The sequence below is a fragment of the Streptomyces sp. NPDC034103 genome (assembly GCF_055575395.1).
Map to the genome: position 1 here is coordinate 1 of NZ_JBVISS010000005.1, position 57,671 is coordinate 57,671.

The following is a 57,671-nucleotide window of genomic DNA, read 5'->3' on the forward strand; positions in this document are numbered from 1 at the left end:
GCGATGGCCATGTCCATGATCTTGTGGATCTTCGTGGCGTGGGCCTCGCCCAGGGCGCCGCCGAAGATCCGGAAGTCGTGCGCGTACACGAAGACCGTGCGGCCCTCGACCGTGCCCCAGCCGGTGATGACACCGTCGGTGTACGGCTTCTTGGACTCCAGACCGAATCCGGACGCCCGGTGCCGGCGCAGCTGCTCGACCTCCCGGAAGGAACCCGCGTCCAGCAGCAGCTCGATGCGCTCCCGGGCCGTCAGCTTGCCCTTGGCGTGCTGTGCCTCGGTCGCCTTCTCACTGGGGCCGGCCAGCGCCTGCGCACGGATCTCGTGCAGCTCGGCCACTCGCCCGCGTGCGTCCGTCGGCTCACCCGGCGCGTCATCCAAAACGGTCATGTAGTGACCTTACGAAGCGCGGCAAGGAAAGCGAGCCGTCGACTCCGTACAGTCTCCGGCCCGTTTTCCTGGTACCCCTGAACAGAACCTCGGCGGCATGCAGGCGTTCTGACTGCTCAGGGGCCATCCGGCTTGTAGAGATCGCACAAAGCCCTCAGCTGAGAGTCACCTCACATTCCCGTGTCTCACATGCCCTCGACGGAGTGACACGCAGACGCAGACGGCGGCCCGTGGCGAGGATCTCGACCGAGTCGTCGGCCCGGACCACCGTGCCGACCGGGTGGTCCCAGGTGATCTCCAGCGGCTCCCCGGTGCGCGGCGGCTCGCTCACGCAGAGGGTAGCGGTGCGGCCCCGTCGGCGGAGCAGCACACTCGCGCCCGCGGAGGCGGTGAGCCTGCCCGCCGTACCGGCCTGCCAGAAGGTGGCGGCGGTGAGGCCGAGCGAGGGGACACGGACCGCCTGGCACGCGGCGTCGTTGGCGAGGACGGACAGCCACCGCCGGTCGGCGGCGCGGGCGGCCACGTCCCGGCGGGAGGCTCCCGGCAGCAGGACGTAGACGTACGAGGCGTCGGTCGGGTCCGTGCCGTGGTCCAGCCAGAGGGTCTGCCAGCGGCGGGTGGCCCGCTCCGTCGTGCTGGTGGTGTTGATGTCCGACCAGGCGCCGGTGCGGTCCTCGCGCAGGGTGCGCAGTTCGCCGTACGGCACCACCCAGCCGCCGTGTCCCTCCAGATGCGCCCACCCGTGGCCCCGCACGAAGGTCTGGGTGCCGCCCTCCCCGAGGTTCCGGTTGTCGACGACGGTCTCGACGGGGACGCCGTCGGCGCAGCTGATCCCGGCGCCCAGGCAGATCACCGCGTCGGCGACGCAGAACCACGACTTGCGGGCCTGGAGCGTGGAGCCGAGGCCCTTGAGGTGCTGCCCGATCGCCGCGTACTCGCCGTCGGTCGTGCCCCCGACCCAGCGCACGTCGGGCCTGGGCTCACCCCACTCGCCGCCGGCCCTGTCGGGGAGACGTCTGGTGGAGACGGTCGTGCCGGGCAGGCGGTACCAGTCGACCGTCGGCCAGTACCAGTCCGTGTACTGGTCACCCAGGCCCTCGGCCCACCAGGAGAGCATTCCGGATCCGGTGTGCCAGCCGCGCGGGTTCTCGCCGTTGCCGCACTCGTAGTGGGCGATCCGGTCACTGGCCATGGCGATGGTGGCGACGAAGCCCGGGCGGCGGTGGACGGCCCGGTCCATGGCGGCGAAGAGGTGGTGGCCGACCGGGTCGGGCGCGGCGGGGACAGGGGAGGCGGCGACGGCGTGCAGACGGGCAAGATCGCCCGTGCCGAACTGACGTGCCGTCAGGATCGGTGCCACAGTGTCCCGTTCGATCCATCCCTTGATCCGGCCGTACCAGCGCTCCCGTTCCTCCTCGCTCGCCCCCTCGGCGAGCAGGGCGATGGCGGCGATGACCCCCTGGCCGTGGAAGTGGTCGCCGCGCAGCACATGGCGGTCGTCGCTCTTGAGGTAACCGCGGCTGATGGCACGGCCGTTGACGCTGTCCATCATCAGGCCGTCGTGGATCAGGGGCGCGTAGGCGTGCTCGACGCTGTCCAGGACGATCTGGCGGTCGGGGTCGGTCACCTCCCACTCGGATCCGGCGAGCAGGGCGAAGAGGCGGCCGAGGCCGTCGAGGAGGACCTGGCCGTAGGTGCCGGAGTAGGCGACCCAGGTGTGCTGAACGAAGGAGCCGTCGGCGTAGAGACCGTCGCCCCGGGTCACGTACGGGAAGACCGGGGAGAGGGCGTCGCGGGCGAGGGCGATCCGGTCGGGGGCGCGGCCGAGGATGCCGCGCAGGGCGACGGAACGGCACAGGTCGACGCGGTTGGCCCCGGTGGAGGTGCCGGAGTAGTCGGTGAGCATGACATCCGGGATGAAGTGGTCGACGGCGGCGCAGGCCGCTTGCCGCCGCTCGTCGGTGAGGTGGTCGTACAGGGCGACCGCGAGGTCCATGAGGAGGCGGGGGCTGCCGATCTGCCACTCCCACCAGTTGCCGTAGCGGGTGGTGGCGGGGTGGTAGATCGTGGCGGAGAGGTGGTCGAGGCCGCGCAGGACGGCCGCGAGGAGGGTCTCGTCGCCGGTGGAGCCGGTGCCGGGCTGGAGGTGGGCCTGGGCCATGGTCCACAGGCGGCTGTAGCTCTGGGTGATGCCGGACGGCGGGTCGTAGGGGCGGTCGGGCCAGAGGGAGCGCGCGCCGGGGGCCATGGTCGCGCAGAAGCCGCGGGCCAGTTCGCCGGTCCCGGCGAGACGGGAGGCGTAGGGCTCGGCGGTCGGGTCGTAGCCGGTGCCGAGGGCGATGTCGAGCCAGCGCCGCCGCAGGGTGGCGTAGGGATCGGGGTCGGGTTCGGCGTGGGCCGGGGTGGCGAGCGAGGCCGGAGCGGCCGTGGCGAGGAGCGCCGCGGCGAGGAGGACGGCTCGGCGGGCGGGGCGGACGAGGGCTCTGCGGTCCGGGTTCATGTCCTGGGCATCTACCACCTCAGCGTCACCGCGCCAACACAGAGCGGATGATGTTGAAAGTCGAACGGAATAGGTCTACCGTCGTTCCCGTTGAATAGTTCAAGCTTCAACAACCACTCCCAAGGAGCACACCATGACGAACCTCGACCTGACCGCGCTGACCGGCGACTACGCGATCGACACCGCCCACTCCACGATCGGCTTCACCGTCCGCCACGCCATGGTGACCAACGTCAAGGGGAAGTTCCTCGACTTCAGCGGCTCGCTGCACCTGGACGGCGGCGACCCGTCCGCGTCCACGGCGTCGATCGACGTCAAGATGGACAGCATCGACACCGGGTCGGCCGAGCGGGACGGGCACCTCAAGAGCGCGGACTTCTTCAAGATCGAGGAGTTCCCGACGATGACCTTCCGCTCCACGTCCGCGGAGTCGCTCGGCGGCGAGGACTACCGCATCACCGGTGACCTGACCATTCTCGGCACCACCAAGCCGCTCACCATCGACCTGGAGTTCAACGGCGCCGCCAAGGACCCCTTCGGCAACGAGCGCGTGGGCTTCGAGGGCAAGTCCGAGATCAAGCGCTCCGAGTGGGGCCTGACCTGGAACGCCGCGCTGGAGACCGGCGGCGTTCTGATCTCCGACAAGATCAAGCTGAGCTTCGACATCTCCGCGATCAAGAACGCGTGAACCCACCGCGTCGGCGCCGGTGAGTCCTCCCCCGACTCACCGGCGCTTTCGCATTCCGCCGAGGACGCGGGCGACCTGGCCGGTGCGACCGCGCGGGGTGCGGGCGCGCAGGAGTTCGATGGCCGAATCGCACCCCTTGTGCGGTGTCTCACAGCGTTCTCATAATCCAGCAACAGATTTGACCTGCCCATGCCATCGAAGGGGCGTTTCTCTGCTGCCTTGATTGGCATGCGCACGACATTCTCGGTCTTCGAGCACTTCCACCCCCACGGAAGGCATCACGTTGAAGAGACTCCTCACGGCCCTCAAGAGATGCGCGGCCGTCGGCGCCGCCGCGCTCGCGATCGCCAGTCTTCAGCCCGTCTCGGCCGCGCAGGCCGCCCCCGCGCCCGTCGTCGGCGGAACCCGGGCCGCGCAGGGCGAGTTCCCGTTCATGGTGCGGCTCTCCATGGGCTGCGGCGGCGCGCTGTACACGCAGCAGATCGTGCTGACGGCCGCGCACTGCGTGAGCGGTACCGGCCCGAACACCAGCATCACCGCGACCGCGGGCGTCGTGGACCTCCAGTCCACCAGCGGGCGGGTCCAGGTCAGGTCGACGTATGTGTACCGGGCCCCCGGCTACAACGGGGACGGCAAGGACTGGGCGCTCATCAAGCTCGCCTCGCCGATCAATCTGCCGACGTTGAAGATCGCCACGACGACGCAGTACAACACCGGGACGTTCACCATCGCCGGGTGGGGGGCCGCCCGGGAGGGCGGTGCCCAGCAGCGGTATCTGCTGAAGGCGACCGTGCCGTTCGTGAGTGACGCGACCTGCCGTTCGTACAGCGGCTACAGCGGGCTGATCGCCAACGAGGAGATCTGCGCGGGGTACACGGCCGGCGGGGTCGACACCTGCCAGGGCGACTCCGGCGGGCCGATGTTCCGGCGGGACGCGAACAACGCGTGGATCCAGGTCGGCATCGTCAGCTGGGGCATCGGGTGCGCGCGGGCCAACGCGCCCGGTGTGTACACCGAGGTGTCCACGTTCGCCTCGGCGATCGCGTCGGCTGCCGCGTCGCTCTGACGGGCGGTCGCTCCCGTACGAGGCTCACGGGTCCGGCGTGTGGTGCGCGCCGGGCCCGTCGCCCGTCATCGGGAGCCGCCCTCGCCCAGCAGAGGCGCGCCCTGGTCCTCGGACACCGGCGGTCGCCGTACGCCGTCCTCAGAAGCCGCCGCCCCCGAAGTCGCCTCCTCCGCCGAAGTCCCCTCCCCCGCCGACGTCCCCGCCGCCGAAGTCGCCGCTGAAGTCGCCGGAGTCGAAGTCCGCGCCCGAGACGTCGCCGCCCTCGTGTCCCCCGCCGAAGTCGCCGTAACCGCCGCCGTAGTCGGCCCCGTAGGCCGGGGTGGCCATCATGCTGCCCAGCATCGTGCCGACCAGGAGGCCGGGGAGGAGGCCGCCGCCGAAGTAGCCGCCGGCCCAGGGGCCGTAGGCGGGGCCCGCGTCCCAGTAGGGGCGGCGGCCCTGATCGGTGTCGACCTCGCGCATCACGGGGTCGCGGCCGTCGGCCAGGCGGGTCGCGTCGGCCGCGCAGACCGGGACCTCGCGGGGCGCGCCGGACGGGGGTGTCCAGGCCGCGTCCGCCACCGAGGGGCCGTGGCGGGGGTCGAAGAAGCAGGGCGGACGGCGTTCCGGGAGAGGGCGGCCCTCCCGGCGCGCGGCCAGGCGGGCGAGGGAGAAGCGGCCGTCCTCCAGGGCCTGGGTGACCGCGCGCACCTCCTCCGGGTGCCCGGCGGCCGCCATGAAGGACTTCGCCTTCTCGTAGGCGTCCAGCGCGCGCTCGTAGTCCTCGCGCATCGCGTCGTCCGCGCCGGGCTCGCCGGGATGGAAGTCCAGGCGGTCCAGTTCCTCGCCGAACGCCGTGATGTCCTCGTCCACCACCACCCGCAGCTTCTCCAGCGCGGCCCGCTGCTCCTCCGCGTGGCGGCGGCGGTTGCGGCGGACCAGGGCGTACGCGCCCGCGCCGCCCGCCGCCAGCACGACGCCGGTGGTGACCAGCGCGCCCGTGGAGACGCCCGCGTCGTCGCCGGAGGACCCCCAGCTCGCCGGCGCCGAGCCGCCCATGTTGGCCAGCGCCCGGTCCGCGAAGTCGTCCAGCTGGGTCTGCGCGTCGCGCTCGCCCTGGACGCTCGTCACCAGGTTGCGCACGGCCGCGCGGGGCAGCACGGAGGAGTCCGCGCCGGCGTCGAAGCGGTCACCGACGCGGGCCGCGTACAGCCCTGTCACGCCGGTCGCGGTGCGCAGGTCGCGCAGGAGGTTCTCGGTCGGCTGGTCCGCGGGCAGGACCGCCACGAAGAGGGCCTTGTCCGCGTGCTCGATCTGCTCGGCGAGCGCGGTGGCCTCCCCTGCGGACATCTGCGCGGAGGCGGCCGGGTCGACGTAGACCGGGCTCTCGCGGAGCGCCTCGGCGATCGTGGAGACGTCGGTGGCGGCGGAGGCGGGCGCGGGGGCCGGCCCCAGGACGGTCAGGGCCGCGAGCGCCAGGGCTGCCAGCAGCCCTGGGAGGCTTCGGGTCCGCAGGACGGACTTCATACTTCGAAGCTACCCGAAGCCTCCCGGAACAGCCTCAGTCCGTCGTCGCCCGGTACGCCTGCGTCAGCCGCTGGACCGCCGCCGCGTACCGTCCGGTCAGCAGCAGGTGATCGGCCTCGGCGAAGGGCTTGGCTAGGGCCGCCGTGATCGGCCGCTGCTGGACGATCAGCCGCGCCTTCGTCACGAGCGCGCGGCCCGCCTCGTCGGCCCCGGCCCTCTCGGCCACCGCCGCCGCGACGCCGAGCGCCTTGAGGGTGCCGGCGCCGCCCCCGGGCACCTTGGTCAGGGTCGCGAGGCCCCAGCCGTACGGGAACTGCGGGTCGTACGCCGGGTCGCCGACGTTGATCGGCAGCTGGGACTCCGACCTGGGCCAGGTGACGGGGAGTTGGCCGGTGAAGGCGCGCTTGCCGTAGAGGACGTCGGCCACGCCGTCGCCCTCGGTCCCCGGCAGCCAGGAGGCGACCAGGGCGTCGATCGCGTCCAGTCGGTCGCCGACGAGCTGCGGCCGGCCGGAGACGATGAGCACCGCGCACCTCATGGCCGCGCACACCTTGTCGACGGCGGCCTGGTCGGCGGCGGACAGCCGCAGGTCGTGTCCGTTGCCGACATCGCCGACGCCCTCGGCGTAGGGGGTCTCGCCGACGACGACCACTCCGACGTCGTGACCGCCGAGCGGCGCGGAGGCGTCCTTGGAGTACGTCAGGTCCGCGGAGTTCTCGCGCATGGCCTCCAGGATCGTCGTGCCGGGGGTGATGGCGCCGGACGAGCCCTGCCAGGTGACGGTCCAGCCGCCGCTCTGGTTGCCGATGTCGTCGGCGTTGGAGCCGGCGACGTACACCTTCTGGGACTTCTTCAGGGGGAGCAGCCCGCCGCTGTTCTTCAGCAGCACCTGCGACTCGGCGGCCGCCCGGCGGGCGACGGCCCGGTGTCCGGCGGAACCGATCGCCGCGGCGCCGCTCGTGTCGGCGTACGGCTTCTCGAAGAGGCCGAGGCGGAACTTCTGCGTGAGGATGCGGGAGACCGCGTCGTCGATGCGCTGCTCGCTGATCCGCCCGGCCCGTGCCTCGGCGACGAGGGTGGCGTGGAAGTCCCGGTAGGCGTACGGGACCATGACCATGTCGAGGCCCGCGTTGATCGAGGTGCGGACGTCGGAGGCGCGGTCGCCCGGGATCTGGTCGATGCCGTCCCAGTCGCTGATCACGAAGCCGTCGAAGTCCATACGGCCCTTCAGCACTCCGTTGATCATGTCGGCGCGGGCGTGCATCTTGACGGGGCCCTGGCCGTCGCCGACGAGGTCGAGCGAGGAGTACGAGGGCATGACGGTGCCGACACCGCGGTCGACGGCGCTCTGGTACGGGGCGAGGTGGACGGCCTCCAGCTGCTGCCGGGTGACCTTGGTGACGCCCTGGTCGATGGTGTACGTGCCGGTGGTGGAGGAGCCGTACGCGGTGCCGCCGTCGCCGACGAAGTGCTTGGCGGTGGCGAGGACCTTGTCGTCGTCCTTCAGGTCCTTGCCGTTCGGGGCGCCCTGGAGACCCTGGATGACCGTCTCCATGGACTCGACGAGCGCGGGGTCCTCGCCGAAGGACTCGTAGGAGCGGCCCCAGCGTTCGTCGCGGGTGACGCAGAGGCAGGGCGCGAAGTCCCACGGGATGCCGGTGGCCCGGACCTCGGCGGCGGTCACCGCGCCGGTGCGCTCGACGAGTTGCGGGTTCCGGGAGGCGCCGAGCCCGATGTTGTGGGGCATGACGGTGGCGCCGACGAGGTTGTTGTGGCCGTGCACGGCGTCGACGCCGTAGACGAGGGGGATCTGGAACCGGGTGGCCTGGGCGCGGAGTTGGAATCCGTCGATCATCTTCGCCCAGGCCTCGGGGGTGTTGGGCGTGGGCGTCGATCCGCCGCCGGACAGGAGCGAGCCGAGGGCGTAGGCGGCGACGTCTCCCCCGGCGCCCACCGCCCCGCGCTCGGCCTGGGTCATCTGACCGGCCTTCTCGGCGAGGGACATACGGGACAGGAGGTCGGCGACCCTGCGTTTCACGGGCAGTTCGGCGTCGAGGTACGGCAGTCCGTGGGTGTCGACGACGATCTGCGGGGTCTCCGCCGGGGGCTTGGCGCCGGTGACGGTGAGCTTGAGCGGGATGGTCTCGGCGTTCTCGGCGGCCTTGTCCCTGAGGGTGGGGACGCGCAGGGTGCGGGTGGCACCGGAGGCGGTGCCCGCCGGGAAGGTCAACTCGCCCTTCACCGGGGTGTAGTCGCCGTCCGACGCGGTGCCGCCGGTCGTCTCGTAGGCGACGGTGACCGGTTCGTCGATCGGGGCCGAGCCGGTGGTGGCGACGGCGATCTCGACGGTGGCGGTGGCGCCTTCCTTCACCGGGTACACGGCGGCGTCGGTGAGGACGCTCGCCCGCAGCGACTGGTCGGCCCTGCCGTACAGCTCGACGCCGTCCATGGCGAACCGGCCCGGGGCGCCGGCGGGCAGGGTGACGGCGTACCCCCAGGTCTCGGTCAGTCCGAGGATGTGGTCGATGCCGCCGACGGGTTGGTAGTCGGTGCGGTAGACGAAGTCGGTGAAGGGGATCTCGATCTGTTTCCAGCCGCTGAAGTCGTCGGTGAAGGTCGTCGTCCACAGCTCCGAGGCCTCGCCGTCGGCGCCGCCGTCCTTGAGCTCGAAGGCGATCTTCCGGCCGTTGTCCTGGCCCTCCCACCACAACCGCACGCCCTTGTGGGCGGACCAGTCGTGGGCGGGCTCGGCGAAGGCGAAGTCGTGGGTGAAACCGCCGTAGCCGCTGATGTCGTAGGTGCCGGAGAGGACGCGGTCGCCCTCGGGGGCGTCGTCGCGCGCGGTCAACCGGAGGGCGGGCGGGTCGTCGTTGTCGCTGCCCCAGGTGAAGAGGCCCCCGGCGGGCGGGTTCGCGAAGGGCACCTCGCCCTCGAAGCGGTCGACCGGGGTCGGGACGGGGTCGTCGGCGGCGGCTTGTGCCGACACCATCGGCAGCAGTGTCGCCAGAAGCGCGGCTGAGGCGAGCAGGGCGGTTCTTCGCATGGAGCTTCCCCCTTGGCTCTCTTGGTCCACTCACGACTTACCTCACGCCGTGAGTTAACTGGCGCCCCGCAGGCCCGTCAAGACACCGCACCGGCCATTCCGGCTCCCCGGTCCGACCTGACCCGGGCGCGGGTGCGGGGCCTCGGCGAACTCGGGGAGCTCGCCGAGGCATCCTGCCGGGCGTGGGTCACTCGGCGGGCTCGACGCCGGCCCGCAGCAGACCGTAGGTGTACGCGTCCTCCAGGGCCTGCCAGGACGCCGCGATCACGTTCTCCGCCACGCCCACCGTCGACCACTCCCCCGTGCCGTCGGACGTGGAGATGAGGACGCGGGTCGTGGACTGGGTGCCGTGGACGCCCTCCAGGATGCGGACCTTGTAGTCGACGAGCTCCAGCTTGGCGAGCTGGGGGTAGATCTTCTCCAGGGCGACCCGCAGCGCGCGGTCCAGGGCGTTGACCGGGCCGTTGCCCTCCGCCGTGGCGACGATGCGCTCGCCCTTGGCGAAGAGCTTGACCGTGGCCTCGTTGGCGTGGCTGCCGTCGGGGCGGTCCTCGACGATCGCGCGCCAGGACTCGACCTGGAAGTACGTGAGCGGCCTGCCCTCCACCTCGGTCCGCAGCAGCAGCTCGAAGCTCGCGTCGGCCGCCTCGTACGTGTAGCCCTCCAGCTCGCGCTCCTTCACGCGCTCCACGACCCGGCCGACCAGCTCGCGGTCGCCGCCGAGGTCCACGCCCAGCTCCTTGCCCTTGAGCTCGACGGAGGCGCGGCCGGCCATGTCGGAGACCAGCATGCGCATGGTGTTGCCGACCTGCTCGGGGTCGATGTGCTGGTAGAGGTCCGGGTCGACCTTGATCGCCGAGGCGTGCAGGCCCGCCTTGTGGGCGAAGGCCGAGACGCCCACGTACGGCTGGTGCGTCGACGGGGTCAGGTTGACCACCTCGGCGATCGCGTGGGAGATGCGGGTCATCTCGCGGAGGCGGCCCTCGGGCAGGACCTTCTTGCCGTACTTCAGCTCCAGGGCCGCGACCACCGGGAACAGGTTGGCGTTGCCGACCCGTTCGCCGTAACCGTTCGCGGTGCACTGCACGTGGGTCGCGCCGGCGTCGACCGCGGCCAGGGTGTTCGCGACCGCGCAGCCGGTGTCGTCCTGGGCGTGGATGCCGAGGCGGGCGCCGGTGTCGGCCAGGACCGTGGAGACGACCGCCTGCACCTGGGCGGGGAGCATGCCGCCGTTGGTGTCGCAGAGGATGACGACGGAGGCACCGGCGTCCGCCGCCGCCCGGACGACCGCCTTGGCGTACTCCGGGTTGGCGCGGTAGCCGTCGAAGAAGTGCTCGCAGTCGACGAACACCCGGCGGCCCTGCCCGACGAGGTACGAGACGGTGTCGCGGACCATCTCCAGGTTCTCGTCCAGCGTGGTGCGCAGGGCGAGTTCGACGTGCCGGTCGTGGGACTTGGCCACCAGGGTGATCACCGGGGCACCGGACGCCAACAGCGCGTTGACCTGCGGGTCCTGGGCCGCCTTGGCGCCGGCCCGGCGGGTCGCGCCGAAGGCGACCAGCTGGGCGTGCCGGAACTCGATCTCCGCCTGGGCGCGGGCGAAGAACTCGGTGTCCCGCGGGTTCGCGCCGGGCCAGCCGCCCTCGATGAAGCCCACGCCGAAGTCGTCCAGGTGCCGTGCGATGGCCAGCTTGTCCGCGACGGTGAGGTTGATGCCCTCCCGCTGGGCGCCGTCGCGCAGGGTGGTGTCGAAGACGTGGAACGAATCGTCGAGCTCGCTGGTTGCGGTCATGGTCTCAAGGCTCCTGAGGATTGGATCTCGGTCGTACCGGAATGACCGGCTCCACCGCCCCCACATACTCCCTCGCGCTCTCGTCTCCGGCTGCGGGTGGGCCAGAAATGCGAAAAACCCCTCGCGGGTGCGAGAGGTCTGCGCGCGGGTCGAGGACGACGGTGTCCACCCGTACCTGGTCGTACGTGGCGGTCACTGCGGACCGGCGCGCCTGCTGCCAATAATCATGGCGAACGAGAGCACGGGGGCAGTCTGGCACACCCCCCGCACCCCGCTCACGCCTGTCTCAGGATGCGGTCGCTCATTCAAGATGGCGCACGTAGACGTCGGTGGTGGTGTCGGTGTCGCCGGGCACCAGGTCCGTGGCCCAGGAGACCGCGGCCCCACGCACGGCTGCGGACATGCCCCCGTGGTCCCCCTCGACGCTCGGCCCCGCGCCCGGGGCTCCTCACGAGGCAAACGCACCGGGGACCATGGGGTCAATCGGCCTTATTGCGTACAACCCGGGCTCGGGGTCACGTGTCCGCGAGGAGGTTGTCGTCCAGGAACTCCCGTACGTGGCCGAGAATCTGCGCTCGGTCGGTGCCGCGCAGACCGAGCGCCACATGGATGGAGAAGCCGTCGAGGAGGGCGCGCAGCCGGGTGGCGAAGCGGTCCGGGTCGACCGGGCGGAACTCACCCCTCGACACCCCCTCCGCGAGGAGCGCCACCAGGTCGCGGTGCCAGGCGCCCTCGATGGCGACCTGCCGGTCGCGGGCGGTCTCGTCGGCGTTCTGCGAGCGGTTCCAGACCTCCAGCCAGAGGATCCAGTGCGGGTCCCGGTGGCCGTCGGGGACGTACAGGTCGACGTACGCGTCCAGCCGTTCCCGGGCCGTGCCGGTGCGCGCCAGCAGCCGGCCGCGCTCGCTGCCGAGGCGGCCCTCGCTCCACTCCAGGGTCTGCAGCAGCAGCTCGTCCTTGGAGTGGAAGTAGTAGAGGAGGTGGCCGCTGCTCATGCCGACCTCACGGCCGAGCGCGGCCATGGTGAGCTTCTCCAGGCCGAGTTCGGCGATCATCTCCATGGCGGCGGCGAGAACGTCCCCGCGCGGCGGCGCGTTCCGGCGCGCACCGGCCATCGGTCGGCTCCTAGCTCTTCGGCTGCTGTTGTGTGACGCAGTGGATGCCTCCACCACCCGCGAAAATGGTACGGGCGTCCACCAGCGTCACCGTCCGCTCGGGGAACAGCCGGCGGAAGATGCCGGCCGCGATCTCGTCGCGAGGGTCGTCGAAGGCGCAGAGCACGACCCCGCCGTTGCACAGGTAGTGGTTGATGTAGGAGTAGTCGACCCAGTCGCCGTCCGCGTCCTTGAGGACGGTCGGCGCGGGGACCTCGACGACCTTCAGGCGGCGGCCCCGGGCGTCGGTCTCGCCGCGCAGGATCTCCAGGTACGCCCGGGAGCGGGCGTGGTCGGGGTGGCCCGGGTTCTGCTGGCTGTGCACGACGACGGTGCCCGGCCCGGCGAAGGCCGCGACGATGTCGACGTGGCCCTGGGTGCCGTAGGTCCCGTAGTCGCCCGCGAGGCCGTGCGGGAGCCAGATCGCCTTGGTGGTGCCGAGCCTGGCGTGGATCTCCGCCTCGACCTGCGCACGGGTCCAGCCGGGGTTGCGGCCGGCGCCGAGCTGGACGGTGTCGGTCAGCAGGACCGTGCCCTCGCCGTCGACATGGATCGCGCCGCCCTCGTTGACCAGCGGCGAGGAGAGCACGGGGACGCCCGCGAGGTCCGCGACATGGCGGGCGATCTTGGAGTCGTGCTCCCAGCGGGCCCAGTCCTGGCCGCCCCAGCCGTTGAACACCCAGTCCACGGCGGCCAGTCGGCCCTCCCTGTCCTTGACGAACGTCGGGCCGATGTCACGCATCCACGCGTCGTCCAGGTCGCGCTCGACCAACTCGACGTCCGGACCGAGCAGTTCACGGGCCGAGCCGCCCTGGCCGGGACCGTGCACCATGGTCACCGGCTCGAACCGGCGCACCGCGCGGGCCACGTTCGCCCAGGCGGTGCGGGCCTCGGCCAGTTCCGTGGCGTCGGTGAACGTCGGGTTGGGGCCGGGCCAGGCCATCCAGGTGCGTTCGTGCGGGGCCCACTCGGGGGGCATGCGGAAGGTCACGCGAAGTCCTAGAGGAAGTAGAGGCGGTTGAGGGAGACCGAGTCGGCGGGTTCCGAGCGCAGTGGCTCGCCGTCCAACGTCACCAGTCCCGTGCGCTGGTCCACGTCGACCGCGCCGGTACGGGAGTTCAGGCGCAGGTCCGCGGGTCCGATGCCGCGGGTGCCGCGGACGGCGACCCTGCGGCGGCGGGTCGGCATCGAGTCGCCGCCCTGGTCGAGCGCGGCCTGCGCGACGAAGGCGACGGAGATATCGGCGGGGGTGGCGCCGTACGCGCCGAACTGCGGTCCGAGGACCAGCGGTTCGCAGGTGTCGGTGGCCGCGCCCGGGTCGCCGGTCACGCCGTACGCCGGGAAGCCGGACTTCAGCACCAGCTGCGGCTTCGCCCCGAAGTACTCCGGGCGCCACAGCACGATGTCGGCCAGCTTGCCGACCTCCAGGGAGCCGACCTCGTGGGAAAGGCCGTGGGCGAGGGCGGGGTTGATGGTCAGCTTGGCCATGTAGCGCAGGACGCGTTCGTTGTCGTGGCCGACGCCGGGGTCGCCGAGTTCCGCCTTCATCTTGCCGGCCATCGCGAAGGTACGGCGGACCGTCTCACCGGCCCGCCCCATGCCCTGCGCGTCCGAGGAGGTGATGCCGATCGCGCCCAGGTCGTGCAGGACGTCCTCGGCGCCCATGGTCCCGGCGCGGATGCGGTCGCGGGCCATGGCGGCGTCGCCGGGCAGGTCGGTCTTCAGGTCGTGGACGGAGACGATCATGCCGTAGTGCTCGGCGACCGCGTCCCGCCCGAAAGGCAGGGTGGGGTTGGTGGAGGAGCCGATGACGTTCGGGACCCCGGCCATCTTCAGCACGTTCGGGACGTGTCCGCCGCCGCAGCCCTCGATGTGGAAGGCGTGGATCGTGCGGCCGTCCAGGACACGGAGGGTGTCCTCCACGGAGAGGCTCTCGTTCAGCCCGTCGCTGTGCAGGGCGACCTGGACGTCGTGCTCCTCGGCCACCCTGAGGGCGGTGTCCAGCGCCCGGGCGTGGGCGCCCATGTCCTCGTGCACCTTGAACCCGCACGCGCCGCCCTCGGCGAGGGCCTCCACCAGAGGCGCCTCGTGGGACGACGAACCCCGGCCCAGGAAGCCGATGTTGACCGGCCAGGCGTCGAAGGCGTTGAAGGCGTGCCGCAGCGCCCAGGGCGAGTTGACGCCCACGCCCCACACCGGCCCGAACTCCTGGCCGATGACCGTGGTGACCCCGGACGCCAGTGACGCCTCCATGATCCGCGGCGACAGCAGATGGACGTGGGTGTCCACGGCCCCGGCGGTGGCGATCAGGCCCTCGCCGGACACGATGGACGTGCCGGTGCCGACGACGACGTCGACCCCGTCGAGGGTGTCGGGGTTCCCGGCCCGGCCGATCGCGCAGATCCGCCCCTCGCGGATGCCGATGGAGACCTTGCGGATGCCCAGCGCCGCGTCGATCACGACGACGTTGCTGATCACGACGTCGCAGGTCTCCCGGACGGCGGCGGCCTTGAGGTGCAGTCCGTCCCGGGCGGTCTTGCCGAACCCGGCGAGGAACTCGTCGCCGTAGCGCTGGGAGTCGGACTCGACGCGGATCGTCAGACCGCTGTCGCCGAGCCGTATGCGGTCGCCGGCGCGGGGGCCGTGGGTGGCGGCGTACTCGTGCGGGGTGAGGCGGCGGGCCTCGGCGGGGTGTCCTCCGGGACGGCTCATCGGCCGGCCTCCTCGTCTTGTACGGCCGGGTGGGGGCCGCCCTGTGCGGCCGGGGGCGGGCCGTCCTGCGCGGCCGGGCGCGGGCCCTCCTGTGCGGCCGGGCGCGGGCCCTCCTGTGCGGCCGGGTGTGCGCCACCCTGTACGGCCGGGTGTGCGCCACCCTGTGGGCCCGGGCGCCCGCCGCCCCCCACGCCCGGGCGGCCGTCGCTCCAGAGACCCGGGCCTCCATCACCCGGCACACCGGCGCGACCGTCATCCCGCACGCCCGCGCGATCGCCGTCCCGCACGCCCGCGCGGTGGCCGTCCCGCACGCCCAGGTAGCCGCAGGCGGCAGCCCGGCGCAGGGCCTCCTCGCGGGTGCCGGGGGCGTCCAGGGGGCCGTCGACGAGTCCGGCGAAGCCGATGGCGACCCGGGCGCCGCCGATCGGCACGAGGCCGACCTCCAGCGACTGCCCCGGGCCGAAGCGCACGGAGGACCCGGCGGGCACGGCGAGCCGCAGGCCGTAGGCGGCCGAGCGGTCGAAGTCGAGGCGGGGGTTGGCCTCGAAGAAGTGGAAGTGGGAGGTGACGGAGACCGGGACGGTCGCGGTGTTGGTGACCGTCAGCCGCACGACCGCCTCGGGCTCGGCGTGCGCAGGCCCCGGCAGCAGGGCCCCCGGCGCCTGCTCGCCCAGCCCGCCGCCGATCGGCTCGCTGACGACCGCCAGCCGCGAGCCGTCGTCGAAGACGGCCTCGACATGGACCTCGGTGACGACGTCCGCGACGCCGGGCAGCACGTCGTCCGGGCTGAGGACCGCGCGGGCCCGCTCGACCGCCTCGGCGAGCCGTGCCCCGTCGCGGGCGGCCTCGCACACGGTGTCCGCGATGAGGGCGGTGGCCTCCGGCACGTTGAGCCGCAGACCCCGGGCGCGGCGGGCGCGGGCCAGTTCGGCGGCTCCGAAGAGCAGCAGCCGGTCGCGCTCGGTGGGGGTGAGCCGCATATCGATCCCTTCTTTTAGAGCGTCACTCTAAACAAGACTTCCCAAAGAAGAAAGCCTTGACGTCTCAGCCGGAGCCCCTCACATTGAGTGGCGTTCTAAGTGTCAGCGAAGGAGCCCCGGTATGCCGATGGAACAGCGCGGAGTCGACACCATCCCCGACGAGGAACGCACCAGCGGGCCGCGTGACCTCGTCTCGATCCTGCTGGGCTCGAACCTCTGCCTGGGCGTGATCGTCTTCGGCTGGCTGCCGCCGTCCTTCGGGCTCGACTGGTGGGCCTCGGTGACCTCGATCGTGGCGGGCACGGTGGTCGGGACGCTGCTCACGGCCCCGCTCGCGCTGATCTCCCTGCGCACGGCGACGAACCTGTCCACGTCCTCCGGCGCCCAGTTCGGGGTGCGCGGCCGTCTGGTCGGCTCGGTGGTCGGGCTGCTGCTGGCGCTCGGCTACACCACGCTGACCGTGTGGATCGGCGGTGACGTGATGGTCGGCGTCCTGGGCCGGCTGGTCGGGATGCCCGCGAACGACGTGGCGTACGGCGTCGTCTACGGGCTGCTCGCGGCGGCGACGGTGGCGGGCGCGGTGTACGGCTACCGGGTGCTGCTGGCGATGTCGCGGGTGCTGGCCATCGGCATGACCGCGCTGCTGGTCCTCGGCGTCGTGGCCTACGCCCCGCACTTCACGACCGCGGCGCTGCCGGAGGCGGGCGGCTATCTGCTGGGCGGGTTCTGGCCGACGTGGCTGCTGGCGACGGTGGCGGCGGGCCTGTCCGGACCGATCGCCTTCATCACCCTGCTCGGCGACTACACCCGCTACATCTCCCCGGCCCGCCACACCCCGCGCCGGGTGCTGCACGCGACCTGGCTCGGCCTGCTCCTCGGTCTGCTGGTGCCGCAGCTGTTCGGCACCTTCACGGCGTACGCGGCGCGCGCGGCCCTCGACTACGCGGGCCCGCTGGTGGACGCCTCCCCCGCCTGGTACCTGCTCCCGCTGCTGCTGGCCGCCTCCGCGGGCTCGGTCGGCAACGCGGGGCTGATGCTCTACTCCATGGGCCTCGACCTGGACGCGATCCTGCCGCGCGCGTCCCGGGCCCAGGCCACCTGTGCGGTCGCCGTCGCCGCCACGGCCTGCGTGTTCGTGGGCCACTACGCCTCGACCGCGCAGACCGCGATGACGTCGTTCGTCCTGCTGCTCACGGCCATCGGCACGCCCTGGGCGGTGATCACCCTCATCGGCTTCGCCCGCTGCCGTGGCGTCTACGACGCGCAGGCCCTCCAGGTCTTCAACCGCCGTGCGCGCGGCGGCGTCTACTGGTTCAGCGGCGGCTGGAACATCCCGGCCACGGCGGCCTGGGCGGTGGGCGCCACGGTCGGCCTCCTCGCGGTCTCCCTGCCGTCCTACGAGGGACCGCTGGTGGCATGGACCGGCGGGGTGGACTGCAGCTTCCTGCTGTCGGGGCTGGTCGGCGGTGTCACGTACCTGCTGCTGGCACCGGCACGCGCGAGGGCCGCCACGGAGACGAAGTCCGCGACGGCCCTGACGGTGATGGCCGACGACTAGGGCCGCGGCACCAGCCCAGCCGGCCCGGCCGGCCCGGCTAACCCAGCTGGTGCATCCAGCCGTGCTTGTCCTCGGCCGTGCCGCGCTGGATGTCCAGGAGGGCCTGGCGGAGCCTCAGGGTGACCTCGCCGGGCTCGCCGCCGCTCTGCCGCCACTCGGCGTTCGCGCGCTTGACGGTGCCGACCGGGGTGATCACGGCGGCGGTGCCGCAGGCGAAGACCTCGGTCAGGGTGCCGTTCTCGGCGTCGCGCTGCCACTGGTCGATGGAGACGCGGCCCTCCTCGGACTCGTAGCCGAGGTCACGGGCGACCTGGAGGAGGGAGTCGCGTGTCACGCCCTCCAGGATCGAGCCGGTCAGCGAGGGAGTGACGATCCTGTCGCCGTACACGAAGTACAGGTTCATGCCGCCGAGTTCCTCGATCCACCGGTGCTCGACCGCGTCGAGGTAGCAGACCTGGTCGCAGCCCTTGGCGGCCGCCTCGGCCTGGGCGAGGAGGGAGGCGGCGTAGTTGCCGCCGGTCTTCGCGTCGCCCATGCCGCCGGGGACGGCGCGGACGCGGTCCTCGGAGAGCCAGATGGAGACCGGCTTGACGCCACCGGGGAAGTAGGCGCCGGCCGGGGAGGCGATGACGATGAAGAGGTACTCGTTGGCCGGCTTGACGCCCAGGCCGACCTCGGTGGCGATCATGAACGGGCGCAGGTAGAGAGACTCCTCGCCGCCGTGCGCCGGGACCCAGTCCTGGTCCTGCCGGACGAGCGCGTCGCAGGCCTCGATGAACGTCTCGACCGGCAGCTCGGGCATGCCGAGCCGGTGGGCGGAGCGCTGGAAGCGCTCGGCGTTCTTCTCGGGGCGGAAGGTGGCGACGGTCCCGTCGGGCTGGCGGTACGCCTTGAGGCCCTCGAAGATCTCCTGCGCGTAGTGCAGGACCATCGTCGCGGGGTCGAGCTGGAGCGGGGCGTACGGCACGAGCTGACCGTCGTGCCAGCCGCGGCCCTCGGTCCACTTGATGACGACCATGTGGTCGGTGAAGTGGCGGCCGAAACCGGGGTTCGCCAGGATCGCGGCGCGCTCGGCGTCGGAAAGTGGCGAGGCTGAGGGCTTGAGCTCGATCGTGGGCGTCGTCATGAGTGGTTGTCCTTCACCGGTTGTGTAGTGATGGGCCGCGCTCCACGCCCTTTAACTGTCAGTGCCAGTGCTAGGACGTCCGAGCATTCCCTCATTCCGCGGCTCCGCGTTCGATTATCTCGCTACGGAGGCCGGGGACGAAAACAGCGTGAATGCGACCCAGGGGATGATGGTGGCACCCGGCGGGGACATAAGGAAAGCCGCCGGGTGCGGTGGCGACCCGGCGGCTTCCAGTGGTGCGTGAGCGCGGCGGGTCAGCCGGCTACTCGTACGGCGAGCGCGTCGCCGATCTCGGACGTGCTGCGGGCGGGCTTGCCGGAGCGCTCGGCGAGGTCGGCGGAGACCGCCTCGTCGATCCGGGCGGCCTCGGCCTCGAAGCCGAGGTGGCGCAGGAGCAGCGCGACGGACAGGACCGTGGCGGTGGGGTCGGCCTTGCCCTGGCCGGCGATGTCCGGGGCCGAGCCGTGGACCGGCTCGAACATCGACGGGAACTCTCCGGAGGGGTTGATGTTGCCGGAGGCCGCGACGCCGATGCCGCCGGAGACGGCCGCGGCGAGGTCCGTGATGATGTCGCCGAAGAGGTTGTCGGTGACGATCACGTCGAACCGGCCCGGGTCGGTGACCAGGTAGATGGTCGCCGCGTCGACGTGGATGTAGTCGGTGGTGACCTCGGGGAACTCCTCGGCCACCTGGTTGAAGACGTTCGTCCACAGGTGGCCCGCGAAGGACAGCACGTTGTTCTTGTGGACCAGCGTGAGCTTCTTGCGGGGGCGGGCCTGGGCGCGGGCGAAGGCGTCGCGCACGACACGCTCGACACCGAAGGCCGTGTTCACGGAGACCTCGGTGGCGACCTCGTGCGGGGTGCCCTTGCGGATGGTGCCGCCGTTGCCGGTGTACGGGCCCTCGGTGCCCTCGCGGACCACCACGAAGTCGATGGCGGGCTCGCCCTTGAGGGGAGTCTCCACACCCGGCAGCAGCTTGCTCGGCCGCAGGTTGACGTGGTGGTCGAAGAGGAAGCGGAGCTTGAGCAGGAAGCCGCGCTCCAGGACGCCGGAGGGGACCGACGGGTCGCCGATGGCACCGAGGAGGATCGCGTCGTGCTGCTTCAGCGCGTCCACGTCGGCGTCGGTGAGGGTCTCACCGGTGGCGTGGTAGCGCTGGGCGCCGAAGTCGTACTCCTTCGTCTCCAGCTTCACATCCTGCGGAAGGACGGCGGAGAGGACCTTCAGACCTTCGGCCACGACCTCCTGGCCGATGCCGTCACCGGGAATCACTGCGAGATTGATGCTGCGAGACATGTCGGCACCCTACTCCGCGTCCCATGGGATGACACGACACGTCCGCCATACGGACAGCCGCGTACACCTGGGCGTCAGCCCTTCGGCTGGCGTTCACCCGTACGTATGGCGGGCGTTGGGGTGCGCTGGGAACTTCACCGTCATGGACCTTCCCGACGTCGGCATCCCGCCGCGGCTCGCACGCCGGATGAGCATGGCCGAGCAGTACGAGTATCTGCGCACGAAGCTGACCCGGCGCCGCACCCTGCTGACGGCCGGCGCGGTGGCGGGCGGCCTGCTGACCGGCTGCGCGGGCGAGGGTTTCCCGTCGCGGAGCACGAGCGCCTCCGCCTCCCCCTCCGCCAAGGTGCACGGCTCGGTCGTCGCCCCCTTCGGCCGCCACCTCGCCTTCGGCGCCGACCCGAGGACGCAGATGCGGATCTCCTGGCAGGTCCCGCTCGCGGTGCGCAGGCCGTTCGTCCGGATCGGCACCCGCCCCGACGACCTGGGACGCCGGATCGAGGCCGAGGTCCGCGATCTGCACACCCCCGGCGTCACGGGCGTCCGCGCGGCCCTCGACCAGTACTACCTGCACGCCGCCCTGGACGGCCTGCGCCCCGGCACCACGTACTACTACGGCGTCGGCCACGACGGCCTCGACCCGGCCGCCGCCGCGCATCGCTCGACGATCGCGTCCTTCCGCACCGCTCCGGCGAGCGCCGAGAGGTTCGTCTTCACGGCCTTCGGCGACCAGGGCGTCAGCAAGGCGGCGGCCGCGGGCGACGACGTCATCCTGCGCCAGGACCCGGCCTTCCACCTCCACGCGGGCGACATCTGCTACGCGAACGTCAACGGCCGGGGCGAGAAGACCGACGGCTACGACCCGGGCTACTGGGACCTGTTCCTGAAGCAGAACGAGGAGGTCGCGCGCTCGGTGCCGTGGATGGTGACGACGGGCAACCACGACATGGAGGCCTGGTACTCCCCCGACGGCTACGGCGGTCAGCTCGCCCGCTGGTCCCTCCCGGACAGCGGCTTCGACCCGCGCGCGGCGCCGGGCGTGTACGCGTTCACCTACGGCAACGTCGGCTTCGTGGCGCTGGACGCCAACGACGTGTCGTACGAGATCCCCGCCAACCTCGGCTACACGGGCGGGAAGCAGACGGCATGGCTGGACGACAAGCTCGCTGAACTCCGGGGCGCGGTGGACTTCGTGGTGGTCTTCTTCCACCACTGCGCCTACTCGACCTCCTCGCACGCCTCGGACGGCGGGGTGCGCGAGGAGTGGCTGCCGCTGTTCGCCAAGCACCAGGTGGACCTGGTGATCAACGGGCACAACCACGTCTACGAGCGCACCGACGCCATCAAGGGCGGCACGGTCGGCAGGCGGGTGCCGGTCGGCGGATCCACCGACCCGACGCGGGACGGGACCGTGTACGTCACCGCGGGTGGCGGCGGCAAGGACCTGTACGGCTTCCCGGCGGGGGTGCAGGAGAGCTACGAGGGGCATGTGCGCGACGCCGAGTCCGTGGACACCTTCCGGTGGACGAGGTCCCGGGCCGCGGACGCCGAGACCGTGGAGTGGTCGCGGGTGCGCTACCGGGGCTTCTCCCTGCTCAGGGTGGAGGCGGTGAGCGGTGGGACGCCGCGGCTGAGGGTGTCGGCGCTGGCGCAGAACGGCGAGCGGATCGACCATTTCGAGGTGCGGCGCGGAGGGTGAGTCCGCGCCGCACCCCGCGGGCGCGGCTCCCGGTACAGGGGTGGGTGCGTCAGGCGCTGGTGCGTGCGGGCTGTGCGTGCGGGCCGGTGCGTGCGGCCTCAGTGGCCGGTCGAGCCGCCGTTGTCGCGGCGGTCGAGGGCGCGCTGGAGGGCGGCCGCGGCCTGCTTGCGGTCGGACTCGCTCGTACGGGAGAGGTGACGGACTCGTCGGCGGGCGGTCGTCTCGGCCATGGGGAATCGACTCCTTCGAATTCCTGGAGTGCAGAAGGGGATTGCGAGACGCCGGAAGGGGGCGGGGAGCGGTGCCGCAGGGGTTGCCTGCACGGGGCCCGGCTCACGACCGCCATTCGCTTGATGGAGCGAGACGTTCGGCTTCTACAAAGCTAAGGGAGGCGGGCCGGTCTGTCTCCACAATTACTCGGACTTCCTACTATCTGAGACAGTGCACTGGGTCACACGCCGCTGACCTGCGCTTTCGCATGACCGCGCAGCTCACGGACCAGGGCCCGGACGGCGGCGCCGGCCGCGAGTTCGGGGGTGGTGACATAGCCGACGCGACGGGTGGGGCGGTCCGGCCCGAGGTCGGTGATCTCCAGACCGGCGGGCGCCCCGCCGAGGGACAGCGCGGGCATGATCGCCATGCCGAGGCCGCTGCCCACCATCGAGAGCACCGCCCCGTCGTCCTCGGCGCGGACGGTGGCGGCGGGGATCCAGTCCTGGGCCGCCCACCAGGTCCGGGTGGAGGAGGAGCAGTTCTCCCGCCAGTCGACCAGCGGCAGGGAGCGCGGGGCGGGGTGACCGGCGGGGTGCACCAGGGAGTACGGCTCCTCGACGAGCACGTCCCCGACGAGTTCCGGCGGGATCGGGTTGCTGGTGCCGAAGGTGGCGATCCCGAGGTCGGCCCGCCCCTCGGCCACCTCGCCGGCCGCGCCGGGCCCGACCTCCCGGACGACGGTGACCGTGGGCTCGATCGCCGGGTGCCGTGCGGTGAGGCGTTCGAGGACGGGCGGGAGGAGGTACAGGGCGGCGCTGCGGAAGGCGGCGATCCGCAGCGGTCCGGCGACTTCCTGGGACCGCGCGGCCCGGGTCTCCCTGACGAGCGTCTCCAGCAGACGCAGCACCCGGCGGCCGTGGGCGACCGCCCGCGCTCCGGCCGGGGTGGGCCGGGCGCCGTGCCGTCCGCGCTCGAACAGCACGACCCCGAGCTTGCGTTCGATGCCGCGTACGGCGTGCGAGACGGCGGACTGCGTGGTGCCGAGCCGACCGGCGGCGGCCGAGAACCCGCCCTCCTCGGCGACGGCGACGAGGGTACGGAGTTCCCGGGGCGCGAGATCGACGGTCAGGCTCATTCCTCGGGTCCCCCACCTGCTGCTATGAGCGAAAGCTCATGGATGCGTCCGTTCCATGAGCGCAACCCTCTGCTGCCGTTCGGCATTCCTCCGTACGGTCCCGTCCATGACCGACACCGCGCTCACCGTGCACCAGACCGCCCGCCCGACGGATTTCCCCTCCCCCGACCACTTCGCCTTCGTCGAGTCCCCGCTCCCCTCCCCCGCCCCCGGCACCGCGCTGGTGGAGAACCTCTACTGGTCGGTCGACCCCTACCACCGCGAGATGATGGACGGCGACTTCGCGTTGAACGCCCCGCTGGAGGGCCGCGCGCTGGGCCGGATCGTGGCCTCGCGGGACCCGGGGCTGCCCGAGGGCGAGATCGTCTTCCACCGCCAGGGCTGGCGCACCCACTCCCTGGTGACCCCGCCGGAGGTCAGACGCCTGCCCCGGTACGAGGGGGTGCCCCTCTCCGCCTACCTGAGCGTGCTGGGCGGCACGGGACTGACGGCGTACGTGGGTCTCACCCGGATCGCGCGCCTCCGGGAGGGCGAGGACGTCTTCGTCTCGGCCGCGGCCGGCGGGGTGGGCACCGCCACGGGCCGGTTCGCCCGGCTGCTGGGCGCGGGCCGGCTGGTCGGCAGCGCGGGCTCGGCGGAGAAGGTGCGGTACCTGACCGAACGGGTCGGCTACGACGCGGCGTTCGACTACCACGCGGGCCCGGTGTCCGACCTGCTCGGCGCGGCCGCCCCGGCCGGTGTCGACATCGCCGTCGACAACGTGGGCGGCGACCACCTGGCCGCGGCGGTCGGCGCCCTCCGGAACCACGGCCGCGTGGTCCGCGTCGGCACGGTGAGCCAGTACAACACCCCGGACGCGCCCCCGGTCGTCTTCAACCACGCCGATGTGGTGGAGAAGCGCCTGCGCATCGAGGGCTTCCTGGTCAGCGACCACCGCGACCTCCAGGACGAGCTGTACGACTTCGCCGTACCGCATCTGCTGAGCGGCGCGCTCGCGCTGGACGAGACGGTGGTGGACGGTTTCGGGTCGATCGTGGAGGCGTTCCTGTCGATGCTGCGGGGCGGGAACACGGGGAAGATCCTGGTACGGGCCTAACCGTCGAAATCCTCTTGACCAGTTAGGCCGACACATGTTGCACTGACTTAACCGCCAACTCCACTTTCAGTGGTTAGGAGTCAGAGTCGTGCCCACCACCACGGTCCGAGGCCACCGCATCCACTACGTCGAAGCCGGCCCCGCCGACGCCCCCACCCTCCTGCTCCTGCACGGCTTCCCGACCAGCTCGCACATGTTTCGCGACCTGGTCCCCCTGCTCGCCGACCGCTACCACCTGATCGCCCCCGACCACCTGGGCTTCGGTGCCTCGGCGACCCCGGCGGCCACGGAGTTCCCGTACACCTTCGCCGAACTGGCCGCCCTCACGGACGAGTTCACCGAGCAGCTGGGCCTGACGGAGTACGCCCTCTACATCCAGGACTACGGCGCCCCGATCGGTCTGCGGCTCGCCCTCGCCCACCCCGAGCGCGTGACGGCGATCATCACGCAGAACGGCAACGCCTACGAGGAGGGGCTGGGGCAGGAGGCATGGGCGCCCGTCCTCTCGCTCATCGCCGAGCGCACGCCGGAGACCGAGGCGCCGGTGCGTGAGATCTACACGCTCGACGGCATCAAGTGGCAGTACCTGCACGGCGTTCCGGAGGACCTGAGGCACCTCGTCGACCCGGTCGCGTACGAACACGACGCGGCGCTCCTCGCCCGCCCCGGCCAGTCGGAGATCCAGCTCGACCTGATCTCCGACTACGGCTCGAATCTCGCCCTCTACCCGGCCTTCCACAAGTACTTCCGCACGAGCCAGGTCCCCCTGCTGGCCGTCTGGGGCGCCCATGACGAGATCTTCGTCCCGGCCGGAGCCCTCGCGTACCAACGCGACCTGCCGAAGGCCGAGATCCACCTCCTGCCCACGGGCCACTTCGCCCTGGAGACCCACGCCGGCCAGATCGCGTCGCTCATGCGGGACTTCCTCGACCGGCACCTGCCCACAGCCTGAACGCCGCGAGGGACCGGGCGAACCGCCCGGCCCCTCGCCGCCTCTGACCTGCCGTCAGCCCATGTGCGGGTACGCGTAGTCGGTCGGCGGGACCAGCGTCTCCTTGATGGCGCGGGTCAGGGTCCAGCGCATCAGGTTCTGCGGGGCGCCCGCCTTGTCGTTGGTGCCGGAGGCACGGCCGCCGCCGAAGGGCTGCTGGCCGACGACGGCGCCGGTGGACTTGTCGTTGATGTAGAAGTTGCCGGCCGCGTACCGCAGCCTCTCCATCGTGTACGCCGCCGCCGCGCGGTCACCGGCGATGACCGAGCCGGTCAGGGCGTAGTCGGAGACGGACTCCATCTGGGTGAGCATCTCGTCGTACGTGTCGTCCTCGTAGACGTGCACGGCGAGGAACGGGCCGAAGTACTCGGTGGTGAAGACCTCGTTCTCCGGGTCGCTGCACTCCACGACCGTGGGGCGCACGAACCAGCCCACCGAGTCGTCGTAGGAGCCGCCCGCGACGATCGTGCAGGTGGGGTCCGCCTTGGCGCGCTCGATGGCCGCCTTGTTCTTGGCGAACGCGCGCTCGTCGATGACCGCGCCGAGGAAGTTGGACAGGTCGGTGACGTCACCCATGGTCAGGTAGTCGACCTCGGCCGCGAACTCCTCCTTGAAACCGGAGTTCCAGATGGAGGCGGGGATGTACGCCCGGGAGGTCGCCGAGCACTTCTGGCCCTGGTACTCGAAGGCGCCGCGGGTCAGGGCGGTCTTCAGGATCGCCTTGTCCGCGCTCGGGTGGGCGACGACGAAGTCCTTGCCGCCGGTCTCGCCGACCAGACGCGGGTAGGAGCGGTACTTCTCGATGTTGTTGCCGACCGTCTTCCACAGGTACTGGAAGGTCTTGGTCGAGCCGGTGAAGTGGATGCCCGCCAGGTCCCGGTGCTCCAGGGCGACCTTGGAGACCTCGATGCCGTCGCCGGTGACGAGGTTGATGACGCCCTTGGGCAGGCCGGCCTCCTCCAGGAGCTGCATGAGCAGGACGGCCGCGTGGGTCTGCGTCGGGGACGGCTTCCAGACGACGACGTTGCCCATCAGCGCGGGCGCGGTCGGCAGGTTGCCCGCGATCGCCGTGAAGTTGAACGGCGTGATCGCGTAGACGAAGCCCTCGAGCGGGCGGTGGTCGAGGCGGTTCCAGACGCCCGGCGAGTTCGCCGGGGGCTGCTCGGCGAGCAGGTCGCGGGCGTATTTGACGTTGAAGCGCCAGAAGTCGACGAGTTCGCAGGGGGTGTCGATCTCGGCCTGCTGGGCGGTCTTGGACTGGCCGAGCATGGTGGAGGCGGCCAGCGTCTCGCGCCAGGGGCCGGCGAGGAGTTCGGCGGCGCGCAGGATGATCGCGGCCCGGTCGTCGAAGGACATCGCACGCCAGGCGGGCGCGGCGGCGAGGGCCGCGTCGATGGCGTCCTGGGCGTCCGCCTGCGTGGCGTTGCGGTACGTGCCCAGCACCGCCTTGTGGTTGTGCGGCTGCACGACCTGGAAGGCCTCACCGCCGCCCATCCGCTTCTCGCCGCCGATGGTCATCGGCAGGTCGATCGGGTTCTCGGCCAGCTCCTTCAGCTTGATCTCGAGACGGGCGCGCTCGGGCGAGCCGGGGGCGTAGCCGTGCACCGGCTCGTTGACGGGGGTGGGGACCTGGGTCACAGCGTCCATGGGATCCGTAACTCCTTGTACGTGAGCGGGTGTTCGGGTCAGCCCTTGGTGAGGGTCGAGCGGACGAAGAAGAGCAGGTTCGCCGGCTTCTCCGCGAGGCGGCGCATGAAGTAGCCGTACCAGTCGGTGCCGTAGGCGGTGTAGACGCGCATGCGGTGGCCCTCGGCGGCGAGCCGCAGATGCTCGTCGCCGCGGATGCCGTACAGCATCTGGAACTCGTACTCGTCGAGCTTGCGCCCGGCCTTGCGGGCGAGTTCCTGCGCGATGGAGATCAGACGCGGGTCGTGGGAGCCGATCATCGGGTACCCGGTGCCCTCCATGAGCGTGCGCAGGACACGGACGTACGCCTTGTCGATCTCGTGCTTCTGCTGGTAGGCGACCTCGGCGGGCTCCTTGTAGGCGCCCTTCACCAGCCGCACCCGGCTGCCGGCGTCGGCGAGGCGTCGGGCGTCGGCCTCGGTGCGGAAGAGGTAGGCCTGGATGACACAGCCGGTCTGCGGGAAGTCCTTCCGCAGTTCCTCGTGGATGGCGAACATCGAGTCGAGGGTGGTGTGGTCCTCGGCGTCCAGCGTCACGGTCGTGCCGATGGCGGCGGCGGCCTCGACGACCGGGCGGACGTTCGCGAGGGCCAGCTCGTGGCCGCCGGGCAGCGCCTGGCCGAACATCGACAGCTTGACGGACATCTCGGCGCGGGTGCCCAGCTCCAGCTCACCCAGCCGCTCGATGAGCTCCAGGTAGGCGTCGCGGGCGGCCTCGGCCTGCTCCGGGGTGGTGATGTCCTCGCCGACGACGTCCATCGTCAGCTCCAGACCCCGGTCGGTGAGGTCCCTGACGATCGGCACGATGTCGTCGACCGTCTCGCCCGGGATGAAGCGGTCGACGACCTGCCTGGTCACCGGGGCCGCCGAGATCAGACGTCGCATCCGGTCGCTGCGCGACGCGGCAAGAATCACGGGACCCAGCACGGGGCACCTCCACAAACCAGCAGATAGAACCACCGTGAAACCTAAGGATCCCTCCGATCGTCGGCCATCGACAGCTGTCACGCATCCGTGCCGCAGATCTCAGACAGATGTATGAAGAGGCAGGGTTGTGCGGGAGAATGCCCGAGTGACAGCCGACGCCTCGTCCTTCCACCGAGCCGGTGACTACCAGGAGCTGGTCGACGAGATCTCCGAGCTTCTCGGGGTCCCCGCGACCCTGGAGAACCGCGACTTCGAGCTGATCGCCTTCGGGGCGTACGACAGCGAGGGCGACCTCGACCCCTCGGCGCTGGACCCGGTGCGCACCCGCTCGATCCTGACCCGCCGCTCGACGGCCGCCGTCCGGGCCTGGTTCGAGGGCTTCGGCATCACCCGGGCGACCGCTCCCGTCCGCATCCCGCCGACGCCGGAGGCGGGCGTGTACCGCGGCCGGATCTGTCTTCCCGTACGCCATCGGGGTGTCGTCCTCGGCTACGTCTGGCTGCTGGAGTCCGAGCCCGGCCCCACCGACGCCCAGCTCGCCGCCGCGATGGAGGTGACGGTCCGGATCGGCGCGCTGCTCGCCGACGAGGCACAGCACGGGGCCGACCTGAGCCGGGAGCTGCGGGCGGTGCTGACCGCCGAGCGGGGCTGGCGGGGTGAGATGGCGGTGGCGGCGCTGCGCACGGCCCTCGGCCCGCGCGGCGACGGCCCGCACGCGGTGGTGTGCGTCGCGCCCTGGCCGTCCGCCGACCCGGACGACGCCCCGTCCGCGCGTACGGTGCCGCACGCGACCGCGCTGTGCACCGTCCCCTGGGGCGCGGCCGCGCAGAGCCTGGCGGTCCTGGTCCGGCTGCGCTCGCCGGAGGTGCCCGCCCCGGCGCTGGCGGCGGCGCAGCGGCTGCTCGGGGAGGGTGCCCGCGCGGCCGGCCTGGGACAGGCCCGCACCGGTCTCACCGATCTCGCGACGTCCTGGCGGGAGGCCTCGGCGGCGGCCCGCGCGGCGCTCGCGGAACCGGCCCTCGGCCCGGTCGCGGAGTGGTCGCGCATCGGCCCGTACCGGCTGCTGACCGCCCTCCCCGCGGACACCGCCCACGACCCCGCCGTACGCCCCCTGCTCTCCCCCGCCCACCGTGAACTCGCCCGCACCGCCGAGACCTACCTCGACCGCGCGGGCCAGGCGGGCCGCACGGCGGCGGAGCTGGGCATCCACCGGCAGACGCTCTACTACCGCCTGTCCCGGGTCGAGCAGCTGACGGGCCTGGACCTGGACGACGGCGAGGACCGACTGCTGCTGCACATGGCGTTGAAGGGGGCGCGACTCTAGGCCCGAGGGGGCCGGCACCGCCGACCCCCCGCCATAAGGCGATGGCGCGACCGCGCTCGCCGGTGAGGTCCCGCACCCCCCCCGGCCTAGACCCCGTCGAGCGGGCGGAGGAAGCGGCGTTCGTAGCGCTTGATGCAGCGTGTGCGGCGCGCCAGTTCGAGGGCGTCCTGGCACTCCGGATCGGACGCGCTGTCCGTGCGGTACCGCTCGTAGGCGGCGAGGCTGGGGAACGAGAAGAGGGCGTAGGCGATGTCGCTGTCGCCCTCGCTCGGCAGGAAGTAGCCGTGGTGCGTCCCGCCGAGACGGTTGACGAGCCCCACCCAGCGGCGGCCGTACTCCTCGAAGTCCTCGATCTTGTCGGCGTCGATCTCGTATCTCAGATGAACCGTGATCATGCCTCCATGATGCAGCGGGCCGGCCGGGGGCCCGACGGCGGCCCCGCGCCCGCGCCCGGAGTCCGGCCGTCGGAACAATTATTGAAAATGATTGTCATCATGCTAGCGTCAGCGCACCCACCCTTGATCACCCCCTTACCCGGAGGGTCCCGTGCGCCTGCCCGCTCGCCGTCTGCTCCCCCTCACCGCCCTCACGGCGGCGTCCGCCCTGCTCACCGGATGCTTCTCGGGAGGCGACTCCGCCGCCCAGGGCGACGGCGAGGGCAAGCGGATCCGTGTCGCGATGATGCAGCCCCCGCGTTCCGAACTGTCGCCGCTGTCCGACGACGCGTTCAAGCTGTCCCGCTGGTCCACGGCCGAGACGCTGGTCGACCTGGACGAGGAGGGCGACGCCCGGCCCGCCCTCGCCACCGCGTGGCGGCAGTCCGGGAAGACCTGGACCTTCGAGATACGCGACGGCGTCACCTTCCACGACGGCACGAAGCTGGACGCCGAGGCCGTCGTACGGTCGCTCACCACCGCCGCCACCGCCGCCCCCAAGCCCCGCATCCTCGACGGCGTCGAGCTGACCGCGAAGGCGGTGGACGCCGACACCGTCACCGTCACGACCGCCGACGAGGACCCCCTGGTCCCGCAGCGCCTCAGCTCGCCGCAGCTGTCGATCCTCGCGGCGAAGGCATACCGCGGCAAGACCGTGAACCCGGTCGGCGCGGGCACCGGGGCCTTCGTGCTCACGAGGGTCGACGGCACCTCCTCCGCCACCCTCGACCGCTACGACGCCTACTGGGGCGGCAAGGCCAAGTCCCCCGGAATCGACGTGAAGTACGTGCCCGACGGCACCGCCCGCGCGGCGGCGTTGCGCAGCGGGGAGGCCGACATCGTGGAGGCGGTGCCCGTCTCGCAGGCCGCGCTGCTCGACGAGAAGCTCATCACCGAGGTACCGACGCCGCGCACCAACACCCTGTACCTCAACACCGCGAAGGGCGCCTTCAAGGACGCCTCGCTGCGTGCCGCCGCCCGCGAGGCCGTCGACGCCGAGGCGCTCGTCGACGGGGTGTACGAGGGCCGGGCCGATGCCGCCAAGGGGCTGCTCGGGCCGGCGCTGCCCTGGGCCGCCGAACTGCGTACGGACGTGCGGCGGACCAAGGCCGGTGAGCCGGACGGTGAGACCGTCACCATCGGCACGTACACCGACCGCTCCGAGATGCCCGAGGTCGCCGCCACGCTGCAACAGCAGCTCCAGAAGGCCGGGTTCAAGGTGAAGCTCGACGTCCGCGAGTACGCCAACATCGAGTCCGACGCGCTCGACGGCAGGTTCGACGCGTTCGTCCTCTCCCGCGCCACCGTCCTCGACTCCGGCGACCCGGCCGCCTACCTCTACAGCGACTTCGCCTCCGACGGCACCTTCAACCTCGCCCAGTTCTCCGACCGCACGGTCGACGCGGCACTGAAGAAGGCCACCGACACCAAGGTCGGCGACGCGCGCCGCAAGGCCGTCGTCGAGGCCGAGGGCGCGATCCTGGCCGCCGACGCCGCCGTCCCGCTGCTCCACGAGCGGGTGATCCAGGGGGACGCCGCCGGTGTCGTGGCCGCCGCGCACGACCCGCGCGAGCGTGAGCTCGTCACCGTGGACACGTACGTCAAGTGAAGTCCATGGCCCTCAAGTCGGTCGGCCCGGCCGCGCTGACCCGCTGCGTCTGTCTCCTCGCCGTCCTGGCCGTCGTCGGCCTGCTGCCCTGGCTCTCCCACCGGGACCCGGCGCTCACCGTGCTGCGCGCCCGCTCCGCGGAGCAGGAGGGCACCGACGAGGCACTGTCCGCGATCCGCGCCGACCTCGGTCTGGACGCCGGTCCCCTTTCCCTGCTGGGGAGTTGGGCCACCGACCTGCTGCATGGCGACCTCGGCACCTCCTGGGTGTCCGGGTACGACGTCCTGCCCTCCGTGGTCTCCGGCCTCCAGGTCTCGCTCGCCCTGATGGGCGCGGCGCTCGGCGTGGCGGTGCTGCTGGGCGCCGCCCTGGTGGTGCCGGTGCTGGTGCGCGGGCGCGGCACGTCCGGCGCGGTCGCCGCGATGACGGCCGCCGTACCGGAGTTCCTGCTGGCCATCGTGGCACTGCTGGTGTTCGGGGTGTGGCTGGGGTGGCTGCCGACGTCCGGCTGGCAGGGCCCGGAGTACATGGTGCTCCCCGCGCTCGCCCTCGGCGTCCCCGCGGGCGGCCTGCTCGGCCGGCTGGTCGCGGACGCGCTGCCCGCCGTCCTGGACGAGCGGTGGGTGGAGATGTGGCGGGGAGCGGGAGTACGCCGTACGACGATCTCGGCGGCCGCCCTCAAGCGCGTACTGCCGCCGCTGGTCCCGCAGTTCGGGATGGCCGCCGTCGGTCTGACCGGTGGCGCGGTCGCCGTGGAGCTGGTCTTCGCGGTGCCCGGCATCGGCCGCACCGCCCTCGGCGCGGCCCGCTCCCAGGACCTGCCCCTGCTCCAGGGCTCGGTGCTCGCCCTGCTGCTGCTCGGTCTCGCCGCGGGCGCCGCGGCCTCCCTCGTACGACGCCGGCTGCTGGGCCCCGCCCTGCGTGACGCGGGGCTGACGCTGCCCCCGCCGCGCCCGGTCCGCGTGCACCCGGCGGTACCGCTCGCCCTGGCCGCCGTCCTGGCGCTCACCATCGGCTGGGGCCTGCTGCGCGACCCGTACGCCGTGAACACCGGCGCCCGGCTCGCCGCCCCCTCCTGGCCCCACCCGCTCGGCACCGACGCCCTCGGCCGGGACGTCCTCGCCCGGCTCGGGCACGGGGCCGCCTCGACGGTCGGCACGGCCGCCGCCATCTGCCTGCTGGGCCTGGTGATCGCCCTGGCGCTCGGCTTCCTGCCCGGCGTCGCCGCGGGCGCGGCGGACATCGCCAACGCCCTGCCCCCGGTGATCGTCGGCATCCTCGTCGCCGCGGCCGTGGGACCCGGCACCGGCGGCACCGCCCTCGCGGTCGCCCTGATCTCGTGGCCGGCGCTGTCCGCGCACGCCGCGGCACTGGTGCAGGAGGTCCGGGCGTCCTCCTTCCTGATGGCCCAGCGTGCCATCGGCGCCACGCCGTGGTGGATCCTGACCCGGCACGTCCTGCCGTCGGTGGCCGCACCCGTGGCCCGCCACGCCCTCCTCCGCCTGCCCGGCATCGCCCTCGCCCTGGCCTCCCTGGGCTTCCTGGGCCTGGGCGCCCAGCCGCCCGCCCCGGAGTGGGGCCTGCTCCTCGACGAGTCCCGCGCCTACGTGGAACGCGCCCCCTGGGCCGCCCTCGCCCCGGCGGTGGCACTGGCCCTGCTGGCAGGACTCGCCGTGTCGGGGTCGGCGTACGCGCAGGGACGCGGCAGGACCACGAAGAAGGCCCCCGCCCCCGCAGGACGGACGACCGTGAAGGAGGCCCCCGTTGGAGTCTGAGGCGATGACGTACGAGGCACCGGAGCCCGGAGGGACGGTGGGGCACGAGCCGCCGACGCGCGGGACGACGGCACGCGAGGCGACGCCGCCCGAGGCGACGCGGTCCCAGGCAACGCGGTCCGAAGCGCCGCGGTCCAAGGCAACGCGGTCCAAGGCAACGCAGTCCAAGGCGCCGCAGTCCGAGCCGGCGGTCCCCGAGGCGCTCCTCTCCGTGCGCGACCTGCGTGTCTCCTTCGGCGGCGTCGAAGCCGTGCGCGGTGTCTCCTTCGACGTCCGTCCCCGCGAAGTCCTCGCGATCGTGGGTGAGTCGGGTGCGGGCAAGTCCCTCACCGCCCGGGCCCTCCTCGGCATGCTGCCGCGCGGCGCGACGACGACGGGAACCGTGCGCCCGGACCTCTCGGCCGAGCGCGGCAGGCGTATCGCGCTGGTCCCGCAGGACGCCCTGTCCGCGCTCTCCCCCGTGCACCCCGTGGGTGACCAACTCGCCGCCGCCGTACGCTCGGTGGCCCGCGTCTCCCGCGCCGAGGCACGGGACAGGGCGGTGGCCGCGCTCGACCGGGTCGGCATCCCCGACGCCGCCCGCCGGGCACGGGCGTATCCGCACGAGTTCTCCGGCGGTATGCGACAGCGCGCGGTCATCGCCATGGCCACGATCAACGACCCGGACGTCCTGGTCGCCGACGAACCCACCACGGCACTGGACGAGGAGCGCCGTGACCAGGTGCTGCGGGTCCTCACCGAGCGGCGTGAGGCCCTCGGGGCGGCGCTGGTCCTGGTCACGCACGACCTGGACGTCGTACGCGCCCACGCGGACCGGGCGCTGGTCATGTACGCCGGGAGGCTGACCGAACTCGGTCCCGCGCGGGAGGTGCTGGAGCGTCCGCTGGCCCCCTATACGGCGGGCCTGCTGGCGTCGTTGCCCCGACAGGCCCGCGCGCGACGCCTGCCCACCTTCCCCGGGACGCCCCCGACACCGGGCGCGCTCCCGCCGGGCTGCGCCTTCGCGCCCCGCTGCCATCACGCCACGGACGCCTGCCGGGACGAGGAGCCGCAGCCGCGGCGGGCCGCCGGGCGGCTGGTCGCCTGCCACCACTGGGAGAACGTGTGAGCACCCCTCTTCTCGACGTCCGCGACCTCGTGGTCCGCTACGGCACCGCCACCGCCGTGGACCACGTCTCCTTCGCCCTGGACGCCGGCGAGACCCTCGCCCTCAGCGGCCCCTCGGGCTGCGGCAAGTCCTCCACCGCGCTGGCCGTGCTCCAGCTGCGCCGCCCGCAGTCCGGCGAAGTCCGTTTCGAAGGGCGGGAGTTGACGCGCCTGACGGAACGCGAACTGCGCCCGCTGCGCCCGCGTATGCAGCCCGTCCTCCAGGACCCCTACGGCTCCCTGAGTCCCCGCCACCGCATCCGGGACGCGGTCGCCGAACCCCTGAGGGTCCACGGCCACTGGAACGCCACGGACGGCCCCGCCCGGGTGGCCGAACTCCTCGACCGGGTCGGCCTGGACCCCTCGTACGGGGACCGGCTCCCGCACGAGCTGTCCGGCGGCCAGTGTCAACGCGCCGGTATCGCCCGGGCGTTGGCCTCCGAACCGCGGCTGCTGGTGCTGGACGAACCGGTGTCGGCACTGGACCCCTCGGTGCGGGCCGGGGTGCTGAACCTGCTGGCCGACCTCCAGGACGAGCTGGGTCTCGGCTATCTCCTCATCTGCCATGACCGGGCCGTCGTACGGCACTTCGCGGACCGGGTGATCGAGATGCGGGACGGGCGGATCAGCCCCGGCTGAGCCCGTCGACGACCCGGCGCAGTCCCTCGGTGAGCTGCTCCGCGGTGGGCGCGGTCCTCGGGTCGAAGGTCCACTGGGCGATGAGGCCGGTCATCAGGGTGTTGTAGAGCTGCCCGACGGAGTCCACGTCCTCCTCCTCGACGTCCTCCTCGCGGCCGCCCATGAACAGCGGGATGATCCCGCGCGCGGCCTCGCGCTGAGCGCGCGCCAAATGGTCGCGCACCTCGGGCAGTTGGTCGCCCATGGCGATGATCTCCATGCTGAGGTGCCACATGGAGTCGGGCTCCCGCAGGGTGCGGATGATGCTCGCCCAGACCTCCTGGAAACGCTCGATCGAGCCCGGCGCGGCACCCGTGCCGGACTCCGGGGCGTCGGACCCCTCCCAGTCGTCGGACACCTCGCCCACCAGGGCGATGTAGGCCTCCGCGAGGAGCTTGTCCTTCGAGCCGTAGTGGTAGCCGATCGAGGCCAGGTTGGTCCCCGACTCCTTGACGATGTCGCGCGCGGTCGTGCGCACGAACCCCTTCGCCAGCAGGCAGCGCTTGGCGCCTTCGAGCAGATCCTCGCGGTGTCCCATGGCGGCCACCCTACCCCGCGTCCATACGACCGTCCCATACGGCCGTCCCATGCGCCTGCGCTACACGACCGTCCCATACGCTCGATCTATACATCCGTTCTAGACAAACGTTTAGGACGTCCGTACATTCCTCGGCATGACGAATTCGACGAGCACCACCCCACACGCCGGACGCCGGGAATGGACGGCGCTCACCGTGCTGATGCTCCCGCTGCTGCTGGTCTCGATGGACGTCTCCGTCCTCTACTTCGCGATCCCGTCGATCAGCGCCGAGCTGGAGCCGACCGGCACCCAGCAGCTGTGGATCTTCGACATCTACGCGTTCGCGCTGGCCGGCCTGCTGATGACGATGGGCTCGCTCGGCGACCGCATCGGCCACCGCAGGCTCCTGCTGATCGGCGCCGCCGCCTTCGGCACCGCCTCGCTGGTGGCGGCGTACGCGAACAGCGCCGAGACCCTGATCGCGGCCCGCGCGGTCCTCGGCATCGGCGGCGCCACCCTGATGCCGTCGACCATGGCCCTGCTGCGCACGATGTTCACCGACCCCGGCCAGCGCGCGAAGGCGATCGGCCTGTGGTCCGGCGTGATGACCGCCGGGATCGCGCTGGGCTCGGTGCTGAGCGGGGTGCTGGTCGAGTACTTCTGGTGGGGTTCGGTCTTCCTGGTCAACCTGCCCGCCATGGTCCTGCTGCTGGTCCTCGGCCCGGCGCTCCTCCCCGAGTCGAAAAACCCCGCCCCCGGCCGCTTCGACTGGCCGAGCGTCCCACTGTCGATGGCCGCCGTGCTCCCCGTGGTCTACGGCCTGAAGGAGCTCCCCTCGGAGGGCTGGAACGTCCGCTACGTCGTCTCGATCACCGTGGGCCTGCTCTTCGCGGCCCTCTTCGTCCACCGCCAGCGCACCACCGCCGCACCGATGATCGACCCGGTCCTGTTCCGTGGCCGCGGCTTCGCGCCGTCCGTCGCCCTGAACCTGGTCTCGGCGTTCGGGATCATGGGGTCGGCCTACTTCACCACCCAGTACCTGCAGTCGGTCCTCGACAAGAGCGCGCTGGAGGCGGCCCTGTGGGCGCTCCTGCCGTCCGTCCCCATCGGTGCGGCGGCGCCGGTCGCGACCGCCCTCGTCCAGAGGGGTGTGGCCCGGGCGCACGTCGTCACCGCGGGCTTCGCGATCTCCGCGGGCGGCTTCGCGCTGCTGTCCCTCGCCGGGACGGACTCGATGGCGCTGGTGCTGGTCTCCTGCGGGGTCCTCGCCGCCGGTGGCGTCACCGTGATGTCCCAGATCATGGACCTCGCTCTGGGCACCGCCCCGGTGGAGCGGGCCGGCAGCGCGTCCTCCCTGATGGAGACCGGCGCGGAGTTCGGCGGGGCGCTGGGGATGGCGGTGCTCGGATCGATCGGTACGGCCGTCTACCGCCACGAGATGCCGGGCACGGCGCCGGACGGGGCCCGCGAGACGCTGGGCGGGGCGCTGGCCGTCGCCGACCGGGTGCCGGGACTGGCGACCGTGGCGCGGGAGGCGTTCACCAGCGGGATGACCGGGGCGGCGATCGCGGGAGCGGTGGTCCTCACGGGGGCCGCGGGGCTGGCGGCGGTGACCCTGCGGGGCGTCGAGGTCCGGCCGCAGGCATGCGAAACGCCGGACGAGCCGAGCAAGCTCAGCGCGTCCGGCGTGTGAGGAGGAGGCCCTTGCGGGCCGAAGGCGAGGGCCCGGGGGCGCCAACCCCCGGACACCGCCACCTCAGACCAGGTTCACCGCACGGACCGACGTCGCGCCGATCTCCGTCTCGAGTTCGGTCAGCACCGCCGGCGGCACCGTGTCGTCCACGGTCAGCACGGCCAGCGCCTCGCCACCGGCGACCGAGCGGGACACCTGCATCCCGGCGATGTTGATGCCCGCCTCGCCGAAGACGCGGCCCACGGTGCCGACGACACCGGGACGGTCCTCGTACTTGAGGACGACCATGTGGTCGGCGAGCGCCAGGTCGACGTCGTAGTCGCCGACGGCCACGATCTTCTGGAGGTTCTTCGGGCCGGCCAGCGTGCCGGAGACCGCGACCTCCTCGCCGTTGCCGAGCGTGCCGCGCACGGTGACGACGTTGCGGTGGTCGGCCGACTCCGAGCTGGTCGTCAGCCGCACCTCGACGCCACGCTCCTGCGCGAACAGCGGGGCGTTGACGTACGACACGGTCTCGTCGACGACGTCCTCGAAGACACCCTTGAGGGCGGACAGCTCCAGCACCTTCACGTCGTGCTGGGTGATCTCGCCGTAGACCTCGACGTCGAGGCGGACCGCGACCTCACCCGCGAGCGCGGTGAAGATCCGGCCGAGGCGCTCGGCGAGCGGCAGACCCGGCTTGACGTCCTCGGCGATGACGCCGCCCTGGACGTTCACAGCGTCGGGGACCAGCTCACCGGCGAGAGCGAGGCGCACGGAGCGGGCGACGGCGATGCCGGCCTTCTCCTGGGCCTCGTCGGTGGAGGCGCCGAGGTGCGGGGTGCAGACGACCTCGTCGAGCTCGAAGAGCGGGGAGTCCGTGCAGGGCTCCTTCGCGTACACGTCGAGGCCGGCGCCGGCGACCCGGCCCTCCTTCAGCGCCGAGAACAGCGCCGCCTCGTCGACGATCCCACCGCGCGCGGCGTTGACGATGCGCACGCTCGGCTTGACCTTGTGCAGGGCCTCGTCGCCGATGAGACCGAGGGTCTCGGGGGTCTTGGGCAGGTGCACGGTGATGAAGTCGGAGACCTCGAGCAGCTCGTCGAGCGACAGCACCTTGACGCCCATCTGCGCGGCCCGCGCGGGCTGCACGTAGGGGTCGTAGGCGACGACCTTCATGCCGAACGCGGACATGCGCTGCGCGACCAGCGCGCCGATGCGGCCGAGGCCGACGACACCGAGGGTCTTCTCGGCGAGCTCGACGCCCGTGTACTTGCTGCGCTTCCACTCGCCGTTCTTCAGCGCGGTGTTGGCCTGCGGGATGTGGCGCGCGGTGGCAAGCAGCAGACCGCAGGCCAGCTCGGCGGCGGTGACGATGTTGGAGGTCGGGGCGTTGACGACCATCACGCCGGCCTTGGTGGCGGCGGAGACGTCCACGTTGTCCAGGCCGACGCCGGCTCGCGCGACGACCTTCAGCTTGTTCGCGGCGGCGATCGCCTCGGCGTCGACCTTGGTGGCCGAGCGGATCAGGATCGCGTCGACGTCGGCGATGGCGGGCAGCAGCTCGGCGCGGTCAGCGCCGTTGCAGTGCCGGATCTCGAAGTCGGGGCCAAGCGCGTCGACGGTCGCGGGCGACAGCTCTTCAGCGATGAGTACGACAGGTTTCGAGCTCACGTGAGTCCTCACAAGTCCAGTGCGGTCGGCCGTCCCGACGGCCGCAGGCGGTGGAGGGAGCGGCGCCGGGGAAGTGCGGGTTCGTTCCCGGTGTCGCTGTAGCCGCGTGGAAGACGCACGACGCTGTGGGCCTGACGCGTATTAGTGCAGCAGTGTAGTGGCGCCGCCGACGTCGCTCCGCGCCGCTACGGAAGTATCACCCGTCCGTGGGTGGACGGGGTGGACAACGCCTCGGGCCGCTCTGGACCGGGGTGTCGTCCGAGGTGGCCGAAGGGGCCGGGGCCGTTCGCCCCGGCCCCTTCGGGCCCGAGGCTCACGCCTCCTCGTTCACCCAGCTCATCAGCTTGCGCAGCTGCTTGCCGGTGGTCTCCAGCAGGTGCTCGGAGTCCTGCTGCTTGTACTCGTTGTACTTCTTCAGACCGCCGTGGTACTCGGCCATCCACTCACGCGCGAAGGTGCCGTCCTGGATCTCGGCGAGGATCTTCTTCATCTCGGCCTTGGTGGCGTCGGTGATGATCCGCGGGCCGGTGACGTAGTCGCCCCACTCGGCGGTCTCGGAGACCGACCAGCGCATCTTCTCCAGGCCGCCCTCGTACATGAGGTCCACGATGAGCTTCAGCTCGTGCAGGCACTCGAAGTACGCGATCTCCGGCTGGTAGCCCGCCTCGGTCAGCGTCTCGAAACCGGCCTTGACCAGCGCGGCCGTGCCACCGCAGAGAACGGCCTGCTCGCCGAAGAGGTCGGTCTCGGTCTCCTCGGTGAAGGTCGTCTTGATGACGCCCGCGCGGGTGCCGCCGATGCCCTTGGCGTACGACAGGGCCAGCGGGAAGGCGTTGCCCGTGGCGTCCTGCTCGACGGCCGCGATGCACGGAACGCCGCGACCCTCCTCGTACTGACGACGGACCAGGTGGCCCGGGCCCTTCGGGGCGACCATGCAGACGTCGACGCCGGCCGGGGGCTTGATGAAGTCGAAGCGGATGTTCAGACCGTGGCCGAAGAACAGCGCGTCGCCGTCGTTGAGGTTGTCCTTGATGGACTCCTCGTAGACCTGGGCCTGGATCGGGTCCGGCACCAGGATCATGATGACGTCGGCCTCGGCGGCGGCCTCCGACGGGGTCACCACGCGCAGGCCCTGCTCCTCGGCCTTGGCCTTGGACTTCGAGCCCTCGTGCAGACCCACGCGGACGTCCACACCCGAGTCGCGCAGCGACAGCGCGTGGGCGTGGCCCTGGCTGCCGTAACCGATGACCGCGACCTTGCGGCCCTGGATGATGGACAGGTCGGCGTCGGCGTCGTAGAACAGCTCGGCCACTTTGGGTTCTCTCCTTGAGTGCAGATGGTGCGTCCCACCGTATGACGGCGGGCTGAGGTGAGGTCTCGGGGTCTCGGTATACGGGCGGCCGGTGTCACCCGGCCGCCCGGAACCGCGTCACGCCGAACGGTCGAGGGCGCGCAGCGAGCGGTCCGTGATCGAGCGGGCGCCGCGGCCGATGGCGATCGTGCCGGACTGGACGAGCTCCTTGATGCCGAACGGCTCCAGCATCTTCAGCATCGCCTCCAGCTTGTCGCTGCCGCCGGTGGCCTCGATGGTGACGGCCTCCGGGGAGACGTCGACGGTCTTGGCGCGGAACAGCTGGACGATCTCGACGATCTGCGAGCGTGTCTCGTTGTCGGCGCGCACTTTCACCAGAACGAGTTCGCGCTGGACGGCGTTCGACGGCTCCAGTTCGACGATCTTGAGCACCTCGACGAGCTTGTTGAGCTGCTTGGTGACCTGCTCCAGCGGCAGCGCGTCGACGCTCACCACGATCGTGATGCGGGAGATGTCGGCGTGCTCGGTGACCCCCACGGCGAGCGAGTCGATGTTGAAGCCGCGGCGGGAGAACAGCGCGGCGATCCGGGCCAGGATGCCCGGCTTGTTCTCCACCAGGACGGAGAGCGTGTGCTTGGACATGATCTTTTACGTCTCTCTCGCTCAGTCGTCTTCGTTGTCGCCGAAGTCGGGGCGGACGTCCCGGGCGGCCATGATCTCGTCGTTGGAGGTGCCGGCGGCGACCATCGGCCACACCATCGCGTCCTCGTGGACGATGAAGTCGATGACGACCGGGCGGTCGTTGATGGAGTTCGCCTCTTCGATGACCTTGTCGAGGTCGTCCGGTGACTCGCAGCGGATCGCGTGGCAGCCCATGGCCTCCGACAGCTTCACGAAGTCGGGGACGCGGGTGCCGCGGGCCTCGGGGTTGACGTCGTCGGGACCGGAGTGCAGCACGGTGTTGGAGTACCGCTGGTTGTAGAAGAGGGTCTGCCACTGGCGGACCATCCCGAGGGCGCCGTTGTTGATGACGGCGACCTTGATCGGGATGTTGTTCAGGGCGCAGGTGGTGAGTTCCTGGTTGGTCATCTGGAAGCAGCCGTCGCCGTCGATCGCCCAGACCGCCTTGTCCGGCGCTCCGGCCTTGGCGCCCATCGCGGCCGGGACCGCGTAGCCCATCGTTCCGGCGCCGCCGGAGTTCAGCCAGGTCGCGGGCTTCTCGTACTGGATGTAGTGCGCGGCCCACATCTGGTGCTGGCCGACGCCCGCGGCGAAGATCGTGCCCTCCGGCGCGAGCCGGCCGATGCGCTCGATGACCTGCTGCGGGGAGAGCGTGCCGTTGGTGGGGTGGTCGTAGCCCAGCGGGTAGGTGTCGCGCCAGCGGTTGAGGTCCTTCCACCAGGCGCTGTAGTCGCCCTGGTGACCCTCGCTGTGCTCCTTCTGCACCGCCTGGATCAGGTCGGCGATGACCTCGCGCGCGTCACCGACGATCGGCACGTCCGCGGCCCGGTTCTTGCCGATCTCGGCCGGGTCGATGTCGGCGTGGACGATCTTGGCGTACGGGGCGAAGCTGTCCAGCTTGCCGGTGACGCGGTCGTCGAAGCGGGCTCCGAGGGCGACGATCAGGTCGGCCTTCTGCAGCGCGGTGACGGCGGTGACCGCACCGTGCATGCCCGGCATTCCCACGTGCAGCGGGTGGCTGTCGGGGAACGCGCCGAGCGCCATCAGGGTGGTGGTGACGGGCGCTCCGGTGAGCTCGGCGAGAACCTTGAGCTCGGCGGTGGCGTGTGCCTTGAGGACACCGCCGCCGACGTAGAGGACGGGCCGCTTGGCGTTGGTGATGAGCTTCGCGGCCTCGCGGATCTGCTTGGCGTGCGGCTTGGTGACGGGCCGGTAGCCGGGCAGGTCCATGACGGGCGGCCAGGAGAAGGTGGTCCGCGCCTGGAGGGCGTCCTTGGCGATGTCGACCAGGACCGGGCCGGGGCGACCGGTGGAGGCGATGTGGAACGCCTGCGCGATCACACGCGGGATGTCCTCGGCCTTGGTGACCAGGAAGTTGTGCTTGGTGATCGGCATGGTGATGCCGACGATGTCCGCCTCCTGGAAGGCGTCCGTGCCGATCGCCTTGGACGCGACCTGGCCGGTGATCGCCACGAGCGGCACCGAGTCCATGTGCGCGTCGGCGATCGGGGTCACCAGGTTGGTGGCGCCGGGTCCGGAGGTCGCCATGCAGACGCCGACCTTGCCGGTGGCCTGCGCGTAGCCGGTGGCCGCGTGGCCGGCGCCCTGCTCGTGGCGGACCAGGACGTGGCGCACCCGCCGGGAGTCCATCAGCGGGTCGTACGCGGGCAGGATCGCACCGCCGGGGATGCCGAATACCGTCTCGGCGCCGACCTCCTCGAGAGAGCGGATGAGGGACTGCGCGCCCGTGACGTGCTCGGGGGCGGACTGCTGTCCTCCGGATCGGGGCCGCGGCTGCGGATGGTGGGCCCCGGTGGCCTGCTCGGTCATCGTCATTCTCTTCTCGATGCTGAGGGTTTTTGCGAGGTTTGTACGGTGTGCTGCTTTTTACGCCTGGATCCTGTGCAACAAAAAACCCCTCGTGCCAAGAGGCAAGCGAGGGGAGCGCGCCGGGAGTGGTCGCTGGGAGTTCCGGGTCCGCCCGGACGTCACCAGCTCAGCCGACGCGCTTGCCAAGTACGAGAATTCGGGTGCGCATGGCACTGACCCTCCCCCCGGCGCACACCACGTGTCAAGTGGGTGGGACGGGAGTCTCATTATGTGAGCGCCGGGCACTGCCGCCTCCGAGAACAGCGGGGACCCCACTTGTGTACACCCCCACGCCTCCTCCCGCGAACGCGGGCTCCGCCGGACCGTTCGGCACCGGATAATGGCCGGAAGCGAGCGCTCGGCGCAGCCGGTACTCGTCCAGCGGGCCGGAGAAAGCCATCCCCTGCCCGTGGGTGCAGCCCATCGCCCGCAGCGCCACGACCTGCTCGGGCAGGTCCACGCCGTCGGCCACGGACTGCAGCCCCAGATCCCCGGCGATCCTGAGCAGCCCGTTGGTGATCTTGTGCAGCCGCGCGGACTCCACGACCCCGTCCACCAGACTGCGGTCGAGTTTGAGCACGTCGACCGGGAGCCTGCGCAGTGCGGTGATCGCCGCGTATCCGCTGCCGAAGCCGTCCAGGGCGATCCGCACGCCGAGTCTGCGCAGCGCGCTCAGCCGGCGTTCCAGTTCGTCCAGGGAGACCCGGGGATCGGTTTCGGACAGTTCGATCACCAGGGACCCGGACGGCAGCCCGTGCCGGGTCAGCAGCGCCTCGATCGAGCCGAGCGGCAGCGACCGGTCCAGCAGTCTTCTGGCGCTCATCCGGACCGTCACCGGCACGGACAGCCCGGTCGCGGTGCGCTCGGCGGCCTGTTCGACGGCTCGTTCCAGCATCCAGCGGCTCAGCTCGGCGGTCCTGTCGCTGTCCTCGGCCACTCGCAGGAACTCGGCCGGCGTGAAGAGCACCCCTTGTGAGGACCGCCAGCGCGCCTGGGCGGCGACCGATGTGATCCGGCCGTCCTCCAGACAGACCACCGGCTGGTGCAGCAGCGCGAACTCACCGTCGTGCAGCGCGGCCCGCAGACGCGTGGCCAGCTCCGCCTTGCGTACGACGTCCTGCTGCATCTGAGGCGCGTACAGCTCGACGCGTCCCTTTCCGGCCGACTTGGCGCGGTACATCGCGAGGTCGGCGTTGCGCAGGATCTCGCCCGCGCCCAGGCCCGGCTCGGCGAAGGCGACGCCGATGGAGGCGGCGACGCGGACATCGTTGCCGTCGATGAGGTAGGGCTGCGAGAGGGTGATCCTGAGGCGGTCGGCGAGCTCCAGGATGTGGCGCTCCCGGGCGGCGCGGTCCCGGGTGCCGTCCCCGACGATCAGGGCCGCGAACTCGTCGCCGCCCAGCCTGGAGGCGGTGTCGCCGTGCCGGACGGCGTCCTGGAGTCTGCGGGCGGCCTGGACGAGCAGTTCGTCCCCGGCCTGGTGCCCGATCGTGTCGTTGACGGCCTTGAAGCCGTCGAGGTCGATGAAGAGAACGGCCGTGCCACGAGCAGCAGCGCCGCGGTCGGAGGAGCGGCGGCCGGAGAGCGCCTGCTGGACCCGCTTGGTGAACAGGGCGCGGTTGGGCAGGTCGGTGAGCGGGTCGTGCTCGGCGTTGTGCTGGAGCTGCGCCTGCAGACGCACCCTCTCGGTCACGTCCCGGCTGTTGAAGATGAGTCCGCCGTGATGACGGTTGACGGTGGACTCGACATTCAGCCAGCCGCCGTCACCGGACCGGAAGCGGCACTCGATGCGCGTAGTGGGTTCCTCCAGCGGGCTGGCGGCGAGGAAGCGGCGCACCTCGTGCACCACGCAGCCCAGGTCCTCCGGGTGGATGAGATGGGCCAGCTCGGTGCCCACCAGGTCCTCCGCGGGGCAGCCGTAGACACCCGCGGCGGCCGGGGAGACGTAGCGGAGGATGCCGTTGGGCGCGGCGATCATGATGACGTCGCTGGAACCCTGCACCAGGGAGCGGAAGTGGTTCTCCTTCTGCGCCAGTTCCTGGGTGAGGGTGATGTTGTCGAGCAGCATGATGCCCTGGCGCACCACGAGGGCGAGCACGACGGTGCCACCGGTGAGGAGCACCACCCGGTCGACGCTGTGGCCGTCGAGGACGTTGTAGAGGATCCCCAGGGTGCAGACGGCGGCGGCGAGATACGGCGTGAGGGCGGAGAGGGACCCGACGATGGGTCCCGCGGCCGGATACCGGCTGTGATCACCTCCCTGCGGGGGCGCGTGGTGGTGGCCGCCGCCGCGCTGCCCCGGCAGGTGTTCGTGGACCACGCGCGTGTACCCGGTGCCGTCCTGCCGCGCCCCGTCCGGGCCCGCGCCGGCCGGCTGCCCGTGCCGGGGTGCGGCCCAGGGCGCGTAGGCGAGCAGGAGCGAGCCCGCGAACCAGCCCGCGTCCAGCAACTGGCCGGACCGGTAGGCGTTCTGCACCAGCGGCGAGGTGAACAGGGCGTCGCACATGACGGTCAGCGCGAGCGCGCCGATCGCGGTGTTGACCGCGGAGCGGTTCACCGCCGAGCGCCGGAAGTGCAGCGCGAGCACCATGCTGACCAGGGCGATGTCCAGCAGTGGGTACGCCAGCGACAGCGCGGTCTGCGAGACGCTCGACCCCTCGGACCGCGCCGCCTGGGCGAGGGCGAGGCTCCAGGAGAGCGTGAGCAGCGAGCCGCCGATCAGCCAGGCGTCCAGGCCCAGACAGACCCAACCCGCCTTCGTCACCGGCCGTTTGGCGAGGACCAGCAGGCCCACGATGGCGGGCGGCGCGAAGCACAGGAAGAACGCGTCGGCGTAACTGGGGCTCGGCACGGGCCGTTGCAGAACGACCTCGTACCAGCCCCAGACCAGGTTGCCCAGGGAGGCCATGGCCGAGGAGAGGGCGAACAGCGTCCAGGCGAGCCGGAAGCGGACGCGGCGGTTACGGGCGTAGAGGAAGCAGGAGACCGCGGCGATGGCCGCCGCGGCGCTCAGCCCGAAGTCGCCCATGATCAGCGCGACTTCCTCGGAGCCCCAGCCGACCGCGGAACCGACGGCGTACACCGCGCACACCAGGGCCAGGAGGAGTTGGTGGACCATGCTCGTCCGGCTGCCGGGGTACGGCGGCCGGGGCAGCAGCGACCCTGGCGAAGGCTGTGCCCGCAGCGCTCCGTTGAGGGTGGTCGTGGGAGGCGGCGGCGAGGTCACCGGGTCCTCCCGGTCCGCGCCGCTCCAGGGTCCCGGGAGTCCGGGGTCGCTGGATGCGCATGCCTCCTGCGGCTGCTGTGCCGGCGGTGGTGATGGCTGTGACGGCAGGTGTGGCTGCCGTGGTGACCGCGTCTGCGCGCGGCCGTGCGCCAGGGTCGCCGTCGGCGGCTTCGCCGCGTCGGATCGTTCGTCCATAGACCGTGCATCGCCCGTCGCCCCCCTCACAGTCTGAAATGTCCATCCCCGGCGCCGAACGGTGCGCGGCGCAGCCCCTGTCGGGACGATACACCAGTCTCGTCACTCAGGGACATAGTTCCTCTACGCTCCGTGACCGTCCACGGGAGTGCGGGTACGGACCGCGTCCGGGAGGTGGCGGACGGTGCCGGAAACGGATTGCGTGCCTCTCGCTCCGGGGCTCAGGCGTCGGCGGAACCCGTCGTGAGGATCACGTTGCGCAGGGGCTCCTGGTTCACGAAACGCCCCAACTGGTCCGCCAGCAGCCGCTTTGCGCGCGGCAGGAACGCGGACGTCGGGCCGCCCACGTGCGGGGTGATGAGCACGCCCGGCACCTGCCACAACGGGTGCCCCGCGGGCAGCGGTTCGGGGTCGACGACGTCCAGTGCCGCCGTGATGCGGCCGCTCTCCAGTTCGGCGAGCAGTGCCTTGGTGTCGACCACGCCACCGCGCGCGACGTTCACCAGGAGGGCGCCGTCCTTCATCCGGGCCAGGAACTCGGCGTCCACCAGGCCCCGGGTGGTCTCGTTCAACGGCGTCGAGAGGATGACGACGTCCGCCTCGGGAAGCAGGGCGGGCAGGTCGCCGAGCGGGTGCACCGGTCCGCGCTCCGTGGTGCGCGCGGAGCGCGCGACGCGCACCACCCGCGCGACCTCGAACGGCACGAGCCGGTCCTCGATCGCGGCGCCGATGGCGCCGTAGCCGACGACGAGCACGCTCTTGTCGGCGAGTGCGGGGTGGAAGTCGCCCTGCCAGTGCTCCTGTTGCTGCGCGCGCACGAAGCCGGGGATGCCGCGCAGCGAGGCCAGCGTCAGGGTCAGGGCGAGTTCGGCGGTGCTCGCCTCGTGCACACCGCGCGCGTTGCACAGCGGTACACCGGGGGCGACGTCGTCCAGCCGTGCGAGGACGTCGTCGACGCCCGCCGTGAGGGTCTGCACGAGCCGCAGGTTCCGCATCTCCTTGAGCGGGCGGACCTTCACGTCCTGTCGCTTCATGTAGGGCACCACGTACACGGCACAGTCGGCCGGGTCGCCGGGGAAGGGCTGCCGCCCGTCCTCGCCGCCGTCCCAGAAAAGGTAGGTGGGCCCTTCGGGGAGCCCGGCGATCTCGTCCGGCGGGATGGGGAGCCACACGTCAGCAGCGGTCATGGGCACGAGGCTATGTCAGGCGTGTGAGGACGCAGAGGTTAGGTTGTGGGGTGCCGGAAGAGGGAGGGTCACGAGCAGGTGGAGCGCAGGACGATCGGGGCGGCGGCGCTCTCGGTGGGGGAAGTCGGACTCGGGTGCATGCCGATGAGCTGGGCCTACAGCGGGTCGCGGCAGCGCGGCGAGGAGTCGGTCAGGGCCGTGCACCGGGCGCTGGATCTGGGCTCCACACTGCTGGACACGGCCGACATGTACGGCCCGTTCACCAATGAGCTGCTGCTGGGGCGGGTCCTGAAGGAGCGGCGCCAGGACGCCTTCGTGTCGACGAAGGTGGGTCTGCTGGTCGGCGAGCAGCACATCGTGGCCAACGGCCGCCCCGGTTATGTGCGGCGGGCGTGCGACGCCTCCCTGCGGCGGTTGCAGACGGACGTGATCGACCTCTACCAGCTGCACCGCGCCGACCCCGAGGTCCCGGTCGAGGAGACCTGGGGCGCGATGGCGGAGCTCGTCCGGGCCGGTAAGGTGCGGTCGCTGGGCCTGTGCGCGATGGGTGCGCGCGGTGGGCGCCGCTCGGGGGCCCGGCTGCACGACGCGACGATCCGCCAGCTCCAGCGCGTCCAGCAGGTCTTTCCGGTGAGCGCGGTGGAGGCGGAGCTGTCGGTCTGGTCCCCCGAGGCGCTGGAGGCGCTGCTGCCGTGGTGCGAGGCGCGCGGGATCGGCTTCCTGGCGGCGATGCCGCTGGGCAACGGCTTCCTGACCGGCACCCTCATCCCCGGCGAGGGCTTCGAACCGGACGACGTCCGCGCCCGCCATCCCCGCTTCACCGCCGAGATGATGGCCGCCAACCAACCCATCGTCGCCGGCCTGCGCCGCATCGCCGCCCGCCACGGCGACACCGTCACCCCGGCCCAGATCGCCCTCGCCTGGGTCCTCTCCCGCGGCCGGCACGTCATCCCGATCCCGGGCGCCAAGCACGAGCGCTGGGTGACGGAGAACGCGGCCGCGGCCGCACTTCGCCTGTCCACGGAGGATCTGACGGAGGTGGCGGAGCTGCCGGGGGCGCTGGGGTCCTGGGACTGAGGGGGCCGCGGGGGTGGGCCCGGGGGTGGTGGGCCGGGGCCCGGTGTCAGGCGCCGGAGTTCGCGGAGGCTCGGTGTTCGGGCCCCGGAGTCGAGCAGCTCGACGTTCCGATCACGGGGACGCGGCGGTCCAGCCCGGCCCGGCGCCCGATCCGTGGCCCTCGCGTCACCTCCCCCGGACCGGGAACCCGGGTGTCGGGCGGCACCTCCCCGCATCGGGTCCTGGAGATCGGGAACCTGGGAGGCGCGAGCGGTGTAAGAACAGTAGAACTCGCCGCGTCGAAGGGACCGAGATCGTGCAACGTCGAGTGGTGACGGCCGTGTTGGCCGTGAGCACCCTCCTGCTGACGGCCGGCTGCTCGTCGGACGGCGGCCCGGGAGAAGGCCCCGCGACAGGCGGGACACCCCCCAGCAGTACGGCCGCCCCGTCCTCCCCCACCCGGCAGGCCGCCGAGGAGACACCGCCCGCGAAGGGCACCGCGAAGGTGCTGCGCACGGTCGCCACCGGGTTGGACACCCCGTGGGGCCTGGCCCCGCTGCCCGACGGCGACCTGCTGGTCTCCTCCCGTGACGAGGCGACGATCACCCGGGTCGACGCGGAGACGGGCAAGAAGACCGAGCTGGGAGAGGTGCCCGGGGTCTCCCCCGCCGGCGAGGGCGGGCTCATGGGCCTCGCGCTGTCGCCGGACTACGCCTCGGACCACCTGGTCTACGCCTACTTCACCTCGGCCTCGGACAACCGCGTCGTGCGCATGCTGTACGAGGAGAAGAAGCCCGCCGGTGAACAGCTCGGCGCGCCCGACACCCTCTTCAAGGGCATCCCCAAGGGCTTCATCCACAACGGCGGCCGGATCGCCTTCGGCCCCGACAAGATGCTGTACGCGGGCACGGGCGAGAGTGGCGACACCGGCCTGTCCCAGGACGAGAAGTCCCTGGGCGGCAAGATCCTGCGGATGACCCCGGAGGGCGACCCGGCCCCGGGCAACCCCCTCCCGGACTCCCCGGTGTATTCGCTGGGGCACCGCAATGTGCAGGGCCTGGCCTGGGACGCCAGACAGCGTCTGTTCGCCTCGGAGTTCGGCCAGGACACCTGGGACGAGCTGAACGCGATCAAGCCGGGCGACAACTACGGCTGGCCGGAGGCCGAGGGCAGGACGGACGACCAGGAGTTCCACAGCCCGGTGTCCCAGTGGGCCACGGACGACGCCTCCCCCAGCGGTATCGCGTACGCGGAGGGTTCGATATGGATGGCGGGCCTGAAGGGCCAGCGTCTGTGGCGCATCCCTCTGAAGGGCACGGAGGCCGCCGCCGACCCGCAGGCCTTCCTGGAGGGCGAGTACGGCCGGCTGCGCACGGTGGTGTCGGCGGGCGGCGACAAACTGTGGCTGGTCACCAGCAACACGGACGGCCGGGGCGACCCCGGGCAGGACGACGACCGGATCCTGGAGGTGCAGGTGAGCTGACCGCGAGCGGCTCCGCCGCCGCCCCGGTCACCCCTCGGACGGCTCCTCGGCCGTCGTGGGCCGTACGACGACCTTGCCGGACGCCAGGTCTATCGGTCCGTGTCCGGGATCGCTGTCGCCGACGTCCTCCCGTGTCAGTTCCAGCCGGTTCTCTTCGTCCCGGGTGTGTTTGCGACCCGGTGCGAACAGTTCCTCAAAGGCGTTGAACACAGGATCTCCCTCGGGCGGCGTCTTTGACAGCGTAAGCCTGATGCCGCGCGGTCGAAGGGTGAGCTTGTTCGCCCCCCCTCCACGGCGGGGCCTCACCCCGCCGTACGACCGGTGAGCGGCTCCGACGGGAACAGCCCCAGCCGGTGGGCGACCGCCGCCGCCTCGCCCCGGCCCGAGACGCCGAGCTTGGCCAGGATGTTCGACACATGGACGCTGGCCGTCTTCGGGGAGATGAACAGTTCCTCGGCTATCTGGCGGTTGGTGCGGCCGGCGGAGACCAGGCGCAGCACGTCGCGTTCCCGGCCGGTCAGTCCGAGGGCCTCGGCGGGATCGGCGGGGGCCAGGGCTCGCTGCGGGGCGTGGGTCAGGATGAGGCGGGCCCGCTGGGCGAGGTGGGTGACGGCGTCGACCAGCGGTCGGGCGCCGAGATGGCGGGCGACGGCCAGGGCGAGCCGGAGCAGCTCGGTGGCCCGGTCGCGTTCGTTCTCGCCGCCGGTGGTCAGGAGGGCCTCGGCGAGGCGGTGGCGGACGAGGGCCAGGTCGTAGGGGCGGTCCAGGGGCTCGAAGGCCGCGGTCACCTCGGACCAGTCCTCGGGGTCACTGGTGCCCTCGGCGCGCAGGAGTTCGGCGCGGACCCAGCGCTCGTAGGCCTGCCAGACGGGGGCGTTGGTGGCCAGCAATCTGGCGGTCCGGCGGATGCGTTCGAGGAGTGCGGCGCGGCCGGGGGCGGCGGCGGGCAGACCGAGGGCGTCGGCCTCCATGGTGGCGGCGGTCAGCAGGAGGGGCCAGGCGTAGCGCTGGGTGTCGGGCGGGAAGCCGGTGTCCATGGCGCGTTCGAGTTCGGCTCGGGCGTCCAGGAGGCGGCCCTCGCCGGCGGCGACGCCGATGGCGACGCGGGCGAGGGGGATCTCGTTCTGCGGTGGGCGGTCGTGGCTGCCGAAGTGGCCGCGGGAGGCGCTCAGTTGTCGGCCGGCCTCGGCCAGGTCGCCCCTGGCGAGGGCGAGTTCGGCGCGCAGGAGGGCGTGGAAGCCGCTGGGCTTGGCGCTCTGTCCGGCGCGTCCCGCCTTGGTGGCGGCTTCGGCGGCCTCGTCCCAGCGGCCCAGGCTGCACAGGGACTCGGCGAGGTTGCCCCAGGCCCAGGCCTCGCTCTCCGTCAGGCCGTACCGCCGGGTGTAGGCGAGGCCCTCCTCCAGGACGGGTACGGCGTCGGCGGAGCGTCCGACGGCTTCGAGGGCGTCCGGGAGGTTGACGTAGACGCGGGCGGCGACGGCGGAGAGGCCGCGTTCGACGGTCTGCCGCTTGACCTCCAGCATCTCGGCGAGGCCTGTCTCGATGTCGCCGGCGTGGACCCTGAGGCTGCCGAGGGTGAGCCGGGCGTTCATCTCGATCTCGTCGGCGCCGAGCATGCGCGCGTACTCCACGGCGCGCTCGGCGGCGGAGAAGGCGTCCGGGCCGGGCACGTGGACCATGGACCAGTTGGCGACGTTGGCGAGGACCTCGGCGTGCACCTCGGAGGGCGGCAGACCGCGGACCAGGTCCTGGGCGGTGGCCAGTTCCCGCCAGCCGTCGCCGCGGGACAGTCCCGACATCAGCCGGGAGCGCTGGACCCAGAACCAGGCGCTGCGCAGCGGATCACCCTCCTCCTCCAGGAGGTGCAGCGCACGCTTGGTGATCTTCAGGGCGCGTTCCCGCTCGCCGCAGAGCCGGCCGGCGACGGCGGCCTCGGCCATCAGGTCGAGGTAGCGCAGCGGGGTGGTGGCGGGGTCACAGCCGCAGGGCGGGTAGACCTCGGTGTAGTCGACGGGGCGCAGGGCGGCCCGGACGTCCTCGGGGGTGGTGTCCCACAGCTCCATCGCGCGTTCCAGGAGCCGCAGTTGTTCGGAGTAGGCGTGCCGGCGGCGGGCGGTGACCGAGGCGTCCAGGACGGCGGGCAGGGCCTTGGCGGCGTCGTGGGCGTGGTACCAGTAGGTGGCCAGGCGCATGACGCGGCCGTCGGCGGCCACGAGTGCGGGGTCGGCCTCCAGGGCCTCGGCGTAGCGGCGGTTGAGGCGGGAGCGTTCGCCGGGCAGCAGGTCGTCGCTGACGGCCTCGCGGACCAGGGAGTGGCGGAAGCGGTAGCCGTCGCCGTCGGGTGCGGCGGTGAGGATGTTGGCGTTGACGGCGGCCCGCAGCGCCTCGATGAGGTCGTCCTCGGCGAGTCCCGCGACGGCGGCGAGCAGCCGGTACTCCACGGTGGAGCCGCCCTCGGCGACCACCCGGGCGACCCGCTGGGCGCTCTCGGGCAGTCCCTCGACGCGGACCAGGAGCAGGTCGCGCAGGGAGTCGGTGAGGCCGGCGCAGCAGCTGTCGTGGCCGGAGACGGCCAGTTCCTCCACGAAGAAGGCGTTGCCGTCGGAGCGTTCGAAGATGTCGTCGACCTGGGCGGGGGCGGGTTCGCAGGCGAGGATGCCGGCGATCTGGCGGCCGACCTCGGTGCGGTTGAGGCGGCCGAGTTCGAGGCGGCGGACGGTGCGCAGCCGGTCGAGTTCGGCGAGCAGAGGGCGCAGCGGGTGGCGGCGGTGGATGTCGTCGGCGCGGTAGGTGGCGAGGACGACGAGGCGGCCGGTGCGCAGGGTGCGGAAGAGGTAGGCGAGGAGGTGGCGGGTGGAGGCGTCGGCCCAGTGCAGGTCCTCCAGGGCGACGACGACCGTGCGGTCGGCGGCGACGCGTTCCAGGAGGCGGGCGGTGAGTTCGAAGAGGCGGCCCATGCTCTGTTCGTCGTGGCGTCCCGAGGGTGCCTCGCCCAGTTCCGGCAGCAGCCGGGCGAGTTCCTCCTCCTGTCCGGCGGCCGCGGCGGCCAGCTCCTCGGGCAGTTCGCGGCGCAGGGCGCGCAGGGCGGTGGAGAACGGGGCGAAGGGCAGCCCGTCGGCGCCGATCTCGACACAGCCGCCGAGCACGACGAGCGCGCCCTCGCCGCCGGCGGCGGTGGCGAACTCCTCGACGAGCCGCGTCTTGCCGACGCCGGCCTCGCCACCGATGAGCAGTGCCTGGGGCTCGCCCCCGGCGGCTCGGGCGAGCGCGTCGCGCAGGACGGTCAACTCTTCGGTGCGGCCGACGAACACGGGACTCACGGACCTGGTCTCCACGGGCCCGAGCATCGCACGGGTGTCCGACAGGGCCGCAGCGGTTTTCACGCGGGGCGTGATCATGGCCGCATCCCTCGCACGCGGAACGGATGCCTCCGGCGCGACACCGCTCGACGCCGCCCCGGCGTGCGGGACGGCGTCGGTCGTGGTGTGCGTGCGGGAGGCGGGTGTACCGGAGACGGCTGTGCCGGGATCCGGTTTCTCGTGTGGTCCGGAGATCCGGTTCTCGTGTGGTCCGGAGATCGGGTTCTCGTGTGGTCCGGTGATCCGGAGGACGGCCGCGGTCAGGTGACCTCTACGGCCGTCCTCCTTGCCCGGGTTCACGCGGCGCGCGGGAACCGGAGCCGCCGGGGGCTCCAGGTATGCACCTCGCCCTCGGTCTCGTGGCGGAGTGCCGCGCGGCGGGCCGCTCGACGGCTGCGGACCGCCTCGCGGGCCAGCCGCTCCTGCGCGGCCTGACGGAGCAGTTCGGCGGAACGGAGCTGGGAGAGCTCGTACTCGTACATGGTGTCCCCTTGGAGAGTCGGTTTCGTGCTTCGCTTTCTGCGATGCCTCAACCTTCGCCTCCCAGGCGGGTCCGCCACATCGGGAGAGTTCCGCATCTTGGGCCGCTCCAGGGGCCTTAGACACGCCTAAGGGGCCTCAGGACGCGGCGTAAGGTGCTCCACGCCGCCCTAAGACCCCCCGGGACCTGCGGTGACTCAGCTCGCCGACGGCAGGCTGACCAGTACGTCGCTGTACTTGAGCACGGCGATCAGCAGCCCGATGACGCCGAGCGAGACGCCCGCCCAGGCGACGGACCTGATCCACGCGGCCTGCGGCTTGCCGGGCGCCCCGAAGGCGGGCCGGACCAGCACGAAGACGCCGACCAGCAGGGCGACCAGGGCGAAGACCCCGGCGTACAGGGCCTGGACGTTCCAGACGTCGCCGTAGCCCTCCTTCAGCAGCGTCGCGACGCTGGAGTTCTGCGAGGAGTTCTGGAGCTGGCTGAGCAGGTTCTCCTTCTGCGCGGCCACCGAGCCGATCCAACCGCCGGTGAGCGAGACGAGACCGAGCGCGGCGGACACGACGGCACCCGCGCCCTGACCGACTCCGGAGGGACCCTCCTGCCCGTCGACGACGGTCTCGTTGACGACGACGGTCTCGCCGTCCTCCAGGGCGCCGTCCTCGGCGTCGGCCCCCGTCACCCCGTCGGTGCCGGCGTCGCTCTTCGTGACGTCCACGTTCTCCTCATCGGTCGTCGCCTCGGGGCCCGTCTCGGCCCCGGTCTGGTCAGCAGTCCTGGTTCCCATACCTCGCACCGTACGGACGCAGTCTGAGAGGTCTCTTAATGATCGCTGTGGGCGGCACGCGCGCGTGCCTCACGCCATTCGGGCGCCAGCACCGACCACACCTCGAGATCGTGCCGCACCCCACGATAGAGCTGGCCCTCGCGGCGGACGCCGTCGCGGGTCATGCCGAGCCGTCGGGCCACGTTCAGGCTGGGGGTGTTGCCGGCCGCGGCGACCCATTCGACGCGGTGGATGCCGCGCCGCTCGACGGCGAAGTCGATGAGCACCCGCATCGCGCGCGTGACCAGTCCGCGCCCGGTACCGGCGGGTTCCAGCCAGCAGCCGACCTCGCAGTTGCCTTGGTCGGCGTCGAAGTTCAGGAAGAGCACCCCGCCCACCAGCCTCCCCTCCAGCCACAGGCCGTGCAGGGAGCCGGTGTCGGCGGCGCGCATGTCGGCGTAGCGCTGGAGCACCTCGCGGGCGCCGACGACGTCCTGCGCCTTGGAGCCGAAGGGGACGTACTGGTTGATGAACTCCCGCCCGCGGTCCAGGTGTGCCAGGAACTCCTCGGCGTGCCAGGGCTCCAGGGGCCGCAGCTCGACGTCGTCACCCAGCGATATCGCGTACATCCTCGTCCCGCTCCCTCTCCAGCTCCGCCACGACGTCGTCCAGCCTTTCACGGGCCGGGCGGCATTCGGGCGGCTCGATGCTGATGCGCGGCATCCGGCGGTCCAGCCAGCCCGGCAGCCACCAGTTGGCGCCGCCGAGCAGGTGCATGAGGGCGGGCACCAGCAGGGTGCGCAGCACGAAGGCGTCCAGGGCGACGGCGGCGGCGAGCGCGATGCCGAACATGGCGATCACGCGGTCGCCGCTGAGGACGAAGGCGAGGAAGACCGAGATCATGATGACCGCGGCGGAGTTGATGACCCGGCTGGTCTCGGCGAGGCCCACCCGTACGGCCCGCCGGTTGTCGCCGGTCTCCAGCCACTCCTCGTACATCCGGCTGACCAGGAAGACCTGGTAGTCCATGGAGAGCCCGAAGAGGACCGACACCATGATCACGGGGAGGAAGGGTTCGATCGGTCCCGCGCGGCCGAGGCCGAGGAACTCGCTGCCCCAGCCCCACTGGAAGACCGCGACGACGATCCCGAAGGCGGCGGCCACCGCGGCGACGTTCATCGCGGCGGCCTTCAGCGGGATGCCGACGGACCGGAAGGCGAGCAGGAGCAGCAGACAGCCCAGGCCGATGACGACCCCGACGAACAGGGGCAGCTTGCCGACGATGACCTCGGCGAAGTCGTCGTACGAGGCCGTGACCCCGCCGACCTGGATGTCGAGGGAGGTGCCGGTCTCGGCGCGCGGCAGCACCTCGGTGCGCAGCCGGTCGACGAGGTCGCTGGTCCGCTGGGACTGCGGGGACGAGGTCGGGACGATCGTGAAGTACCCGGTGTCGCCGCCGGTGTTGTAGGTCACCGGGGTGGCGGAGGCGACGCCCTCGGTGGTGCGGATGGTGGCGTCGAGGTTGTCGAGGAGCAGCTTGTCCTCGGCGCCGTCGACGTGGGTCACCAGGGTGAGGGGGCCGTTGACGCCGGGGCCGAAGCCGTCGGCGAGGAGGTCGTAGGCCTGGCGGGTGGTGGCGGACTCGGGGTCGTTGCCCTGGTCGGAGGTGCCGAGGTGGAGGCCCAGGGTGGGCAGGGCCAGGACGGTCATGACGACCAGCGCGACCGCACCGAGCAGCTTGGGGTGCCGTTCCACGAACGCCGACCAGCGTGCGGCGAGCCCGGTGGGCAGTTCGGGCTGGGGGCCGTGCTCGTCCAGGTGCCGCCGCTCGCGCCGGCTCAGTGCCCGCATGCCGATGAGGGAGAGCAGAGCCGGCAGCAGCGTGACGGAGGCCGCGACCGTGAGGACGACGGTGAGGGAGGCGGCGATCGCGACGCCGTTGAGGAAGCCGAGCCGGAGGATCAGCATCCCCAGCAGGGCGATGCAGACCGTGGCACCCGCGAAGACGACGGCCCGTCCGGTGGTGGCGACGGCGTTGGTGACGGACTCGGGCACGCTCAGTCCGCGTTTGAGTCCGCGCCGGTGTCGGGTGACGATGAACAGGGCGTAGTCGATGCCGACGCCGAGACCGATCAGCATGCCGAGCATGGGCGCGAAGTCGGCGACGGTCATGGCGTGCCCGAGCAGCACGATGCCGGCGTAGGCGGTGCCGACGCCGACCAGCGCGGTGGCGATGGGCAGCAGCGAGGCGGCGAGGGAGCCGAAGGCGAGGAACAGCACGAGCGCGGCGACGACCACCCCGACGGCCTCGGCCAGATGCCCGCCGCTGGACTCGGTGAGCGCGATCGCGCCGCCGCCCAGCTCCACCTGGAGCCCGTCGCCCTGGGCGGCCTTGGCCGCGGTGACCACGGCCCGCGCCTCGGCCTTGTCGATGTCGTCGGCCGGGTTGTCGAAGGTGACCGTGGCGTACGCGGTGCGGCCGTCCTCGCTGATCCGGGCGGCGCCCTGGTCGTCGTAGGGGCCGACGACGGCGGCCACGCCGGGCAGGTCGGCGATCTCGTCGAGGGTCCGGGTCATGGTCTGCTCGACGGTGGAGGCGCGGACGGTGCCGGTGGGGGTGTGCCAGACGACGGTGTCGCTGTCGCCGCCGAGGCCGGGGAAACCGTCCTGGAGCAGCTGGGTGGCGCGGCCCGACTCGGTGCCGGGGACCTCGTAGTCGTTCGAGTACGCCGAGCCCGCGACGGCGGCGGCCGCGGTGACCCCGCCGAAGGCGAGCAGCCACAGCAGGACGGTGACGAGGCGGCGCTGGACACACCAGCGTGCGAGGGCTGCCACGAATCGTGCTCCCGGGTGGATGTGTGGATCTTTGACCGGGAACAGTCGTCCATGGTGTGAACAGCCCGCAAAGAACGCATGAGCAATGCGCGGACCACTCTTGCAGCCAAAAGTGATCGTTTATGCGGTTCGTGGGCTTATTCACAGGAGTGGGAGGCAGATCACAGGACAGTAACGGTCACTCTGTCATGTCAGTCGAACTGGTCGCCCAGCGCCATCACCATCACGCCCGCGATCAGCAGCCACAGGGCTCTGCGGGTCCGGCCCCGGGAGCCGAGAAGCGCCGCCAGCGCGCAGACGGCGGCACCGAGGCCGTAGGCGGCCGGGACCAGTGCGGGGGCGGCGTCGCTCAGCCGCAGTGCCGACGCGGCCAGACCGGCGAGGGCGAGCAGGGCGCCGGTGCCCGACGCCGTCCAGCGGGCCCGCCGGGCGTCCAAGACCTGGTCGTCGTACTCCCCCTGTATGTCGGGCTCGGAATTCGCAGGACCGTTCATGGCGGGCGAGCGTAGCGTGTTCCGCTGAGAGAACCCGGGCCCGTCCGGCCCATGACCGAAGCAGGTGCGTTGTTTGAGCGTCCGACCGAGCTCCGCCGTATCCCTTTTCCGTCCTCTCGGACTCAAGGAGCCCGTTCACCGATGCCAGACATCACCACCCCGGGGACCTCGGATGAGGCCCTCACCCAGCGGCTGACCCACGCCCGCTACCCCCGCAGCAACACCTACGACGTCCGCTGGGTCATCGACAACCAGATGGGCCCGAACGCGCTGTGGTTGCTGGAGTGGCTCGCGCCCGTGCTCGGCCTGGACACCCTGCGCCCCTGCGCCCGCGTCC

General features: G+C 71.8%; 44 protein-coding genes and 1 pseudogene (1 of these 45 running past the window's edge). 15 read left to right on the top strand and 30 right to left on the bottom strand.

Translation table 11 applies throughout. The features are described from left to right. Both ACZ56U_RS11800 and ACZ56U_RS11805 read right to left on the bottom strand, forming a co-directional pair. The coding region (locus ACZ56U_RS11800; protein WP_469083885.1) for a carboxyl transferase domain-containing protein at positions 1-389 on the bottom strand (389 nt) is incomplete at its 3' end. 154 nt (positions 390-543) lie between these two features. After that, positions 544-2,889, bottom strand: a complete 2,346-nt coding sequence (locus ACZ56U_RS11805) for a polysaccharide lyase 8 family protein (protein ID WP_469083886.1) — start codon at positions 2,887-2,889, stop codon at positions 544-546. 133 nt (positions 2,890-3,022) lie between these two features. Between ACZ56U_RS11805 and ACZ56U_RS11810 the strand changes: the two genes are divergently transcribed. Both ACZ56U_RS11810 and ACZ56U_RS11815 read left to right on the top strand, forming a co-directional pair. Then, complete coding sequence (locus ACZ56U_RS11810; RefSeq protein WP_469083887.1) at positions 3,023-3,577, top strand: YceI family protein; 555 nt, start codon at positions 3,023-3,025, stop codon at positions 3,575-3,577. Positions 3,578-3,860: 283 nt separating this feature from the next. Continuing rightward, the gene (locus ACZ56U_RS11815) at positions 3,861-4,643 is read left to right on the top strand and encodes a serine protease (RefSeq protein WP_469083888.1); all 783 of its coding nucleotides are present in this window, start codon (positions 3,861-3,863) and stop codon (positions 4,641-4,643) included. A gap of 138 nt (positions 4,644-4,781) precedes the next feature. On the opposite strand, the gene ACZ56U_RS11820 is transcribed toward ACZ56U_RS11815, so the two are convergent. The 7 genes and pseudogenes from ACZ56U_RS11820 to ureA form a co-directional block, all read right to left on the bottom strand. After that, the gene (locus ACZ56U_RS11820) at positions 4,782-6,149 is read right to left on the bottom strand and encodes a hypothetical protein (RefSeq protein WP_469083889.1); all 1,368 of its coding nucleotides are present in this window, start codon (positions 6,147-6,149) and stop codon (positions 4,782-4,784) included. Between the two features lie 34 nt (positions 6,150-6,183). Next, positions 6,184-9,192 carry a glycoside hydrolase family 3 N-terminal domain-containing protein gene (locus ACZ56U_RS11825; protein WP_469083890.1) on the bottom strand — a complete coding sequence of 1,003 codons (3,009 nt, stop codon included), beginning with the start codon at positions 9,190-9,192 and terminating at the stop codon, positions 6,184-6,186. A 187-nt stretch (positions 9,193-9,379) separates the two neighbouring features. Further along, positions 9,380-10,984 carry a citramalate synthase gene (gene cimA / locus ACZ56U_RS11830; protein ID WP_469083891.1) on the bottom strand — a complete coding sequence of 535 codons (1,605 nt, stop codon included), beginning with the start codon at positions 10,982-10,984 and terminating at the stop codon, positions 9,380-9,382. Positions 10,985-11,499: 515 nt separating this feature from the next. Next, a complete protein-coding gene (locus tag ACZ56U_RS11835; RefSeq protein ID WP_469083892.1) occupies positions 11,500-12,099 on the bottom strand; it encodes a TetR/AcrR family transcriptional regulator in 600 nt (199 codons plus the stop codon). 10 nt (positions 12,100-12,109) lie between these two features. Next, positions 12,110-13,129 carry an agmatine deiminase family protein gene (locus ACZ56U_RS11840; RefSeq protein WP_469083893.1) on the bottom strand — a complete coding sequence of 340 codons (1,020 nt, stop codon included), beginning with the start codon at positions 13,127-13,129 and terminating at the stop codon, positions 12,110-12,112. 8 nt (positions 13,130-13,137) lie between these two features. Beyond that, positions 13,138-14,850 carry an urease subunit alpha gene (locus ACZ56U_RS11845; protein ID WP_469083894.1) on the bottom strand — a complete coding sequence of 571 codons (1,713 nt, stop codon included), beginning with the start codon at positions 14,848-14,850 and terminating at the stop codon, positions 13,138-13,140. Positions 14,851-15,158: 308 nt separating this feature from the next. Continuing rightward, positions 15,159-15,830: pseudogene (gene ureA, locus ACZ56U_RS11850) on the bottom strand (urease subunit gamma); the annotation flags it as partial. 121 nt (positions 15,831-15,951) lie between these two features. Between ureA and ACZ56U_RS11855 the strand changes: the two are divergent. Next, entirely contained in the window at positions 15,952-17,388 is a 1,437-nt protein-coding gene (locus tag ACZ56U_RS11855) for a cytosine permease (protein ID WP_469083895.1), read from the top strand. A gap of 37 nt (positions 17,389-17,425) precedes the next feature. Here the strand turns inward: ACZ56U_RS11855 and ACZ56U_RS11860 are convergent, their stop codons facing one another. Both ACZ56U_RS11860 and ACZ56U_RS11865 read right to left on the bottom strand, forming a co-directional pair. Continuing rightward, positions 17,426-18,514, bottom strand: a complete 1,089-nt coding sequence (locus ACZ56U_RS11860; RefSeq protein ID WP_469083896.1) for a branched-chain amino acid aminotransferase — start codon at positions 18,512-18,514, stop codon at positions 17,426-17,428. A 254-nt stretch (positions 18,515-18,768) separates the two neighbouring features. Beyond that, entirely contained in the window at positions 18,769-19,812 is a 1,044-nt protein-coding gene (locus ACZ56U_RS11865) for a 3-isopropylmalate dehydrogenase (RefSeq protein ID WP_469083897.1), read from the bottom strand. 142 nt (positions 19,813-19,954) lie between these two features. Here ACZ56U_RS11865 and ACZ56U_RS11870 point away from each other — a divergent pair, with 142 nt between their 5' ends. Then, positions 19,955-21,511, top strand: a complete 1,557-nt coding sequence (locus ACZ56U_RS11870) for a purple acid phosphatase family protein (RefSeq protein WP_469083898.1) — start codon at positions 19,955-19,957, stop codon at positions 21,509-21,511. Positions 21,512-21,609: 98 nt separating this feature from the next. Here the strand turns inward: ACZ56U_RS11870 and ACZ56U_RS11875 are convergent, their stop codons facing one another. Both ACZ56U_RS11875 and ACZ56U_RS11880 read right to left on the bottom strand, forming a co-directional pair. Continuing rightward, entirely contained in the window at positions 21,610-21,741 is a 132-nt protein-coding gene (locus ACZ56U_RS11875; protein ID WP_391232560.1) for a hypothetical protein, read from the bottom strand. Positions 21,742-21,962: 221 nt separating this feature from the next. After that, the gene (locus tag ACZ56U_RS11880; RefSeq protein WP_469083899.1) at positions 21,963-22,859 is read right to left on the bottom strand and encodes a LysR family transcriptional regulator; all 897 of its coding nucleotides are present in this window, start codon (positions 22,857-22,859) and stop codon (positions 21,963-21,965) included. Between the two features lie 106 nt (positions 22,860-22,965). Here ACZ56U_RS11880 and ACZ56U_RS11885 point away from each other — a divergent pair, with 106 nt between their 5' ends. Both ACZ56U_RS11885 and ACZ56U_RS11890 read left to right on the top strand, forming a co-directional pair. Beyond that, positions 22,966-23,955, top strand: coding sequence for an NADP-dependent oxidoreductase (locus ACZ56U_RS11885; RefSeq protein WP_469083900.1), 990 nt, complete (start codon positions 22,966-22,968; stop codon positions 23,953-23,955). A gap of 88 nt (positions 23,956-24,043) precedes the next feature. After that, positions 24,044-24,907: an alpha/beta fold hydrolase gene (locus tag ACZ56U_RS11890; RefSeq protein ID WP_469083901.1), complete on the top strand. Its 864-nt coding sequence runs from the start codon at positions 24,044-24,046 to the stop codon at positions 24,905-24,907. 54 nt (positions 24,908-24,961) lie between these two features. On the opposite strand, the gene pruA is transcribed toward ACZ56U_RS11890, so the two are convergent. Both pruA and ACZ56U_RS11900 read right to left on the bottom strand, forming a co-directional pair. Then, positions 24,962-26,593, bottom strand: a complete 1,632-nt coding sequence (gene pruA / locus ACZ56U_RS11895; protein WP_469083902.1) for an L-glutamate gamma-semialdehyde dehydrogenase — start codon at positions 26,591-26,593, stop codon at positions 24,962-24,964. 38 nt (positions 26,594-26,631) lie between these two features. Beyond that, a complete protein-coding gene (locus ACZ56U_RS11900) occupies positions 26,632-27,558 on the bottom strand; it encodes a proline dehydrogenase family protein (RefSeq protein WP_469083903.1) in 927 nt (308 codons plus the stop codon). A 145-nt stretch (positions 27,559-27,703) separates the two neighbouring features. Between ACZ56U_RS11900 and ACZ56U_RS11905 the strand changes: the two genes are divergently transcribed. Further along, on the top strand, positions 27,704-28,882 hold the full coding sequence (locus ACZ56U_RS11905; RefSeq protein ID WP_469083904.1) for a PucR family transcriptional regulator: 1,179 nt from the start codon (positions 27,704-27,706) through the stop codon (positions 28,880-28,882). Positions 28,883-28,968: 86 nt separating this feature from the next. Here the strand turns inward: ACZ56U_RS11905 and ACZ56U_RS11910 are convergent, their stop codons facing one another. Beyond that, the gene (locus tag ACZ56U_RS11910) at positions 28,969-29,277 is read right to left on the bottom strand and encodes an NIPSNAP family protein (RefSeq protein WP_469083905.1); all 309 of its coding nucleotides are present in this window, start codon (positions 29,275-29,277) and stop codon (positions 28,969-28,971) included. Positions 29,278-29,428: 151 nt separating this feature from the next. Here ACZ56U_RS11910 and ACZ56U_RS11915 point away from each other — a divergent pair, with 151 nt between their 5' ends. The 4 genes from ACZ56U_RS11915 to ACZ56U_RS11930 are packed head-to-tail and all read left to right on the top strand — an operon-like array spanning position 29,429 to position 34,485. Next, positions 29,429-30,925: an ABC transporter substrate-binding protein gene (locus tag ACZ56U_RS11915; protein WP_469083906.1), complete on the top strand. Its 1,497-nt coding sequence runs from the start codon at positions 29,429-29,431 to the stop codon at positions 30,923-30,925. A gap of 5 nt (positions 30,926-30,930) precedes the next feature. Further along, positions 30,931-32,700, top strand: a complete 1,770-nt coding sequence (locus ACZ56U_RS11920) for an ABC transporter permease subunit (RefSeq protein WP_469083907.1) — start codon at positions 30,931-30,933, stop codon at positions 32,698-32,700. Then, positions 32,690-33,808, top strand: coding sequence for an ABC transporter ATP-binding protein (locus ACZ56U_RS11925; protein ID WP_469083908.1), 1,119 nt, complete (start codon positions 32,690-32,692; stop codon positions 33,806-33,808). Before ACZ56U_RS11920 ends, ACZ56U_RS11925 begins: the two co-directional genes overlap by 11 nt. Further along, positions 33,805-34,485: an ATP-binding cassette domain-containing protein gene (locus ACZ56U_RS11930; RefSeq protein WP_469083909.1), complete on the top strand. Its 681-nt coding sequence runs from the start codon at positions 33,805-33,807 to the stop codon at positions 34,483-34,485. Before ACZ56U_RS11925 ends, ACZ56U_RS11930 begins: the two co-directional genes overlap by 4 nt. Here ACZ56U_RS11930 and ACZ56U_RS11935 read toward each other — a convergent pair. Beyond that, a complete protein-coding gene (locus ACZ56U_RS11935; protein WP_469083910.1) occupies positions 34,472-35,062 on the bottom strand; it encodes a TetR/AcrR family transcriptional regulator in 591 nt (196 codons plus the stop codon). The two genes, ACZ56U_RS11930 and ACZ56U_RS11935, sit on opposite strands and share 14 nt — an antisense overlap. 136 nt (positions 35,063-35,198) lie before the next feature. On the opposite strand from ACZ56U_RS11935, the gene ACZ56U_RS11940 reads away from it, so the two are divergent. Next, positions 35,199-36,737, top strand: a complete 1,539-nt coding sequence (locus ACZ56U_RS11940) for an MFS transporter (RefSeq protein ID WP_469083911.1) — start codon at positions 35,199-35,201, stop codon at positions 36,735-36,737. A gap of 63 nt (positions 36,738-36,800) precedes the next feature. Here ACZ56U_RS11940 and serA read toward each other — a convergent pair whose 3' ends face one another. From serA to ACZ56U_RS11970, 6 genes are all read right to left on the bottom strand, one after another. After that, the gene (serA, locus tag ACZ56U_RS11945) at positions 36,801-38,390 is read right to left on the bottom strand and encodes a phosphoglycerate dehydrogenase (RefSeq protein ID WP_469083912.1); all 1,590 of its coding nucleotides are present in this window, start codon (positions 38,388-38,390) and stop codon (positions 36,801-36,803) included. Positions 38,391-38,703: 313 nt separating this feature from the next. Next, positions 38,704-39,702 carry a ketol-acid reductoisomerase gene (gene ilvC / locus ACZ56U_RS11950; protein WP_469083913.1) on the bottom strand — a complete coding sequence of 333 codons (999 nt, stop codon included), beginning with the start codon at positions 39,700-39,702 and terminating at the stop codon, positions 38,704-38,706. A 117-nt stretch (positions 39,703-39,819) separates the two neighbouring features. Continuing rightward, positions 39,820-40,344, bottom strand: coding sequence for an acetolactate synthase small subunit (gene ilvN / locus ACZ56U_RS11955; protein ID WP_469083914.1), 525 nt, complete (start codon positions 40,342-40,344; stop codon positions 39,820-39,822). Between the two features lie 21 nt (positions 40,345-40,365). Then, positions 40,366-42,219, bottom strand: coding sequence for an acetolactate synthase large subunit (locus ACZ56U_RS11960; RefSeq protein WP_469083915.1), 1,854 nt, complete (start codon positions 42,217-42,219; stop codon positions 40,366-40,368). Positions 42,220-42,454: 235 nt separating this feature from the next. Further along, entirely contained in the window at positions 42,455-45,478 is a 3,024-nt protein-coding gene (locus ACZ56U_RS11965; protein ID WP_469083916.1) for a putative bifunctional diguanylate cyclase/phosphodiesterase, read from the bottom strand. A gap of 416 nt (positions 45,479-45,894) precedes the next feature. Continuing rightward, on the bottom strand, positions 45,895-46,860 hold the full coding sequence (locus ACZ56U_RS11970) for a 2-hydroxyacid dehydrogenase (protein WP_469083917.1): 966 nt from the start codon (positions 46,858-46,860) through the stop codon (positions 45,895-45,897). Positions 46,861-46,938: 78 nt separating this feature from the next. On the opposite strand from ACZ56U_RS11970, the gene ACZ56U_RS11975 reads away from it, so the two are divergent. Both ACZ56U_RS11975 and ACZ56U_RS11980 read left to right on the top strand, forming a co-directional pair. Next, a complete protein-coding gene (locus ACZ56U_RS11975; RefSeq protein WP_469083918.1) occupies positions 46,939-47,937 on the top strand; it encodes an aldo/keto reductase in 999 nt (332 codons plus the stop codon). Positions 47,938-48,232: 295 nt separating this feature from the next. Then, on the top strand, positions 48,233-49,399 hold the full coding sequence (locus tag ACZ56U_RS11980; protein ID WP_469083919.1) for a PQQ-dependent sugar dehydrogenase: 1,167 nt from the start codon (positions 48,233-48,235) through the stop codon (positions 49,397-49,399). A gap of 27 nt (positions 49,400-49,426) precedes the next feature. Here the strand turns inward: ACZ56U_RS11980 and ACZ56U_RS11985 are convergent, their stop codons facing one another. From ACZ56U_RS11985 to ACZ56U_RS12015, 7 genes are all read right to left on the bottom strand, one after another. Continuing rightward, positions 49,427-49,609, bottom strand: a complete 183-nt coding sequence (locus tag ACZ56U_RS11985) for a DUF6191 domain-containing protein (RefSeq protein ID WP_469083920.1) — start codon at positions 49,607-49,609, stop codon at positions 49,427-49,429. Positions 49,610-49,701: 92 nt separating this feature from the next. Next, positions 49,702-52,746, bottom strand: a complete 3,045-nt coding sequence (locus ACZ56U_RS11990) for a helix-turn-helix transcriptional regulator (protein WP_469084273.1) — start codon at positions 52,744-52,746, stop codon at positions 49,702-49,704. A 308-nt stretch (positions 52,747-53,054) separates the two neighbouring features. Then, positions 53,055-53,240, bottom strand: a complete 186-nt coding sequence (locus ACZ56U_RS11995; RefSeq protein ID WP_469083921.1) for a hypothetical protein — start codon at positions 53,238-53,240, stop codon at positions 53,055-53,057. Positions 53,241-53,435: 195 nt separating this feature from the next. Continuing rightward, positions 53,436-54,026, bottom strand: coding sequence for a hypothetical protein (locus tag ACZ56U_RS12000; RefSeq protein ID WP_469083922.1), 591 nt, complete (start codon positions 54,024-54,026; stop codon positions 53,436-53,438). A 35-nt stretch (positions 54,027-54,061) separates the two neighbouring features. Then, positions 54,062-54,634: a GNAT family N-acetyltransferase gene (locus ACZ56U_RS12005; RefSeq protein WP_469083923.1), complete on the bottom strand. Its 573-nt coding sequence runs from the start codon at positions 54,632-54,634 to the stop codon at positions 54,062-54,064. Then, a complete protein-coding gene (locus tag ACZ56U_RS12010) occupies positions 54,612-56,840 on the bottom strand; it encodes an MMPL family transporter (protein ID WP_469083924.1) in 2,229 nt (742 codons plus the stop codon). Before ACZ56U_RS12010 ends, ACZ56U_RS12005 begins: the two co-directional genes overlap by 23 nt. A 191-nt stretch (positions 56,841-57,031) precedes the next feature. Beyond that, positions 57,032-57,334 (bottom strand): hypothetical protein, encoded by a 303-nt coding sequence (locus ACZ56U_RS12015; protein WP_469083925.1) that lies wholly within the window; start codon positions 57,332-57,334, stop codon positions 57,032-57,034. Between the two features lie 141 nt (positions 57,335-57,475). On the opposite strand from ACZ56U_RS12015, the gene ACZ56U_RS12020 reads away from it, so the two are divergent. After that, positions 57,476-57,671: the start of an SAM-dependent methyltransferase gene (locus tag ACZ56U_RS12020; protein ID WP_469083926.1), read on the top strand. Its footprint extends 611 nt past the window's final position; only the first 196 of its 807 coding nucleotides appear in the window; its start codon is at positions 57,476-57,478; its stop codon lies beyond the right edge, outside the window.

What these genes read in the sequence shown, in the direction of transcription:
- ACZ56U_RS11805 (WP_469083886.1), bottom strand. Translation starts at nt 2,889, where the DNA reads ATGAACCCGGACCGCAGAGCCCTCGTCCGCCCCGCCCGCCGAGCCGTC.
- ACZ56U_RS11875 (WP_391232560.1), bottom strand. Translation starts at nt 21,741, where the DNA reads ATGGCCGAGACGACCGCCCGCCGACGAGTCCGTCACCTCTCCCGTACG.
- ACZ56U_RS11990 (WP_469084273.1), bottom strand. Translation starts at nt 52,746, where the DNA reads ATGCTCGGGCCCGTGGAGACCAGGTCCGTGAGTCCCGTGTTCGTCGGC.
- ACZ56U_RS11825 (WP_469083890.1), bottom strand. Translation starts at nt 9,192, where the DNA reads ATGCGAAGAACCGCCCTGCTCGCCTCAGCCGCGCTTCTGGCGACACTG.
- ACZ56U_RS11880 (WP_469083899.1), bottom strand. Translation starts at nt 22,859, where the DNA reads ATGAGCCTGACCGTCGATCTCGCGCCCCGGGAACTCCGTACCCTCGTC.
- ACZ56U_RS11885 (WP_469083900.1), top strand. Translation starts at nt 22,966, where the DNA reads ATGACCGACACCGCGCTCACCGTGCACCAGACCGCCCGCCCGACGGAT.
- ACZ56U_RS11810 (WP_469083887.1), top strand. Translation starts at nt 3,023, where the DNA reads ATGACGAACCTCGACCTGACCGCGCTGACCGGCGACTACGCGATCGAC.
- ACZ56U_RS11835 (WP_469083892.1), bottom strand. Translation starts at nt 12,099, where the DNA reads ATGGCCGGTGCGCGCCGGAACGCGCCGCCGCGCGGGGACGTTCTCGCC.
- pruA (WP_469083902.1), bottom strand. Translation starts at nt 26,593, where the DNA reads ATGGACGCTGTGACCCAGGTCCCCACCCCCGTCAACGAGCCGGTGCAC.
- ACZ56U_RS11940 (WP_469083911.1), top strand. Translation starts at nt 35,199, where the DNA reads ATGACGAATTCGACGAGCACCACCCCACACGCCGGACGCCGGGAATGG.
- ACZ56U_RS11870 (WP_469083898.1), top strand. Translation starts at nt 19,955, where the DNA reads ATGGACCTTCCCGACGTCGGCATCCCGCCGCGGCTCGCACGCCGGATG.
- ACZ56U_RS12015 (WP_469083925.1), bottom strand. Translation starts at nt 57,334, where the DNA reads ATGAACGGTCCTGCGAATTCCGAGCCCGACATACAGGGGGAGTACGAC.
- ACZ56U_RS11970 (WP_469083917.1), bottom strand. Translation starts at nt 46,860, where the DNA reads ATGACCGCTGCTGACGTGTGGCTCCCCATCCCGCCGGACGAGATCGCC.
- ACZ56U_RS11845 (WP_469083894.1), bottom strand. Translation starts at nt 14,850, where the DNA reads ATGAGCCGTCCCGGAGGACACCCCGCCGAGGCCCGCCGCCTCACCCCG.
- ACZ56U_RS11855 (WP_469083895.1), top strand. Translation starts at nt 15,952, where the DNA reads ATGCCGATGGAACAGCGCGGAGTCGACACCATCCCCGACGAGGAACGC.
- ACZ56U_RS11820 (WP_469083889.1), bottom strand. Translation starts at nt 6,149, where the DNA reads ATGAAGTCCGTCCTGCGGACCCGAAGCCTCCCAGGGCTGCTGGCAGCC.
- ACZ56U_RS11960 (WP_469083915.1), bottom strand. Translation starts at nt 42,219, where the DNA reads ATGACGATGACCGAGCAGGCCACCGGGGCCCACCATCCGCAGCCGCGG.
- ACZ56U_RS11920 (WP_469083907.1), top strand. Translation starts at nt 30,931, where the DNA reads ATGGCCCTCAAGTCGGTCGGCCCGGCCGCGCTGACCCGCTGCGTCTGT.
- ACZ56U_RS12005 (WP_469083923.1), bottom strand. Translation starts at nt 54,634, where the DNA reads ATGTACGCGATATCGCTGGGTGACGACGTCGAGCTGCGGCCCCTGGAG.
- ACZ56U_RS11910 (WP_469083905.1), bottom strand. Translation starts at nt 29,277, where the DNA reads ATGATCACGGTTCATCTGAGATACGAGATCGACGCCGACAAGATCGAG.
- ACZ56U_RS12000 (WP_469083922.1), bottom strand. Translation starts at nt 54,026, where the DNA reads ATGGGAACCAGGACTGCTGACCAGACCGGGGCCGAGACGGGCCCCGAG.
- ACZ56U_RS11995 (WP_469083921.1), bottom strand. Translation starts at nt 53,240, where the DNA reads ATGTACGAGTACGAGCTCTCCCAGCTCCGTTCCGCCGAACTGCTCCGT.
- ACZ56U_RS11865 (WP_469083897.1), bottom strand. Translation starts at nt 19,812, where the DNA reads ATGTCTCGCAGCATCAATCTCGCAGTGATTCCCGGTGACGGCATCGGC.
- cimA (WP_469083891.1), bottom strand. Translation starts at nt 10,984, where the DNA reads ATGACCGCAACCAGCGAGCTCGACGATTCGTTCCACGTCTTCGACACC.
- ilvN (WP_469083914.1), bottom strand. Translation starts at nt 40,344, where the DNA reads ATGTCCAAGCACACGCTCTCCGTCCTGGTGGAGAACAAGCCGGGCATC.
- ACZ56U_RS11935 (WP_469083910.1), bottom strand. Translation starts at nt 35,062, where the DNA reads ATGGGACACCGCGAGGATCTGCTCGAAGGCGCCAAGCGCTGCCTGCTG.
- ACZ56U_RS11860 (WP_469083896.1), bottom strand. Translation starts at nt 18,514, where the DNA reads ATGACGACGCCCACGATCGAGCTCAAGCCCTCAGCCTCGCCACTTTCC.